At 59.1% G+C, this 57,671-nt stretch carries 51 protein-coding genes (1 of these 51 only partly in view); 8 read left to right on the top strand and 43 right to left on the bottom strand.

All coding sequences use genetic code 11. The features are described 5' to 3' along the window. The 3 genes from HMPREF2787_RS01320 to HMPREF2787_RS01310 form a co-directional block, all read right to left on the bottom strand. On the bottom strand, positions 1–1,061 hold the 5' portion of the coding sequence (locus HMPREF2787_RS01320; protein ID WP_070603443.1) for a flavin reductase family protein. It extends 4 nt beyond the left edge of the window; 1,061 of the gene's 1,065 nt are visible here — the first part of the coding sequence; the start codon lies at positions 1,059–1,061; the stop codon falls past the left edge of the window. Positions 1,062–1,391: 330 nt separating this feature from the next. Beyond that, positions 1,392–1,883, bottom strand: coding sequence for a DUF6912 family protein (locus tag HMPREF2787_RS01315; RefSeq protein WP_049172814.1), 492 nt, complete (start codon positions 1,881–1,883; stop codon positions 1,392–1,394). Beyond that, positions 1,883–2,293: an HAD-IA family hydrolase gene (locus tag HMPREF2787_RS01310; RefSeq protein WP_038627918.1), complete on the bottom strand. Its 411-nt coding sequence runs from the start codon at positions 2,291–2,293 to the stop codon at positions 1,883–1,885. The genes HMPREF2787_RS01315 and HMPREF2787_RS01310 overlap by 1 nt, the downstream gene beginning before the upstream one ends. 287 nt (positions 2,294–2,580) lie before the next feature. Here HMPREF2787_RS01310 and HMPREF2787_RS01305 point away from each other — a divergent pair, with 287 nt between their 5' ends. After that, positions 2,581–3,204 carry a hypothetical protein gene (locus HMPREF2787_RS01305; RefSeq protein ID WP_070603445.1) on the top strand — a complete coding sequence of 208 codons (624 nt, stop codon included), beginning with the start codon at positions 2,581–2,583 and terminating at the stop codon, positions 3,202–3,204. A gap of 3 nt (positions 3,205–3,207) precedes the next feature. On the opposite strand, the gene secA is transcribed toward HMPREF2787_RS01305, so the two are convergent. The 9 genes from secA to HMPREF2787_RS01260 form a co-directional block, all read right to left on the bottom strand. After that, positions 3,208–5,910, bottom strand: a complete 2,703-nt coding sequence (secA, locus tag HMPREF2787_RS01300) for a preprotein translocase subunit SecA (protein WP_049193304.1) — start codon at positions 5,908–5,910, stop codon at positions 3,208–3,210. 161 nt (positions 5,911–6,071) lie between these two features. Next, positions 6,072–6,731: a ribosome hibernation-promoting factor, HPF/YfiA family gene (gene hpf / locus HMPREF2787_RS01295; RefSeq protein WP_016422210.1), complete on the bottom strand. Its 660-nt coding sequence runs from the start codon at positions 6,729–6,731 to the stop codon at positions 6,072–6,074. A 162-nt stretch (positions 6,732–6,893) separates the two neighbouring features. Further along, entirely contained in the window at positions 6,894–7,151 is a 258-nt protein-coding gene (locus HMPREF2787_RS10810) for a hypothetical protein (protein ID WP_141751986.1), read from the bottom strand. A gap of 493 nt (positions 7,152–7,644) precedes the next feature. Further along, positions 7,645–9,486, bottom strand: a complete 1,842-nt coding sequence (locus HMPREF2787_RS01285) for an LpqB family beta-propeller domain-containing protein (protein WP_070603447.1) — start codon at positions 9,484–9,486, stop codon at positions 7,645–7,647. Then, on the bottom strand, positions 9,487–11,160 hold the full coding sequence (gene mtrB / locus HMPREF2787_RS01280; RefSeq protein WP_210387011.1) for an MtrAB system histidine kinase MtrB: 1,674 nt from the start codon (positions 11,158–11,160) through the stop codon (positions 9,487–9,489). Positions 11,161–11,238: 78 nt separating this feature from the next. Beyond that, positions 11,239–11,913 (bottom strand): MtrAB system response regulator MtrA, encoded by a 675-nt coding sequence (mtrA, locus tag HMPREF2787_RS01275; RefSeq protein WP_016422206.1) that lies wholly within the window; start codon positions 11,911–11,913, stop codon positions 11,239–11,241. A 54-nt stretch (positions 11,914–11,967) separates the two neighbouring features. Further along, a complete protein-coding gene (locus tag HMPREF2787_RS01270; protein WP_042389188.1) occupies positions 11,968–12,597 on the bottom strand; it encodes a dTMP kinase in 630 nt (209 codons plus the stop codon). Between the two features lie 45 nt (positions 12,598–12,642). Further along, on the bottom strand, positions 12,643–14,097 hold the full coding sequence (gene ahcY, locus HMPREF2787_RS01265) for an adenosylhomocysteinase (RefSeq protein ID WP_016422204.1): 1,455 nt from the start codon (positions 14,095–14,097) through the stop codon (positions 12,643–12,645). Between the two features lie 67 nt (positions 14,098–14,164). Then, positions 14,165–14,539, bottom strand: a complete 375-nt coding sequence (locus tag HMPREF2787_RS01260) for a DUF4259 domain-containing protein (protein ID WP_049191146.1) — start codon at positions 14,537–14,539, stop codon at positions 14,165–14,167. 349 nt (positions 14,540–14,888) lie between these two features. Between HMPREF2787_RS01260 and HMPREF2787_RS01255 the strand changes: the two genes are divergently transcribed. Beyond that, on the top strand, positions 14,889–15,641 hold the full coding sequence (locus HMPREF2787_RS01255) for a hypothetical protein (protein WP_016422202.1): 753 nt from the start codon (positions 14,889–14,891) through the stop codon (positions 15,639–15,641). 2 nt (positions 15,642–15,643) lie between these two features. Here the strand turns inward: HMPREF2787_RS01255 and manA are convergent, their stop codons facing one another. From manA to HMPREF2787_RS01235, 4 genes are all read right to left on the bottom strand, one after another. Continuing rightward, positions 15,644–16,846 (bottom strand): mannose-6-phosphate isomerase, class I, encoded by a 1,203-nt coding sequence (gene manA, locus HMPREF2787_RS01250; protein WP_070603450.1) that lies wholly within the window; start codon positions 16,844–16,846, stop codon positions 15,644–15,646. A gap of 86 nt (positions 16,847–16,932) precedes the next feature. Beyond that, the gene (locus HMPREF2787_RS01245; RefSeq protein ID WP_070603451.1) at positions 16,933–17,949 is read right to left on the bottom strand and encodes a hypothetical protein; all 1,017 of its coding nucleotides are present in this window, start codon (positions 17,947–17,949) and stop codon (positions 16,933–16,935) included. 38 nt (positions 17,950–17,987) lie between these two features. After that, positions 17,988–19,367 (bottom strand): phosphomannomutase/phosphoglucomutase, encoded by a 1,380-nt coding sequence (locus HMPREF2787_RS01240; protein WP_083326615.1) that lies wholly within the window; start codon positions 19,365–19,367, stop codon positions 17,988–17,990. Positions 19,368–19,483: 116 nt separating this feature from the next. Beyond that, complete coding sequence (locus tag HMPREF2787_RS01235) at positions 19,484–19,891, bottom strand: DUF3499 domain-containing protein (protein WP_005509890.1); 408 nt, start codon at positions 19,889–19,891, stop codon at positions 19,484–19,486. A gap of 172 nt (positions 19,892–20,063) precedes the next feature. Between HMPREF2787_RS01235 and HMPREF2787_RS01230 the strand changes: the two genes are divergently transcribed. Continuing rightward, positions 20,064–20,546, top strand: a complete 483-nt coding sequence (locus tag HMPREF2787_RS01230) for a metallopeptidase family protein (protein ID WP_070439494.1) — start codon at positions 20,064–20,066, stop codon at positions 20,544–20,546. Positions 20,547–20,918: 372 nt separating this feature from the next. Here the strand turns inward: HMPREF2787_RS01230 and HMPREF2787_RS01225 are convergent, their stop codons facing one another. The 4 genes from HMPREF2787_RS01225 to rfbD form a co-directional block, all read right to left on the bottom strand. Then, positions 20,919–21,287, bottom strand: coding sequence for a WhiB family transcriptional regulator (locus tag HMPREF2787_RS01225; protein ID WP_005510060.1), 369 nt, complete (start codon positions 21,285–21,287; stop codon positions 20,919–20,921). Between the two features lie 320 nt (positions 21,288–21,607). Further along, complete coding sequence (locus HMPREF2787_RS01220; protein ID WP_048731655.1) at positions 21,608–22,765, bottom strand: mannose-1-phosphate guanylyltransferase; 1,158 nt, start codon at positions 22,763–22,765, stop codon at positions 21,608–21,610. A 41-nt stretch (positions 22,766–22,806) separates the two neighbouring features. Continuing rightward, positions 22,807–23,730, bottom strand: coding sequence for a glycosyltransferase family 2 protein (locus tag HMPREF2787_RS01215; RefSeq protein ID WP_070438459.1), 924 nt, complete (start codon positions 23,728–23,730; stop codon positions 22,807–22,809). Positions 23,731–23,741: 11 nt separating this feature from the next. Continuing rightward, on the bottom strand, positions 23,742–24,716 hold the full coding sequence (gene rfbD / locus HMPREF2787_RS01210; protein ID WP_070858152.1) for a dTDP-4-dehydrorhamnose reductase: 975 nt from the start codon (positions 24,714–24,716) through the stop codon (positions 23,742–23,744). Positions 24,717–24,933: 217 nt separating this feature from the next. Here rfbD and HMPREF2787_RS01205 point away from each other — a divergent pair, with 217 nt between their 5' ends. Further along, a complete protein-coding gene (locus HMPREF2787_RS01205) occupies positions 24,934–26,520 on the top strand; it encodes an LCP family protein (protein ID WP_016422192.1) in 1,587 nt (528 codons plus the stop codon). Here HMPREF2787_RS01205 and HMPREF2787_RS01200 read toward each other — a convergent pair. Together HMPREF2787_RS01200 and HMPREF2787_RS01195 are read right to left on the bottom strand one after the other, a co-directional pair. Then, positions 26,517–26,777, bottom strand: coding sequence for a HypC/HybG/HupF family hydrogenase formation chaperone (locus HMPREF2787_RS01200; RefSeq protein WP_070438465.1), 261 nt, complete (start codon positions 26,775–26,777; stop codon positions 26,517–26,519). The genes HMPREF2787_RS01205 and HMPREF2787_RS01200 overlap by 4 nt on opposite strands. A 4-nt stretch (positions 26,778–26,781) precedes the next feature. Next, entirely contained in the window at positions 26,782–28,137 is a 1,356-nt protein-coding gene (locus HMPREF2787_RS01195) for a nickel-dependent hydrogenase large subunit (RefSeq protein ID WP_070858151.1), read from the bottom strand. Between the two features lie 40 nt (positions 28,138–28,177). On the opposite strand from HMPREF2787_RS01195, the gene HMPREF2787_RS01190 reads away from it, so the two are divergent. Beyond that, positions 28,178–28,537: a hydrogenase maturation nickel metallochaperone HypA/HybF gene (locus HMPREF2787_RS01190; protein WP_210401182.1), complete on the top strand. Its 360-nt coding sequence runs from the start codon at positions 28,178–28,180 to the stop codon at positions 28,535–28,537. Here the strand turns inward: HMPREF2787_RS01190 and HMPREF2787_RS01185 are convergent. From HMPREF2787_RS01185 to HMPREF2787_RS01160, 6 genes are all read right to left on the bottom strand, one after another. After that, the gene (locus tag HMPREF2787_RS01185; RefSeq protein ID WP_070858179.1) at positions 28,534–29,118 is read right to left on the bottom strand and encodes a hydrogenase maturation protease; all 585 of its coding nucleotides are present in this window, start codon (positions 29,116–29,118) and stop codon (positions 28,534–28,536) included. The genes HMPREF2787_RS01190 and HMPREF2787_RS01185 overlap by 4 nt on opposite strands. A gap of 73 nt (positions 29,119–29,191) precedes the next feature. Beyond that, on the bottom strand, positions 29,192–30,460 hold the full coding sequence (gene cybH, locus HMPREF2787_RS01180) for a Ni/Fe-hydrogenase, b-type cytochrome subunit (protein WP_083326614.1): 1,269 nt from the start codon (positions 30,458–30,460) through the stop codon (positions 29,192–29,194). After that, positions 30,457–32,205 (bottom strand): nickel-dependent hydrogenase large subunit, encoded by a 1,749-nt coding sequence (locus tag HMPREF2787_RS01175; protein WP_070858150.1) that lies wholly within the window; start codon positions 32,203–32,205, stop codon positions 30,457–30,459. Before HMPREF2787_RS01175 ends, cybH begins: the two co-directional genes overlap by 4 nt. Positions 32,206–32,216: 11 nt before the next feature. Beyond that, positions 32,217–33,455 (bottom strand): hydrogenase small subunit, encoded by a 1,239-nt coding sequence (locus HMPREF2787_RS01170; protein WP_070858149.1) that lies wholly within the window; start codon positions 33,453–33,455, stop codon positions 32,217–32,219. 329 nt (positions 33,456–33,784) lie between these two features. After that, entirely contained in the window at positions 33,785–34,612 is an 828-nt protein-coding gene (hypB, locus tag HMPREF2787_RS01165) for a hydrogenase nickel incorporation protein HypB (protein ID WP_070858148.1), read from the bottom strand. Positions 34,613–34,628: 16 nt separating this feature from the next. After that, positions 34,629–34,946 (bottom strand): hydrogenase maturation nickel metallochaperone HypA, encoded by a 318-nt coding sequence (locus tag HMPREF2787_RS01160; protein WP_246824123.1) that lies wholly within the window; start codon positions 34,944–34,946, stop codon positions 34,629–34,631. 76 nt (positions 34,947–35,022) lie between these two features. Here HMPREF2787_RS01160 and hypF point away from each other — a divergent pair, with 76 nt between their 5' ends. Further along, positions 35,023–37,419 (top strand): carbamoyltransferase HypF, encoded by a 2,397-nt coding sequence (gene hypF, locus HMPREF2787_RS01155; RefSeq protein WP_083326613.1) that lies wholly within the window; start codon positions 35,023–35,025, stop codon positions 37,417–37,419. On the opposite strand, the gene hypE is transcribed toward hypF, so the two are convergent. Further along, complete coding sequence (hypE, locus tag HMPREF2787_RS01150; RefSeq protein WP_070858145.1) at positions 37,416–38,558, bottom strand: hydrogenase expression/formation protein HypE; 1,143 nt, start codon at positions 38,556–38,558, stop codon at positions 37,416–37,418. The two genes, hypF and hypE, sit on opposite strands and share 4 nt — an antisense overlap. Positions 38,559–38,681: 123 nt before the next feature. Here hypE and HMPREF2787_RS01145 point away from each other — a divergent pair, with 123 nt between their 5' ends. Both HMPREF2787_RS01145 and hypD read left to right on the top strand, forming a co-directional pair. Next, a complete protein-coding gene (locus HMPREF2787_RS01145; RefSeq protein WP_049172773.1) occupies positions 38,682–38,951 on the top strand; it encodes a HypC/HybG/HupF family hydrogenase formation chaperone in 270 nt (89 codons plus the stop codon). Positions 38,952–38,967: 16 nt separating this feature from the next. After that, the gene (gene hypD, locus HMPREF2787_RS01140) at positions 38,968–40,119 is read left to right on the top strand and encodes a hydrogenase formation protein HypD (protein ID WP_049193290.1); all 1,152 of its coding nucleotides are present in this window, start codon (positions 38,968–38,970) and stop codon (positions 40,117–40,119) included. Here the strand turns inward: hypD and HMPREF2787_RS01135 are convergent, their stop codons facing one another. The 14 genes from HMPREF2787_RS01135 to HMPREF2787_RS01070 all read right to left on the bottom strand — a co-directional run bounded on the left by HMPREF2787_RS01135 (position 40,120) and on the right by HMPREF2787_RS01070 (position 57,251). Next, the gene (locus tag HMPREF2787_RS01135) at positions 40,120–40,983 is read right to left on the bottom strand and encodes an HpcH/HpaI aldolase/citrate lyase family protein (protein WP_070603473.1); all 864 of its coding nucleotides are present in this window, start codon (positions 40,981–40,983) and stop codon (positions 40,120–40,122) included. Between the two features lie 132 nt (positions 40,984–41,115). Beyond that, complete coding sequence (locus HMPREF2787_RS01130) at positions 41,116–42,324, bottom strand: acetyl-CoA C-acetyltransferase (RefSeq protein ID WP_049190271.1); 1,209 nt, start codon at positions 42,322–42,324, stop codon at positions 41,116–41,118. 58 nt (positions 42,325–42,382) lie between these two features. Then, positions 42,383–43,051 (bottom strand): CoA transferase subunit B, encoded by a 669-nt coding sequence (locus tag HMPREF2787_RS01125; protein WP_005509864.1) that lies wholly within the window; start codon positions 43,049–43,051, stop codon positions 42,383–42,385. Beyond that, entirely contained in the window at positions 43,052–43,804 is a 753-nt protein-coding gene (locus tag HMPREF2787_RS01120; protein ID WP_016422175.1) for a CoA transferase subunit A, read from the bottom strand. Positions 43,805–43,808: 4 nt separating this feature from the next. Next, positions 43,809–45,563: an AMP-binding protein gene (locus tag HMPREF2787_RS01115; RefSeq protein WP_016422174.1), complete on the bottom strand. Its 1,755-nt coding sequence runs from the start codon at positions 45,561–45,563 to the stop codon at positions 43,809–43,811. Positions 45,564–45,668: 105 nt separating this feature from the next. Then, positions 45,669–46,547, bottom strand: a complete 879-nt coding sequence (locus HMPREF2787_RS01110; protein ID WP_070603476.1) for an HpcH/HpaI aldolase/citrate lyase family protein — start codon at positions 46,545–46,547, stop codon at positions 45,669–45,671. Between the two features lie 7 nt (positions 46,548–46,554). Next, positions 46,555–47,097 (bottom strand): MaoC family dehydratase, encoded by a 543-nt coding sequence (locus tag HMPREF2787_RS01105; protein WP_070603479.1) that lies wholly within the window; start codon positions 47,095–47,097, stop codon positions 46,555–46,557. A gap of 2 nt (positions 47,098–47,099) precedes the next feature. Further along, positions 47,100–48,269, bottom strand: a complete 1,170-nt coding sequence (locus tag HMPREF2787_RS01100; protein WP_070603481.1) for an acyl-CoA dehydrogenase family protein — start codon at positions 48,267–48,269, stop codon at positions 47,100–47,102. 79 nt (positions 48,270–48,348) lie between these two features. After that, entirely contained in the window at positions 48,349–50,442 is a 2,094-nt protein-coding gene (locus tag HMPREF2787_RS01095) for an acetyl-CoA carboxylase biotin carboxylase subunit (protein WP_070438505.1), read from the bottom strand. Between the two features lie 53 nt (positions 50,443–50,495). Beyond that, positions 50,496–52,076, bottom strand: coding sequence for a carboxyl transferase domain-containing protein (locus HMPREF2787_RS01090; RefSeq protein WP_070603483.1), 1,581 nt, complete (start codon positions 52,074–52,076; stop codon positions 50,496–50,498). A 306-nt stretch (positions 52,077–52,382) separates the two neighbouring features. Then, positions 52,383–52,976: a TetR/AcrR family transcriptional regulator gene (locus tag HMPREF2787_RS01085; protein WP_070603485.1), complete on the bottom strand. Its 594-nt coding sequence runs from the start codon at positions 52,974–52,976 to the stop codon at positions 52,383–52,385. A 199-nt stretch (positions 52,977–53,175) separates the two neighbouring features. Then, on the bottom strand, positions 53,176–54,723 hold the full coding sequence (gene purH / locus HMPREF2787_RS01080) for a bifunctional phosphoribosylaminoimidazolecarboxamide formyltransferase/IMP cyclohydrolase (RefSeq protein ID WP_016422167.1): 1,548 nt from the start codon (positions 54,721–54,723) through the stop codon (positions 53,176–53,178). After that, complete coding sequence (purN, locus tag HMPREF2787_RS01075) at positions 54,720–55,373, bottom strand: phosphoribosylglycinamide formyltransferase (RefSeq protein WP_070603487.1); 654 nt, start codon at positions 55,371–55,373, stop codon at positions 54,720–54,722. Before purN ends, purH begins: the two co-directional genes overlap by 4 nt. A gap of 57 nt (positions 55,374–55,430) precedes the next feature. Beyond that, the gene (locus HMPREF2787_RS01070) at positions 55,431–57,251 is read right to left on the bottom strand and encodes a cell division protein PerM (RefSeq protein ID WP_070858144.1); all 1,821 of its coding nucleotides are present in this window, start codon (positions 57,249–57,251) and stop codon (positions 55,431–55,433) included. Positions 57,252–57,671 lie beyond the last annotated feature (420 nt).

Below are 57,671 nucleotides of genomic sequence, written 5' to 3'. Positions count from 1 at the left end.
AGTTCGATACGCGCGTGCCCCGCCGGCGCACAGACGCACGTTCGGACCCGCTCGCCCGCCACAAACGTCGCCCCGGTGCGGATGTCCCGCGCTGCGCCGTCGGAGAGTTGCTGCACGCACGTCGCACAAATTCCCATCCGACAGCCGTACGGCAGGTCAACCCCGACGCTCTCGGCCGCCTCCAGGATGGTCGTTGCACCGTCTACGTCGATATCGCCTCGGCTGCCGAAACTCACCGTGCCGCCGACCTCCCCCGCCGCCGAGCGGTCAACGGTGAAACGTTCCGTCCGCAGCCCGGGAAACTCCGGCTCAAGGTTTTTCAGCAGTTCAACCGGACCACAGGCATAGGCGCTTGCCGACGATGCCAGCGCTCCAAAGTCAGCAATGATGTCGGTAACCGCCGCAGCGTCAATCCGCGGCTGCGTCTCGGTATTCCGGGCATGCAGGCGATACTTCAACGCGCTAGTGGCGCTGTGCTGTTCCAGCTCGCGAAGTTCGGTGACAAACACAGCTTCTGTCTCGCCGCGGTAGGAGTGAATGTGCTCGACTTCCACCGAGGCATTGCGAGCTGAAAGATCACGCAGCATCGAAATCACCGGAGTGACGCCGGAGCCTGCGGTAACAAACGCAATGCGGGCTGGGAGCGGCTCCGGAAGATGGAAATCCCCAGCCGGGGCAGCCAGGCGGACGACAGTACCCGGCTTGACATTGGCGACGAGGTGTTGGGACACGTAGCCGTCGTTGAGCGCACGGATGTTGATAGTCAGCAGCCCGTCATGAGGCCGCGGCGCATTTGTCAGCGAGTAGGAACGCCACAGGTATTTCCCCTTGACCTCTACGCCAAGTCCGATGAACTGGCCTGGCTTGAAGTCTGTTGGCATCCCCCAACCCGGACGGATTATCAACTCTGCTGAAGTAGGAGATGTGGGATTGATGGCCTCAATCTGACCGCGCAGCTCGCGACTTGACCACAGCGGATTTAGCAAATGCGTGTAGTCATCGGGCAAAAGTGGCGTGGATAAATGCTTGAATACCCGGGAAACTTTGGTCTTAAGCCCCATTTTTGGCCCTCCTGACTGTCACGGACGAACACGCAATAACGCTGTTCATCAGCAGGCATGCCCCACCCGATTCATCATTACGTGTCCGTAGGTTACTTAGACGTAGACTACGGAGCGGTAAGTTATTGGTCAAGAGAAACAAATGATTTTGACACAAATAGCGAAATTGTCATTACCCCCACCCTCGTGCGAAACACCCCCTTTGACATGGAGCTTATCCACACAAAACAATCCCGCCTTTTATACCCCCGCTGAAAACACTTGTGCCATACAAAAAAAGGGGCTGGGTTCCTAAACCCAGTCCCCTTCTTTAACGCCAAGCACGCGCTACTACAGGAAGTCGACCACCATGCCGAGCTCAGCTACGTCATACCACGCCAGCGGGATCTCCAGCGCATCGCCGACAGTGAGCTCCGCATCCTCGTCACCGAGATCTGCCTTATCGACGGCATCAATCGCAGCCTCAACCTTGCTTTCCGCCTCTTCCACATCAATGTGGAGCGCTGCAACGTCGGCAAGCGAAATTGGGCCGCCGACCTTAACCACGGCATCTCCCATATCCGACTGCGGCTCCGCCTCCACATCAACGGAAATGACCACTCGACGGTGCGGGAACTTCTCTTCTGCGGCATCGAGCAGACGGAGCGACGCACGCGCAGCCTCATCAAAGGCTACGTCTGCCAGTTCCTCATCATCGCCCTCAGTAAAGAAATCGCGCAGCGCTTCAGTGACAGCAAAGCCCCAACCACCGCGGGCGTGGAAGAGCTCATCCTCCTTAAGCGCCTCAAGCATGGAGAAAGTCGCTGGGATATAGACACGCATTAGAACTCGCCCTCGAGACCCAGTAGACCGGCAATCTCGACCACTGCGCGGTCGAACTGCTGATAGAAGACTCCCACCATGCCGTTAGAGACGGCCGCATGGATGTTCTCAATCGAATCATCTACCAACACGCAGTCCCGTGCCGGCAGTTCAATAGCCGCAGCGGCTGCATTAAAAGCCTCTGCCGAAGGCTTCTCATGGCCAATTTCACCAGAGAGCACAACTGCGTCTACCAGGCCCTCATCTTCGAGCTTGCGAATCGGATCCGCCGATGGGCCACCTGGGTCATTCGACAGGACTGCCAGGCCAACACCATTTGCACGCGCCTCTACCAGCAAATTACGCCAACGTGCCTGGTCTTCATCCGTGCCGTCAAGGACACCACAGTAATCGATAATCATTCCGCGCATGGCCTGTAGTTTATCGCATGACCTGCACGTTTGCCTTTTTTCCAGTTCAGCGTGTTAATTGGCTGTTCGTTACGCCCATTTGTAGACGACCAGAACGGCCTTGACGGAAACCGATAGGACCATTAACAGCGAAACACTCAGCCCATTTCGCGACTGCGCCTTCTCCACAATCCCCCCACGCCGGCCGTGAATTCCCCTTCACAAGCTGCACACTTAAAGCACTTGTAGGACAATGGTCTTCAGCAAGGGGGAACTTGCCAATGGAGAGTTTTTAGGGGGATTAATCCATGGCACCAACGTCTCACGTACCAAAATCTCAGACACCGATGCCTTACGCGCTGTCGCACGCCGCTGAGTACCGCTCCAGTGGCAGGGAATCCATTGAACCGGCAACGGGCTTTTCGCTTCTCCACACAATTCAACTCGGCCAGTCAGCTAATGCCGCCGCCTCTCAAACCGCAAAAGTGGCACCGACCTATAGCGGATGCTCCGCTGCCACCGGGACCGCTGTCATGACGGCATTACCGCCCGCCGTGGCCACTCCTGCTGCGAAAAAGACGCCGCAAACACCGCACGTCGTCCAGCACTGTGAGCAGAATCTGAGACAGGAGCTTAGCACGATTACTCGCCGCGTCTTCGACATCATCGCGGGTCGCAGGCGAGTCAACGATTTGCGTCGCATCAATATCGACCCAATTATTCACGCTGCGATACTCACGCTGTCGAAGAACACCAGCCTCAAGGGTGTCGCGTTGCAATCCTTCCACGCCAGCGCTTCCGCGGACGGCAAGAAGGTCGAGTTCCTGGGTAGTTGCCGTGTCGGTCCGCGCGTTCGCGCGTTCACGGGCACTTTCCGCCGCGGAACAGCAAAAACGCGGCCATGGACCATGACCGCGTTTCGTGTGCTTTAGTGCTTAGCGACGGCGCTTGCGAGCCGCCTTCCGACGCTGCGCTCGGTTGCCCTCAGACTCTTGATCCACGCGCTGCTGCTCTGCACTGCCGTCCTCGCTGGGGCCGGAGTAAGTCATCTGCTGATTTTGCTCAGCAGCTTCCGTTGGCAGAGCTGGAGCCTGGTTCTCCTGCCCCTCGGCGTTTTCCACTGCAGGCATAACCTGCTTACGGATCAGGAACAACTGACGAACCGATTCTTCCTTGATGCCGTCCATCATCGCGGTGAACATGTCGTAGCCCTCACGCTGGTACTCCACCAGCGGGTCAGCCTGGGCCATGGCGCGCAAGCCAATGCCCTCCTTGAGGTAGTCCATCTCGTAGAGGTGCTCGCGCCACTTCTGGTCCATGACGTTCAGGATGGTGAAGCGCTCGATGTTGCGCATCTGGTCGTCGCCGCCAATTGCGGAGACCGCATCCTCAAGCTGGTCGTAGCTGGCCGAGATGTCCGTGTGCAGAGCCTTGGACAGCTCATCGGCCGAGAGGTCACCCGGGGTACCGAAGTCAGAGCCATCAATAAGCTCTTGCGCCGTAAACGTCGGGCTGTAGAGCTGCTCTAGGGCATTCCACAGCTCGTCGAGGTCCCAATCCTCCACGTAACCGTCAGCGGTGGCACCGTTGACATACGCATCGACGACGTCGTCCTGCATGTCACGGACCTGAGTCTTCAAATCCTCACCTTCGAGGATGCGACGGCGCTCAGCGTAGATGACCTTACGCTGCTGGTTCATAACCTCGTCATACTTCAGAACATTCTTACGGATTTCGAAGTTCTGGCTTTCCACCTGAGCCTGAACGCTCTTAATGGAGTTGGAGACAACCTTGGAGTCAATAGGAACGTCATCCGGGACATTCAGAGTGTTCATCAGCGCTTCCATGCGCTGACCGTTGAAGCGAACCATGAGATCATCGCGCATGGACAGGTAAAAGCGGGTAACGCCCGGGTCACCCTGACGACCGGTACGACCACGCAACTGATTATCAATACGGCGCGACTCATGGCGCTCAGTGCCCAGGACGTAGAGGCCACCGGCCTCACGTACCTTGTCAGCTTCTTCCTTCGACTGCTGACGAACACGCTCAATCTCAGCGTCCCACGCCTCTTCGTATTCTTCCGGAGTTTCCACCGGGTCCAGACCACGAGAGCGCAGATTCAGGTCAGCGATGATGTCCGGGTTACCGCCCAGCACGATGTCAGTACCACGACCGGCCATGTTAGTTGCCACGGTAACGCCTCCGAGCCGACCCGCCACTGCGACAATCTCAGCTTCCTTCTCGTGGTGCTTAGCGTTCAGCACAGAGTGAGGAATACCTTCGCGCTGCAGGAGCTTGGAAAGGTACTCGGATTTCTCGACTGACGTCGTGCCAACGAGAACTGGCTGGCCCTTTTCATGGCATTCGCGGATGTCCTCGACAACAGCGGCGAACTTTGCCTCCTGCGTCTTGTAAATCAGGTCGGGCAGATCCTCACGCTGCTTCGGGCGATTCGGCGGGATCGCCATGACGTTCAGCTTGTAAATCTGGTGCAGCTCAGCCGCTTCGGTCTCAGCCGTACCGGTCATACCGGACAGCTTGTCGTAGAGGCGGAAGTAGTTCTGGAGCGTGACGGTTGCCAGCGTCTGGTTCTCGTTTTTAATCTCCACCCCTTCCTTGGCCTCAATTGCCTGGTGCATGCCCTCGTTATAGCGACGGCCTGCCAGCACACGACCGGTGAACTCATCGACAATGAGGATCTCACCATTACGAATAATGTAATCCTTGTCGCGGGTGAACAGTTCCTTGGCCTTCAGGGCATTGTTCAGGTAACTGACCAGCGAAGAGTTTTCCGGAGCATACAGGTTGGCAATGCCCAGCTGATCCTCAACGAATTCAACACCCTCTTCACGAATACCGATGGTGCGCTTACGCTCATCGACTTCGTAGTGAATATCGCGCTTCATACGCGGCACGATCTTGGAGAACGCCAGGTACCAGTGCGGATCGCCATCTGCCGGACCGGAAATAATTAATGGGGTACGGGCCTCGTCAATCAGAATCGAGTCAACCTCATCGACGATGGCGAAGTGGTGCCCACGCTGCACCAAATCGTCGAGCGAATGCGCCATGTTATCGCGCAGGTAGTCAAAGCCGAACTCGTTGTTCGTGCCGTAGGTGATGTCGGCAGCATAGGCCTTGCGACGCTGGTCCGGACTGAGCTCAGAGAGAATCACGGAAGTCTCAAGCCCCAGGAAGCGGTGGACTCGACCCATCCACTCCGCGTCACGCTTAGCCAGGTAGTCATTAACCGTAACGACATGAACACCCTTGCCTGCCAACGCATTGAGGTATGCGGGCAGCACACAGGTCAGGGTCTTACCTTCACCAGTCCCCATCTCGGCAACGTTGCCGAAGTGCAGTGCCGCACCGCCCATAACCTGGACGCGGTAGTGCTTCTGCCCCAGCACGCGCCAGGATGCCTCGCGCGCCGTGGCGAAAGCATCCAGCAGCAAATCGTCTACATCGGCACCGTCAGCCAGCTGCTTCTTAAACTCCTCGGTCTTGGCACGGAGTTCATCGTCTGAAAGAGCTGCGTACTCGTCTTCCTTGGCGATGACCTGATCTGCAATATTGCCAAGCCTCTTGACAGCGCGGCCTTCACCAATGCGGAGCAACTTGCTGAGCGAAAACACTAAATTGGGACCTTTCCGGCCGATTCACGTCGAACTTTAATGTGCAACGGTTGATTATACGACGAACCCGCCTTCCCTTCTAAGAGAAGACGGGCTCATGTGAGCAATTACTTACCAATACACAGCTCTGCGCGGTATTGCGTGCTCTTTTTGGTGAAGACTTACTTCTCGTCTTCGTCTGCCAGCTCAATCAGACCGTAGTCGTATGCGTGACGACGGTAGACCACGGACGGACGAGAGGTTGCCTCGTTAACGAAGAGGTAGAAGTCGTGACCGACGAGCTCCATCTCAGACAGAGCATCTTCCACCGTCATCGGAGTTGCGGAGTGCTGCTTGGTACGCACAACCTGGCCCGGGGTCACGTCCTCAACCAGATCCTCGTACGGATCAGCCTTTTCCGGAGCCGCTGCCTCAGCCTCTGCAACCAGCGAAGCAGTTGCCTCGCCGACGGACATCGGTGCACGGTGGCCAGAACGGCTAATCTTGCGGCGAGCCTTCACCTTACGCAGGGAGCGCTCCATCTTGCCCAGAGCAGACTCCAGTGCAGCGTAGAAGCTATCTTCCTTCGCTTCCGCACGAGCCAGGTGTCCCTTGCCAGTAGCGGTGATCTGAATACGGTCAGAGCGGTCTGCACGGCGCGGATTCGGCTCGTGCTGGAGCTCCACGTGGAAGAAGGTCAAAGTCGGGTCGAGGCGCTCAATCTTCGCCAGCTTCGCCTTAACACGATCTGCGAAGTGCTCTGGAACCTCAACATTGCGCCCGGTGATGGTCACCTGAGCGTTCGGGCTGAGTACCTCGTTGTTGTCAGCAGGTGTGGACACTTGCTACCTACCTCCCGGTATGGCCACCGCCCTTCCGTGAGCGGGATTACTCACGGCGTCTACGGTGACGAGTCTTTCTGCACCCCCAGGATACAGTTCCGGGGGTAACCAATGCCACGTTCCCCTCGTTTATTTTTCGCTTGCCGACGACACCCCCTGCGTCTACGCCCGGGCGAGCACCAACACCATGTCGATGCGAATCCCCAATGACGCTGCCACCAACTCGGTTTCCGCTGCAGTGGCACCAGTGGTGGCCACATCATCAACCAGAATTACTGTCGCCTTCGCACAGCGTTGTCGCAGCTTGTCGCTAATTCCGCGCTTGAATTGCGTCAGCGGCACAATGTGGCCAGAAAGATTTCGTCTGCGTTGAGAAGCCCCCAGCTCCGCGGAATCCCGCGTGCGCCCGCCAATGCGCACCAGGGGCAATACCGAACTGGAGGGGAGCTGACTGCAAGCAAAGTCGCAGGCAATTGTTACCGGGTCCCCACCCCGTTGTCGACGGGATGACGATCTTGTCGGCGCGGGAATCAAAATGACGGGGGTAATTTCCGGGGGCATTATATGGCCATCAGAGGCCAGCCTTCGTACCGCAGCGGCGAACACGGCCCCCATGATTCGTCTAGCTTCACCACTGCCCCGTTCTTTGGCCGACAAAATGAGATGTCTCCTCGCACCCGAGTACGGACCGCAGGTCCACGCTGCTGCGCGTAACGAAGCCCGCGGTGAAAACCGCACTGGAGGTTGCTGAAGATCGTCCTTGCAACCGCGACACAGCGCCCCGGAGCAGCCGCACACCGGACAGGTTTCCGGTATCACGAGGCCGATTGCATCGCGGGTAACGTCGTAAAGCACGCGCAGAAATTCCTGCGATGACCTCCCCTGCGCCATTAATCCCCTCCCCGATTTGCGCTTATTCCACAGACACCGGAGCCATTCGACCGCGCGCACCCGGAACCTGGCGCCAGAACTGCTGCTGCCCCTCGCTGGAGATCAGCTCCATGACACCGGTGGCATCCAATGCGTAACGCTTCGACGAGGTCGCGGTAACTACAGGAATTGGCGGTGTCAGGTTGAGCTTCGGCAGAACGGAGCTAGTCGCACCGTCCGGGAAGGCACTCCACATCGGAGTGTCTCCGCTGTAACCACCCACCGTGACCGTTTGATTCGGCGACCACGTCAGCGACACCGGGGAGACGTTTTCAGGTAGCGGCAGAGCGCGCGGATGCGTCAACTTCCACGGTTTATCGTCATGCCTTTCGATGGTGGCGATATAGACTTCACCAGCGATAATCATCGCTACCTGCGTGCCTGAAGAATCGACGCGGAATTCAGAAATACCGGCGCTCGGGCGCCCCGTGCCTTCGCCGCCGTCAAGAAGGTGATTGAGCTCAGAGGTATCAACCTCCTCCTGCTGAATCCGAGATGACGTCGACTGCCGAACCAGGCGTACGACGGTTGTACCGTCCTTCACTGTCCAGACCGCCTCGGCGTCTGGAGACCATGTCGGACGGGTGAGACTCTCGCCAGTCAGCACAGGAACCGGCTGATCTTGAATTCCGCCGAGCATCAATGTGGACTCACCGAGGTCATACGAACCGGCACGACCATCCACGGCCGAGCGGAACACAGCGGCAATAAGCTCGCTGCCATTGGGGTTGACGCCCACTGCCGCGGAAAACACCGCAGTGCTGCCGCTGGCGGTCCAGCCGCGCCCCACAGGTGTAGCGTGGCCGTCAGCAATCTCGTAGATACCGCTGCGGTCGACCGTCCGCAACGGTGCGTTATCAGCCGGTAGATGATTCGGGTCGTAGAGCTGGATTGCGTCAGTGTCCTTCGTCCACGGCTCGTCGTGGCTGGCAACCAGTGGTTCGCCGTCGGCCATGAGAATCCACGGACCACGGAAATCTGCCGAATCGAGAGTCCAGATAATCTGCGCCGCGAGCATGACACGCAGTTCCTCGGAAACATCACCCAACCCGGTGATTTCGACCCTGCGACCGTCCGCGTTGGACACAGGTCCTGCTTCTACCGCAATCGAGGCATTGGGCTTGAGCACGGTAGTGACGCCCGGTCGCAGCGGTGCTGATGGTCCGTTCTTCAGCTTTGTCAACAGATTGGTCGCGCCATCGGTGACGCCACGATAGAGCCAACGACGATCTGTGACCAAATGATTACCCGCCGGGTCGAGGAAATAGACATTGCGAGGCACATTGTTTTCCAGGAATACCTGACGCTCCATGACAACACCGTCGGGCAGCGAGGAAATGCGCCACTGTCCATCCGAACCGAGCTTCATCTCCACGGTTTCCTCATAGTCACCGGACTGGGGCTCATAAGCACCATCAGTACCAAATTGACCAACGCTGCGACCTCGGGCAACGAAGGACTGTCGCGATCCTCCATCTTCCCGCTGAGCGATGAGGTTGACACCGTCGAGAATGCGGGCACTATCTTGCGGTTTCCAACTGGCCGCAAGTTCCGGGGTCATGAAGGCACGCATAGCTTGAAAATCATCAACCGGATGCGCGGCCGCGGCGAAAAAGTCGCGCAGGACAATGTCTGCATTGACATTCGGACGTGGCTGCGGAACTTCAATACGAACCTGGGGCGGCTCAAACGGACGCAGCACCTGGGGGCTGGTGTTCCGCGGAATGGTGGTACATCCTGCGGCCGTGCCCAAAATGATCACCGAGCTAAGCGCCACTGTCTTACGCAGGACGCGACGAGCCTTTGACTGTTGCTGCGCCGTCATTTAACTATCCTCCTCTCGTGCCTGTTGGGATTCGCTATCGCTAGCCCTCTGCCCCTTACCCTGATCCTGGCTCTTGGCTTGCGGTGCATTCGATTCCGATTCCAACTCCCGTGCACCAATTTCCCGCTGGTGCGGAATCTGATCGGGCAGCGGGGGAACTTCCAGTCCGAGCGGATGCTCGCCGAAGCTCGCATCGGGCTCCAGCGGCACAGTCAGACGGAAACAGCTACCGACCGTCGGCACGCCAAATGCCTCTAGTTCCCCACCGTGCAATTGTGCGTCCTCGCGTGCGATCGCCAAGCCAAGTCCCGTACCGCCGGTGCGTCGGACACGCGAGGGGTCAGCACGCCAGAAACGGTTAAACACCAGTTCCTGCTGCTCCGGCTTTAGCCCCACACCGTGGTCAACGACCGTAAACGAAACCGCGGAATCGCTCGCCCGCACGGTGACATCCACCGGATTGCCCTCACTGTGGTCAACAGCGTTGGCCATAAGATTGCGTAGCACGCGCTCGATACGACGCGAGTCGACTGTCGCCATTACCGGTTCATCGGGCAGATGGAAGCGGATGGGCGTACCGGTCTCCTTAGCCACGACCGTTACCTGCTGATAGGCAGCATCCACGCAGCGACGAACATCGACCTTTTCTGCGGATAGGTCTGCAACGCCGGCATCGTGGCGTGAGATCTCAAGCAGGTCATTGAGAAGCATCTCAAAACGCTCAAGCTCCTCATTCATCAGCTCAGCTGCGCGGCGAGTCGCCGGATCGAGGTCCTCAGCGCCGTCCGCAATAAGATCAGCGGCCATACGCACCGTGGTCAGAGGTGTCCTCAACTCATGCGAAACATCGGAGGTGAACTGTCGCTGCAGACTGCCGTATTCCTCCAGCTGTCTAATCTGCGTCGACAGCGATTCGGCCATCTTGTTAAAACTCATGGCCAGTCGCGCCATGTCATCTTCACCCTGCACGACCATGCGTTCGCGCAAGTGACCGTCGGCAAAGCGCTGGGCAATCTGGGCGGCGGAACGCACTGGTGTCGTCACCTGATTGGAGAAGAACCAAGTAATACCGCCGAGAAGCGCCATGATGATTACTGTCGCACCTGCGAGCAGACCACGAACCAACTTAATAGTCGATTCCTCTGCAGCCATAGAGGTGACCAGATAGAGCTCGAGCCCATCAACCGAAGTAGAAGTGGGACTACCGATAATTAACGCCGAGTATGTGTCGCCGCGGTTATCAGTGACTTGGCGTACCTGATACGCAATTTGCCCTTGTCGGACTACTTCATGCAATCGCTCTGGAACATCGGCCTTAATCGGCGATGAAGCCAACACCGTGCCTCGCGGCACCGGCGCCACGAGCAGTGGTTCATAACTTGTCAGTGGTGCAGCACCGGAACCGGCTGCACGGTTCACAAGAGCATCGCGTCCCACGTTGAGCAGAGCTTGCAGCTCGTTGGACGAAGAGTTCTCAATCGCCCGCTCCACCACTGCGCGAGCACGGTCAATTTCCTCGTCGGCAGCGGTAACCTTTGCGTCGATAAGCCGCTGGGTAACAATAGTCGCCAACGCGAAACCGAGTACCGCAATCACCATCGCGCTCAGTACCACCACGGAGGTCAGAATGCGCGCTTGGATAGACGTGCGCCAGAGCGTAACCGCCCAGGTCACTCCCCTATTGGTGAAGTCTCGAAGCTTCGTTATTAATCGACGCAAGAATCGGCTCCCACTAAAGCTGACTGGCCTTGTTTAGTCACCCGTCTTGTACCCGACACCGCGGACGGTCAGCACAATCTGCGGGTTTTCCGGATCCAGTTCGATCTTCGAGCGCAGACGCTGAACGTGAACGTTGACGAGTCGAGTATCCGAGGTGTGCTGATATCCCCAGACCTTTTCCAACAACTCATCACGGGAAAAGACCTGCTTCGGACGGGATGCAAGAGTGTGCAATAGGTCAAACTCCAACGGGGTCAGAGAAATCTCCTTGCCATCACGGAACACGGCGTGACCGGGCACGTCGATGGTCAAGTCGCCGACCTCGAGGGTCTCGCTCGGGCTGTCCTCTTGACGACGCAGCCGAGCGCGCACGCGCGCCACGAGCTCCTTCGGCTTAAAGGGCTTCGTGACATAGTCATCCGCACCGGATTCCAGGCCGAGGACCACATCGACTGTGTCGGTCTTCGCAGTCAACATGATGATCGGCACCGCCGATGTCTCTCGCACAGTGCGACAGACATCGACACCACTCATGCCCGGCAACATGAGATCCAGCAGAATCAAATCTGGATTCTCCCGCTCTGCTGCCTTGACAGCTTCGAGGCCATCGTCGACTACTACTGTGTCGAAGCCCTCGCGCTCCATCACCATCGTGAGCATTTCGGCGATGGCCGGATCATCATCAACAACCAGGATTTTTGAGCTCATGCGTCATATTCTAAACGTAAAGCTATCTAGTTCTGTAGTTTCCCGTTGAGGTGGCTAGCGCAGGCGTGCACTGATCCATTCCACAAGGCGGTCCGCCCCATCGTCCCCCGTAAGCATCAGCCATGGTGACTGCCACGAGCCCTCCGCGAACTTTTGGTACGCCGCTAGTGTGCGCTCCTGCAAACCCGAGTCCTTTTCGTAGGCATCCCTAGTTCGCTGCACATCAGAGGCTTCCCGCTTGCGTGCGCGGTCGGCTGCCACTCCCACCGACGTGGCCAGACAGACCTGAACGTCGGGAAGCGGAAGCTGGAAATCCTCGAATTCGGTCTTCTCAATCCACTCGACGATCGCCGGATTCTGTGTGCGAGCCAGGGAGTAGGCCGCGTTGGACGCGACGTAGCGGTCGATAATCAGAACATCGTTCTCGTGCGCTGCATCAACAATCGCTTGACGACGTTCTTTGCGGTCCAGAGCGAACAGGAGTGCCATTGCCCAAGCGGAGTCCGCGGTGTCGCCGAGCTGACCGTGCAAGGCTTGATCGGCGAAATCAGCGAAGATTGTCTGCCGGTACGCCGGAAAGGTCATCGAAGAAACGGAGTGTCCTTGACTTCGGAGTTGATTGGTAACAGCTGTGACAAGCGTGTTCTTGCCAGCACCGTCGATTCCTTCGACTGCGATAATCAAATTCTTCTCCTCGCACACATGGCTGCGGCCTAGCCTTGGCTAGAACTAGTAGCGGTAGTGCTCTGGCTTATACGGGCCCTCGACGTCAACGCCGATGTATTCGGCCTGTTCCTTGGACAGTCGGGTGAGCTCACCGCCGAGTGCCTCGACGTGAATGCGAGCGACCTTCTCATCCAGAATCTTCGGCAGACGGTGGACAGTGTTGTCGTACTTATCACCGTTGCAGTAGAGCTCAATCTGCGCGATTGTCTGGTCGGCGAAGGAGGTCGACATTACGAAGGACGGGTGTCCGGTGGCATTACCCAGGTTGAGCAGGCGCCCCTCGGAAAGCACAATCAGAGAGCGTTCCTCGCCGTCAGCATGCGGGAAGATGTACTCGGTGACCTGCGGCTTGATCTCCACACGACGGACATCATCGCGGTGGTGCAGGCTATGCATGTCGATCTCGTTGTCGAAGTGGCCGATGTTGCCCAGCAGCGCGTGGTTCTTCATCTGCTGCATGTGCTCGAAAGTGATGACGTCCTTGTTGCCTGTGGCGGTGATGACAATGTCGACATCTGCGATGACGCTCTCAGTAGCGACGACGTCGAAACCGTCCATCAATGCCTGCAATGCGTTAATCGGGTCGGCCTCGGTGACCTGAACGCGAGCGCCCTGACCCGCCAGCGCCTCCGCGCAGCCCTTTCCCACATCGCCGTAACCGCAAACCAGCACATTCTTGCCGCCAACCAGCATGTCGGTACCGCGGTTGATGCCGTCCAGAAGGCTGTGGCGGGTGCCGTACTTGTTATCGAACTTGGACTTGGTGACCGCATCGTTGACGTTCATGGCCGGGAATGGCAGCACGCCCTGCTCTGCGAAGTGGTAGAGGCGGTGGACACCAGTGGTGGTCTCCTCTGTGACACCCTTGACCGACTTTGCAATTCGGTGCCAACGGCCGGCATCCTTCTCCAGGCTGGCGCGAAGCATGTCCTTGAAGGCAATAAACTCGTCCGAATCCGACTCTTCTGCTGGCGGCACCAGGCCAGCATCCTCGAATTCCATGCCCTTAATAACAGCCATGGTGGCGTCGCCGCCGTCGTCCAGAATCATGTTGGCATCTTCATCGCCCCAGTCGAAGATGCGGTCGAGGCACCACCAGTACTCCTCCAGCGTCTCGCCCTTCCAAGCGAAAACCGGAACACCCTGCGGGTCCTCCGGAGTGCCGTCTCGCCCAACGACGACAGCCGCAGCGGCCTCATCCTGGGTGGAGAAGATGTTGCAGGAAGCCCAGCGAACCTCTGCGCCCAGCGCCGTCAAGGTCTCGATGAGCACCGCGGTTTGAACCGTCATGTGAATGGAGCCGGAAATACGGGCACCGGCCAGTGGCTGCTGCTCTGCATACTCTTCGCGCAGGGCCATCAGGCCTGGCATCTCGTGCTCGGCCAGACGAATCTGGTGACGACCGGCCTCAGCCAGGGAGAGGTCTGCAACCTTGAAATCAATGTTCTTCGAGGACATGTAACGCTTTCTCTAGATTCTTTGACGTGAGATTCTTCTTAAAGAATCACTACTGGGGACGCGAGAATTACTCTACCGCTTCGACACAGTTTTCCAGCGCCGCCTGGTCAGACTCACTGAGTTCCCCCAGAAGACTATCGAACACCTCGGAGGCGATAGCCAACGCATCCTCCTCGCTGCCGTGTGCCTCCGAGATTCCCTCCCGGATGAAGCTGTAGTCCTCCACAATGTCACCGCCGCTAAATGGCGCACCATTCCAAATTGCAATAATCACAGCCGCCGCGAGTGCGCAGGCCTTCTCATCGCTACTTTCGGAATCCACCCCAATGCGGCCAGCATCAATCAATGCACCAACGCGATCCTGTGAGTCGAGATCCTGAACCTCATCGAAGAGTTCAATGACCGAATCGCTTCCAAAAACCTCAGTCTCCCAGATGGACATGATAGGTGGCCACGCTCCTTTCGCGCTTCGAACCAATTGCCAGTTTTCGTCTTCGACGAGCGCTTTCCGAAGAGCGCTTTTCGACGAGCCCACGGTAATCTGGCCGCCGACCTAATAGCTGTCGTCTGCACGCGCCGCTAGCCGGAAAACCGCATGTGGCCTTACCGAAGTTCTACCCGACTTTTCGCCACTTTTACAGTGCGAGAGACTTATTTAATCCCCTCAACACAATTTTCACCCTAGAGAGAAGATAACGGGCATGTTAAGTTAGTTCCCAGACCTCGTAATGTAACTGTTATCTTTTTCGTTACAGGGCGACCTCACGCATGACACGAAAGGAGTACCTACCATGGTGAAGAAGGCTTTTGGAGCTCTTCTGCTCGCAGCCCTTCCCCTGAGCGTTTCGCTCGTTGGCTGCTCCGATAGCAATGCTGCCGAGGGGGCGAACCCGGAAAACGCCGGCTCTCAGTCGAAAATGGAGACCTCTGCTCCGCTGCCTCCAGTTCCTAGTGATGCCGAGCTGCAGCAGAGCACTGAATCGAATTCGGATTCCTCGCTGACTGAGACGACTGGCAGTCTGGTACCTCGTCCGACCACGCCATCGAGCAGCGAGATTGTAGAGGATCCGTACCTGCCACCGCAGGCGTATATCCCGCCGACTTCCACAAGCTCTAGTACGACAACTCCGACGTCGACCACATCAACACCTCCGACGACCACGGAGACCACAGAGCCCACGTCTGACGACGTTTCTTCGCCGACGCCCAGCAAGCCGGTGCCACTGCTACCGGAAGATAACTCGGAAAAGCCGAACGACAGTCTTCCGGAAGGCGACGGTGACGCAGCAGCTGAGCCGAAGCCGCCTTCATCGCAGGCGGAGTCCCAGTCGGGTACGCAAACCACAACTCCGTCCGAGACTCCTCAGAAAACTCCTTCGAACGAGCCGACGTCCCCGAAGGTGCCGACACCGCCGAACAACCAGGCCCCTTCGAAGGAGAAGGACACCACTGGCGGCAATGGGGCTATCAATAGCAAGATTTCCCCAATCCCGGAAAAGCCGAAGGACTCCGGATTCCTGGGAAATCTCTTCGATAACGACTAGGACTAACCCACCCGCGGGACGGTCGCGACAAAGACGGTTGCCCCGCCTTGGCGCGCAGTCAACTCAATATCGACTGCGTCAACAGCCGGAACCCAGGCCGCATGGCCACTGGGAACCTCAACCACGGAGTCGTCGTGACGCAACGCCACCGTGCCCGCGGTAGACAACACAACCGTGGCGGATTTTTCGTCGAGCAGAACATGTTCGCCCGGCTCCAGGTCCCGCGAACGAAGGCGGAACTCGCGCACCGGCGCGTCATAGTCATTCCAGCCATCATCGGTCAGCCGCGACTGCAGCACCGGATCTGGCAGCGGGCGGAAAGAGAGCACGCGTAGTAGCTCCACGACATCGACATGCTTAGAGGTCAGGCCTCCGCGCAACACGTTGTCGGAGTTGGCCATGATTTCCACGCCCATGCCATTGAGGTAAGCGTGCAACTGTCCCGCACCAAGGTAGATGGCTTCGCCCGGCTGTAAGCGAAGGCGATTAAGCAGCATCGACCCCAGAACTCCCGGGTCCCCCGGATACTTTCGAGCCAGTTCGCAGGTAGTCTCGGCTACTCGCGAGAACTCCTCGTCCTCGCCACTGTAATCCGCGCACTTAGCAGCCACGGCTTCGACCAGCTCATCGAGGACATCCTGGGGCAACGTCAACCACGTTGTAAACAATGCCCGCAGAGCGCTCTCGTCATCGGCGGCATCGAGCAGTCCCATGTAGTGGTCGAGCTCCGGTACCGCCAGCGCTGCGAGCAGCTCCTTCGTGCGCTCCACCGGGCGGAATCCGGCCAACGCGTCGAAGGTAGTCAGGGCGACAATGAGTTCTGGCTTGTGGTTATTGTCCCGGTAATTGCGGAAATGTGCAGTGGCCGGAATGCCCTCCGCATTTTCGCGTGCAAATCCCTCCTGAGCTTCTGCCAAGGTGGGGTGTGCCTGCAGCGACAGCGGCTCATCGGCTGCGAGCAGTTTCAACAGGAACGGCAGCCTGCCGTTGTCGGTGTCAATTGCGCATCCGAGCGCAGCCGCCGGATCCTGCGCAATGAGCTCATCCAACGGCGTGCCGGCCACTGTGGCCGATGCCAGTGCATGCGCACCAAACCACAGTTCCGCCCAGGGCTTCGATGTGGGAGCGTCCGCACCGGTGATTCTCGCCAAATGTGTACGAGACCCCCAGGGGTACGACTGCAGCACGGGGTCCAACAGCTCCATGCCCGTATCACTCCTCTAATAGTCACTACTGGCGCAAGCACGCCAATCTCACCGAAGCCCCAAAAGCCTTCGGTGACACCCGGCGATTACGCAGAAAACGCCGCAATCGCACCAACTCTGGCTGCAGTAACACATACTTCAACCAGTGGATGATGAGTCTCCGCATCAAGCGCAGGGCACTCCACACGAGCCCATCCAGCCTCGCCGTAGTGGTCCCGGTAGTGGCCCACATTGTTCGGCGCAGCTAAAACAATCGCCCCCAACGGTAGCACTGTCGCCCCTTCATCCCCACCATCTATGAACGGGTCATAGAAAATATCTCGGCTTTCCTGGGGTTCTGCAGCGAGCAATGCGCCCACGCTAAGAGACAATTCGCTTATCGACGACGCTGCCGAGACCACGCCTGCCTCGAGCATCTGTAACGATGCCAGCTCCGCTACCGGCGCCAGCGCCGAGGTCGTCGACACTGCAAGCATTCTGCGGCCTGCCAACCACTGCGCTACCTGCCGCGCGGGGTTAACTGTTTCATCTCGCTGCGGAGCACAAGCCGCAATATCGGCGTCCACCACATCGGCGACTTCCTCGACTACCCCGGCCGGAGCCAGAGCGGTGGCACCACATTCGGTGAGCACGCTGGCGATGACACCGACATAGGCGGTAAAGGACGCGGACTCCGCCATCGCCGGGCGCGGAACCACAACCGTATCGGGACTACCGGCGGCACGCAATGGCCCTTCACCGGGATCCACCACGATTGTGGCTGCTCCTCGCCTATCAGCTTCAGCCAGAGCTGCACCCAGTGGGCTGCCGGGGTTGTCATCACAGACGATGACCAAGTCGAGGGCGCCGACATAACTGGGCAACTGATGCGCAATTACGACCGGGCAGCGGATGTCGTCGGCAAGCGCGCGCACGGATTCGGCGGCGAGCTGCGCCCGACGATTTCCCACGAGGATGACCGCGCTGCGCGGCAGTGGAAGTTGAGCAAACGCTCCCCCGCGAGTCGCGGAGGCAGCAGCTCTGAGACCTGCGCCGGCAGTGGCCATACGGTAGAACAGGGCCTCTTGGCGCGGGTTATGGGAGGAGTCGAATGACGAGGTCATACTCCCAAGCATGCCTGAAAACGGGCGTGTGGGGTTGATTAACCGCGGATGATGCCGAGAACTTCGTCGACAAGAGCATCGACCTCAGCACGCGTCGGCGCCTCGACGTTCAGACGCAGCAGCGGCTCCGTATTGGAGGCCCGGACGTTGAACCACGCCTTGGAATCCGCCAGCTCAATGGTCAGGCCATCCATCCAGTCCGAGGACTCGGTGCGATCGGCAAAGGCAGTCTCGATTTCCTTCTGCTTTGCCTGCTGCTCCTCTGCGCTGCCCAGGCGGGAATTAATCTCGCCGGAGGCCTCGTAGCGGTTGTACTCGGCCATGAATTCGCTCAGTGGCTTGTCCTGCTCTGCCAGTGCAGCCAGGACGTGCATGGCGGCGAGCATGCCGGAGTCAGCGTTGAAGAATTCCTTGAAGTAGTAGTGTGCCGAATGCTCGCCACCAAAAACAGCACTGTGCTCGGCCATTTGCGCCTTAATAAAGGAGTGCCCAACACGGGTACGAACCGGGGTTCCGCCGTTTTCCACAATCATCTCCGGCACGACGTGTGAGGTGATCAGGTTATGGATGATAGCCGCGCCCGGGTTCTGCTCCAGGTAGCGGGTGGCCACCAACGCACAGATGGCCGATGGGCTGACCGGGTTACCCTTCTCATCGACGACGAAGCAGCGGTCAGCGTCGCCATCGAAGGCAATACCGATGTCTGCGCCCTGCTCCACCGTGAACTTCTGTAGGTCAACGAGGTTGGCGGGCTCCAATGGGTTGGCCTCGTGATTCGGGAAGTTGCCGTCGAGCTCAAAGTAGAGGTCAGCAACATCCATGTCTTCTCCGAGCACTGCTGGGACTGTCAGTCCTCCCATACCGTTACCGGCATCGACTGCGACCTTCAGGCGACGGCCGGAGCGGATGTCGACCAGCCCATGGAGGAACGCCGCGTAATCCTGCAGAACATCCTCGTGATCAATTTCGCCCAGAGTGCCGGTGTACTCCGGGATTCCGTCGACAAGCAGATCCTTAATCTGAGCAAGCCCTGTCTCCTGCCCGATCGGGCGGGCGAGCGAACGGCACATCTTGATGCCGTTGTATTCAGCCGGATTGTGGCTGGCAGTGAACATCGCGCCCGGGCATTCCTTTACTCCGGAAGCGAAATACAGCTCGTCCGTAGAGGTCAGGCCGAGCAGGGTGACGTTGAGCCCCTGTGCAGCCGCGCCGTCGGCGAAACTAGCCGCCAACTCCGGCGAGGACTCACGCATATCGTGGCCAACTACGGCACGAGTTGCGCCCTCTGAACGCATGATGTGTCCGAAGGCGGCGCCGATGGCTCCGACAAGGTCCGCGTCGATGCCCTCACCGACAACACCGCGCACGTCATAGGCCTTGATGACGGCATCCAAATCGGAACGATTGTAAGTGCCCACGAAAAACCTCTCTGGGTAAGTATCAGTTTTGTGAAAAATGATACTAGCCACAGAGAGGCTCTCACAAAGAAATGCCGCGGCAAGATGGCATGAGCTGGGGCACGGCGCCCGGCCCGTTAGTCGTCCGAATCCTCCGGATCGCGAACTACATGCAGGTGACCGCGCGCGGATTTCCGCGTCGACGGGTGACGGCTGGAATCAATCTTGTAGGTCTGAGGACGGTTGTCGACCTCATCCCGCAGCACCAGGCCAGTCGCGTTGCGGCCAGCCTCACGGACGGCTTCCGCCAGTGCGGTCAAATCATCATCGTCCTGGGCGGGCGTCGGCACGTCGTAACGCACGAGCTCCCAACCCAGCGGTGCGGTGATGGAACGCGCGTGCTTCTCACAGAGATCCCAGCTATGCGGTTCGGACGCGGCGGCGAGCGGACCCACCACAGCCGTCGACTCCGCGTAGGCATACGTCAACGTAGCTACGGCAGGTTTGCCACAGCCGGGCCGGCAACAACGTCTAAAAACACTCACGGCATCAAAGTCTAGACCCTAACTTTAAGTTTCGATAGTTTTTCTCCCACTCGGGCGTTTTTCGCTTTCCGACGCTCCCCCGGGGCACCCCAGCCTTACCCAGTAAACCTGCGACATGGCCGGAAGCTGACCTCACCCACGTTGACGATCCAACCGATTAAGCTCAACAAATATGAATTCATCGGCTTATACTCCGCGCTCTTTGCGACGCTCACTGCGACGCGGTCGCGGACCTCGGGGACCTCTGTTGCCGCCGGAAGTACCTCGTTGGAAGAGCCGTTCAGAAGCTTTTGACCAGGCGGTTATTGACGCCTACGCCCCATTGGATCAGCGCTGGTCCCGACAACTGTCACACCTGGACATCGCCATCGACACGATTCCTCGCATGCAGTTGCGCCCGGACATGTACTTCCCGGAAGAGATTGTCGCTGATGGACCTGTTCCGCTGGGACGACTTATCCCTGCTGGCATTGACCGCGTAGGCAACCCCACCCGCCCCTGCGTAGTAGTGTTCCGCCGCCCCATTGAGCGCCGTGTCTCGGGCCGAGTGGAACTGGACCAGATGCTGCAATATGTACTGATCCGCCTGGTGGCGGTATATCTGGGCATTGATCCGGTTGAGGTGGACCCTAGTTTCGACGAGAACTTCCTGTAGAAAGCTTTCTTCTAAGGAGCTCCCTAGAGACCGGGTTACTAGACAAACAGTGTGTGATTCTCAAGATAGTAACTGGTCAGGCCCCATAAATTACCGGCTGCACGCGTGAATACGGGCTGCAAATGTGAAACTGTGTGAGTTTATGACACTTTCAGGCCATTTTTCGGGCGATTTTTGTCATAAACGCAGTCAGTAACTCGGATTGAGGGCTAAGCGGCAAAAGGGTCCACCCGGCGACATGCTGAGCGGACATACTTTTGTCTATTAGCCCTAGAGAGCGGAGAAAAACTCGTTCAACGAAAAATCCCCCAGGGTATTACCCAAGGGGAAACTGCGAGGTCGAGCGAAGGATAAAATGCAGACCCGACTGCCCTAGCCAATCTGCCGCTTCAAACGGCGGCGCTCACGCTCAGAGAGGCCACCCCAAATACCGAAGCGCTCATCATGCTCGAGAGCAAACTCCAGGCATTCATCTCGCACACCACAAGCACGACAAATACGCTTTGCTTCGCGAGTGGATCCACCCTTCTCAGGGAAGAAAGCTTCTGGATCGGTCTGGGCACACAGAGCTTGCTCCTGCCAGTCCTGATCGACGGCTTCAAACAACCCCGAAAGGTCATCTGCCCACTCTGTCAACGGCCGAGGCTGGTTTTCAGAGGAGCTATCATTCACAGCGATGTCACCCGCATTCGTCTCACTATCCACAGCAGAGCCGCCATCAAACATGCTGGACTTTTCCATGCCGAGGGCCTCCTGATGGTTGTTGCTGCGGGTCTTTAAATTGGGCTTAGTGTGCGAAACACACATTTGTGATTACACACGTGTAACCCACCATCGGTCAAGCCGAATAGAGAATTTGCCCCAATACTTTTCATTGCCCCTGAAGCCCCTCCCCCCGCGTTGGGGATTAAGCTCAGGTTGAAGGATGGTACCCGAACCCTAAACCTGCCACCTGAACTCAATCACATTCGCCACATGCCTCTCACCAGCAACTTTGACGACACTTCGGCAACTCTAATCAGATATTGCCGACAAAAGTCTGACACGCCGAAGGCTGCAGACTAGACATCCGTCGAAAAACGTACTCCGTGATCGGGGATCTGGACGCCCGGCCACACGCGGATACCGTTAATCAATTCACAGCGCGCACCAACGACGGCACCCTCGCCGATAATGGCATCACTGATGACCGTTCGCGGGCCGATATCGGCGCCATCGGCAATCACAGAGCGCTCGATCACAGCACCGGCACCGATGCGTGCGCCGTCGAAGATCACCGATTGATCAATCCGAGCTCCCGCACCAATCTCCGCCCCACGGCCGACAACAGAGCCACCGTAGAGAAGAGCACCGCCACCGACCGACGCAGATTCGTCGACAAGCGCTTCGCCGTGCTTACCCTCTAGGAGTGGTGACGGCGCGATACCGCGGACCAAATCGGAGGAGCCGCGGACGAAGTCACCCGGAGTCCCCATGTCACGCCAGTAGGCGTAATCAACGTGACCGTAGACGTTCATACCGCGGTCAAGCAGCGCTGGGAAGATTTCACGTTCAACGCTGATGGGGCGACCAGCCGGAATCGACTCGATAATCTCGCGGCGGAACACGTAGATACCGGCATTAATCTGATCGGTCGGCGGATCCTGGGTCTTCTCCAGGAACTCCAGGACGCGCCCATCCTCATCGGTCGGAACACAGCCGAACGCGCGTGGATCCGGCACACGGACGAGGTGCATCGTAACGTCCGCATCCTTCTCCGCGTGGGTGCCCAACACCGCGCGCAAGTCGGTACCGCCGAGGACATCGCCATTGAAAATCATTGCGGTGTCATAGCGCAGCTTGTCTAGGACGTTTCGGATACCGCCACCGGTTCCCAGCGGCTCAGCCTCAAAGACGTATTCAATTTCGAGACCCAAATCCGAACCGTCGCCGAAGTGTTCTTCAAATACTTCAGCTCGGTAGGAGGTGCCCAATACCACGTGCTTCATACCTGCTGCACGAATGCGGCCAAGCAGATGCTCCAGGAATGGATGCCCTGCCGTGGGCAGCATCGGCTTCGGCGTATTCACGGTAAGGGGACGCAAACGCGTACCTTGCCCGCCGACCAGAATGACAGCGTCAGTCTGTTCAGCCAACGTGGCTCCCGCCTGCTGTGCAGCATCCGCTCCCGGCTGGAAGGCGGAGCCATGCCCAGCACTCGGACGAACTTCGGTAGTCATGAAATCGGTAACTTTCTTCGATGGATCATTCCAACAGTTAATTAATTCCTACGCTTTTTGACCGCGATTATGACTTTGCCACGCAGGAACAGCCCCAAACGCAATGCCAGTCGCACAGGTGCCAGCGCCGGCCCCGGCAGGCGATCTGACATAAAACGGTATGCCGACTCGTGATGGGCCTTTACGGTAATTTCCGGGTGCTTACTGGCAGAATGTCCCTGCGCGTGACGTATCTCTGCACGGGGACAGAAAACATTGCTCCAACCGGCCTTGCCCAGTCGGTCACCCAAATCCACGTCCTCCATGTACATGAAGTAGCGGGTATCAAAGCCATCAATCTGGTCGAACGCATCCCACCGCAGCAGCAGGCATGCGCCCGACAACCATCCCGCCGATCGCTCACGATCCATATCCGTGTCATCCCGGTAGTGACGTGAGAAAGGGTTAGTAGGCCAGATATCGGCAAGCAGCGCGTGTCCGATACCGCTGACAAGTTTAGGAACCGCGCGTGCCGACGGGTACACGCTGCCATCCGCCTCGCGAATCAGCGGACCAATCGCTCCAGCTTTGGGGTTGCGCTGCGCGCATTCCAACAGAACATCGATTGCGCCAGGGGCAAACACCACGTCAGGGTTGACCAGCATGACGTAATCAGGATTGATTTCACCAGCACGGCGAGCCCGCCCCAGCTCCGCAATGCCACGGTTGGCGGCCGCGCCATAGCCAATGTTGCCGCCGGTACGCAGAAGCTGAACATCCGCTCCGGTCTCCTTGGCCCGAGCTTCTTCCTTCTCCACGGAACCATCCGTCGAGCCGTTGTCGGCCATAATCAGACGCGTGGAGGCACTGGCGGCGGGGCCCAGCGAATCCACCAGCTTGCTCAGGTGCTCACCGGGCGAAAAGGTCACGGTGACCACACCGAGCGGAAGCTGCGAGGGTTGCGGGGAATTCGAGGTTGCATTCACAAACCTAGACCCTAGGTCAGGACAGCACGCAAAGTGTCCTGCCACTCCGGAAGCGCATGTAGACCTACCTCACTCCATGCCGAACCATCCAACACGGACCAGGCCGGCCGCGGGGCCGGACGTGGGAACTCACTGCTGGTACAAGCCGCCACACGCTGCGGATCGTGACCGGTGAGCCGAAACACTTCGCGAGCCACTTCGAACCATGTCGCCTCACCGCAGCCCGTGACATGGAAGGTGCCGGTCGGTGCGCTGCTCGGTTCGGACAACACACGTTCGGACAACTCCCAGACAGCTCCGGCGAGATCACCGACAAATGTGGGGTTTCCGTGCTGATCGTCAACGACCTTAATAATTGCCGGATTGCCTTTGTCGTCAGTCGCCGTCTCTGCCAGACGCATCATCGTGGAAACGAAGTCCTTGGCCTCCGGCTGTGTGGGCCCCGACCAGACCCACGCCGTGCGCAAAATAGCGAAACGCGCACCCGAATCACGCACATGATTCTCCCCCACTAACTTGGTACGTCCATACATAGTCTGAGGCGCGGTGAAATCATCAACTCGCAGCGCTCGGCGCTGCCCCGTCATCTCATCGATTGCTACATCACCGAAGACATAGTCGGTGGAGATGTGAATGAGATACGCGCCTTCTTTTTTCGCCCGAGCCGCCAAGTACTTCGGTCCAAGTGCATTGATAAGGTGCGCCGAACCGGGATCGGATTCTGCGCCATCGACATCGGTCGCCGCTGCCGCGTTAATGATGATGTCGACGTCGTCAAGCAGAGGCGTTGCCTCCACAGCAGCCGAATCAGTGATATCCAACTGTGCCCGAGTGAGAGCGCGCACCTCAACACCGGCGGCAAAAGAATCACACTGAAGCGCAGTACCCAGCTGTCCCGCCGCACCAGTTATGGCGACAATGGGACGCCGCGAGTTGCTGTGGGTTGGTCCATGAGTGGCGAAATGCGAGACTGAAATTTCAGACATATTCTTCTTTATCACTATCGTAGATACGATTGACACTGTGTTGAGGTGTAACCGGATACGGATTGACACTGTGTTGAGGTGCAACCGCACACGGTTGGACGGTTAAGGTTTATGTAGTTTCCGCAGCCGCTTACTGCCCTCCACGATGTGTGGAATGCCCACGCAGACATGCAGCACAAATTATATTTTCGAAAAACGGTTTAAGAGGAGCCCCGGTTTGAGCAGCCACACGCCACGCGCGCGTCACGCACGCGATATTCAAGCGCCACCGTCCTCTGCAGAGAGTACAGCCCAAGCTTGGCCGCCGATGCTGCGCAATGCGCTTGTGCTGCTCTCAGCCATTATCCTGGTTATTTCCGCAGTTGGCTGGTGGACACTTGGTAGGACCACCGACAACTTGGGTTCGGGTGGCGACTTCGGTCTAGGCAGTGAGAAGGACGGTGCAACCGATATTCTGCTCGTCGGCTCCGACTCCCGCACCGATGCCCAGGGCAACCCGCTGACTCCGGAAGAAGTTGAGCTTCTGCGTGCCGGCGACGAAGAAGCCACGAATACAGACACGATTATTGTGATTCGTGTTCCTGCCGATGGTTCTTCAGCGACGGCAATTTCCATTCCGCGCGATACCTATGTCCACACCAATCGTCTAGGCAACACAAAGATTAATGGTGTCTACGGCAACACAAAGCAAATGGTGGAAGAGGAACTCGCAGGAAGCGGGGCCTCGCCGGAAGACATTGAGCGTCGCTCGACCGAGGCCGGACGTAGAGCTCTGATTGAAACCATTAGCGACCTCAGCGGTATCACCGTTGACCACTACGCAGAAGTTGGCCTGCTCGGCTTCGTCCTGCTCACCGATGCCATTGGTGGTGTCGATGTATGTCTGAATGAGGCTGTCTACGACGAGTTCTCAGGTGCAGATTTCCCAGCGGGCTCACAGACGTTGAAGGGTGCCGACGCGCTCTCATTCGTCCGCCAGCGCCATGGTCTGCCCCGCGGTGACCTCGACCGAATTACTCGCCAGCAGGTCTTCATGGCCTCGTTCACCAATAAGCTGCTCGGCGCTGGCACGCTGTCTAATCCCGCGAAGCTGTCTGAACTGGGCAACGCCGTCCAGCGCTCGGTGGTACTCGACGACAACTGGGATGTCACCGGATTTGCTACCCAAATGCAGGGCCTCAGTGGTGGCAACGTGAAGTTTGAAACTATCCCGGTGACCTCGATTGACGGTGTCGGTGACTATGGCGAGTCGGTGGTCACAATCGATAAGGGCCAGGTTCACCAGTACTTCGAGACCCTGCTGGGCACCAAGGAAGAAAAAGCTCCGGCGAAGGAAGAAGACGAAAAGAAGGCTGACCCCAACGCGGCTGAAACTACAGTCAGCGTTTACAACGCCACAGGCATCGAAGGTTTGGCCAGCGGCGTCTCAGGCTTCTTAACGGAAAAGGGCTACACCCAGGGAGAGGTCGGCAACGCTGAGTTCGCCGGCGTTGCCTCCAGCCAGATCAATGCGGCTGACCCAGAGGATCCGGCAGCTCAGGCCATCTCTGAAGCACTCGGTGGCGTACCGATTGTCCACGATCCATACCTCGATCCACACCACATCTCAGTGACAATTGCCGGTGACTACGAAGGCCCGGGATTGACATCAGAGGGAATGGCCGCTGATTCGGGCGACGGTGCCGAACCCGCGCCTGAAGTCGAAGATGGTTCCAATGGCGATGTCATCGGCCAGGAAGGCGGGGCAATTCCGCAGGAAGATCGCCCCGCTATCGACGCCGCCGGCGTGACCTGCGTGAACTAGGTCCGTCCCTTCGGGGAGACCTCAGCGACATGTTCGATGAGGTTATATTCCTCAATTGCGGCCAAGGACTCCTTGGCCTCCTGTTCGTCCAGCACGTTCATGATGAATCCGTTCTGGACGAACACCCAATCACCTGCCACCAGCTCAGGCACGTACATTGCCGAGCATTGCCGCTTCTGCCCCGCCATATCCACCGTCGCCATCGGCAATGGACCATCGGCGATTGCCAGAACCTGAGCAGGAATTCCAAGACACATCGAGTTACTTCGTCCTCTCCACTACAGTCGGGGCATCCGCCGAACCACGGCTATCCGTTGTCATATTGTCCGCAGGTGCACCGGCATGTTCCTGCATCGTGAATGTCATCACTCCCGCAGGTGCCGAGCTACACGGTAGGCACGGATCAGCGGCCCAGATGGACTTCTCGACTCCCGTGGTTTCTCCGCCACCGCACAGCTGCTCGGTGAGCATACGAGTCAACCAGGGCTCATTCTGCGCAGTTGGCGTCATGATCTGACAATCCGTGATAATGCCGTCATCTCCTGCCGTATAGCGATGCACTAACAGCCCGCGCGGCCCATCAATCATCCCGACACCACTGCGATGCCCTTCAAAGTCAGCATTCTCAATCAGCATCGCAGCATTCGAATCGCACACATGGTCGCCGAGCAGTTCCCCGTCGGCAAGCACCTGCTTCGCCCAGGCCACGGTGTCAGCAAGAAGCTGGCGTTGGGCGTCGCGTGGGCTGATTACACGTCTATCGACGACAACCTGCCTGGAGACCGGCCCCACCCGGTAGAAATCTGCCCGCTGACCTGCACAGCCATCCTTGCCCAGATCCTTCGAGGCATCAAACACCGGTCTGGGAGCGGCATCGCCCGGACGGGACTCACGAACGCGTGTAGACCAATCAGCAGCCGGGAAAATCTGCGCCGCGGTATCGGTGTCATGCCGCGCGACTGCCAGGTAATTTCCCAGCGGAGCAAGTTCACCGTCAGCATCGACAACTGTGACGTCGAGACCGTCAAAAGTATCCGTCCAAGCATCAGGAGCATCGGTTGCGGCAAGAAGCTCCACTTCCTTGATTACCGCCGTCTCAGCCAGCGCTTCTAGCGCACTTTCTGCCTCAGAGACCAGCGTTTTATCCACTGCCGCGCGCACGCCTCCAGGAACAGCGACATCAGGGAAGTGCGACGGCGCCCCCGCGGCACGCATCAGAGCCTTCCCGGAACGCTTCATTGCCCGCGCCCCCTCGCGGTCGACGGCCACAAACTTGGTCGCCAAATTATCCAAGGTCGACCCGGCCGCCAGCAGCTCTCGAATCAACTGTGCGGTTCGGGGAATGTCGGAGATTCCGTAGAGGTCCTCCACCGCCCGCACCCCTGCAAGATGATGAACAACTGGGCACAAGCCACACAGCCGCTTGGTGATATCTGGCACATCCAACGCCCGCTTCCCGACCAGCATCCCGTCGATACGCGGCAGCCCTGAGAGGTCGAAGGACACCTGTGTAATAGCGCCATTGTCATCGCGGTAGACATCCAATCGTGCCTCGAATGGGTCAACAAGCTCATCGAGCTGGATGTGCTGGGTAACCGAAACGGATTTGGATGACATGGTCCGCCTGCGCCTCCTTCGCGCTGAGTGCTTCGCCATAATGGTATCTGTGCATGAGCTTGGATTGTTGACCAGCGTGGTGGAAAAGATTGCCGAGGTCTGCCCTGGACGCACCGTGACAAAGGTATCAATGCGTGTGGGTGACCGCTCCGGAGTCGTCTACGATTCCCTCATCGCCGCATGGCCCGTGGCCAGCGCTGCGACGCCGTGTGAGGGCGCCGAGTTAGACGCTGAGCTCATTGTCTCGACGGTCTACTGCCCCACCTGCGAGGCCGAGCATGAAATTGATGAATTCTATGCTCTAACCTGCCCCGTCTGCGGCACACCAACGGCGGATCTACGGCACGGCCGTGAGTTTGAAATCTCCAGTATTGAGGTCAAAGCTGAGGGCGGGAGTTAGACCTCGCTGCCGGGCTCGTCGGCAAGCCAGCTGTCGATGAGCGTACGCGCAACCTCCGTCGCCTCCTCAATGCCGCCAAGTGCGGTGTTGCTGAGCCCCACCACCATGTCAGCCGACTCGTAGACCACTCCCACCACACCGACGCGCTCAGGCTCCTGCCCCAACAGGCGCGCCGCGGTGAGCAAATCCAGCAAGCCGACCTGATGAGCAGACAGCTTTGCCGCCAATAGTCGCGGGATCTGGTCACCGACGAGCTTGACGACGGTACCGGGATCCCCCGGACCAGCGAGAGCGTCGAGCAGCAATAAGTTCTTGGCCTCCTGCACGATGGGCAGCAACTCCATACCGCAGGTGCCGCCATCGATGTAGGCAACCGCTCCCGTCCATTCGTCCCCTCGCCCGGCGATGTTCGCAGGATCATCGAGGTTAGAGGGCGACCAGACCAGATGCGCAGAATCCCCGGCCTGCTTCGGCTGCCCCATGCCTGCAGATTCCAGTTCTGGGGCCAGACGCCTCAGCAGCTCGAGACCAATGCCGTCGTCGCCCATGACGGGGTTGCCGATACCTAGAACCGTCACCAACGGGGTGCCAGTATCAGCGCCGATACTAGTGCCGGTGACTGCGTCGGACGTTCTATCGTTACCCAATGCGTTCCTATCCAATGCGTGGAGAGTCAACCGGTTGCGTGCCGCGCGGGAGCCAGACAGAACCACCAATCATCGAGGACAGGCCACCGTGGTTGTGCACCGCATCGGAGCGGATGACCAGGTAAACGTGAATGATAGCGAAGAGCCAAATCAGGTACATGATGATTGTGTGAATCAGGCGGAAGTAGCCGATGCCAATCCAGTGCGTAGGCATAGCCAACAGCTGGAAAAACCAGTTGGACTGATCCATCATCGCGTATAGCGACAAGCCCGTGAGCATCTGAATGAAACACATCGCGTAAATGCCGGTGTACGCCAACTGCTGCAGCGGATTGTGAGCGAAATAGAACGGTCCTTCCTTGCGCAGGAAGAGGTAGTACTGCATCGTGTGCCAGAGGTCTTTAACATCCTGCTTGTTATAAATCGGCCATAGCGCACGCCATCGTGTTTGTCGGTCGTGGGTAACAAACAGCAAAATGACACGCCACACCCCCACCGCAATCCATAGGAAACCGGCTAAGAAGTGCGCGAAACGGACATATCCCATCGCGAATCCCGCGGCCGAGCCGTCATAGGTACGCTCGGTCAAATAGGGCTGCATGATGTACCAACCGGTAAAGGTCATCACCAGCATCAGCGCCAGGTTCAACCAATGCTGAACGCGTAGCGCCCATCCCCACAGGTGAACCTCGACCCACGAACCGGAGCCCTTCTTGTTCTCCGCAATGGCCTCGTTGAGCTTCCTCAGGCCCATTGCCACAAATCCTTCGAAGATGAACTCTCCGATGATATTTCCGTCTTTGTCAATGGGGGCAAGCGCAACCCCCATACTGCGGTGCCCGCGACCGTGATGCATGTTCGCGTTACGACGAAGCAGAACGCCTTCCTCACGGGACATAGTGGATGCCTCGACGACCGCATTCAATTCACCGCGCATGATGGCGACATCGACTGTTTGATCTGCGATGTTGAGGCCGTGCACCTTGGCGATGGAGTAACGGCGGTCAGGCGTTGCCGGATCGTAGGAATCCGGGGTCAATTTCATCAGTGGCGTGCCGTCGAGATGGAAAAGATCGTCACGACGACGACGCAAGCTGACCTTCAGCGCAAGGTCGACAGGATCGCGAGACTCGTCCGGGACAATTGCTGCGGCCTGAATGACCTCAGATGGCGACAACCAGTGGCTGGTGTGTGCGTCAATCACCGCAATGACCAGGGGGTTGCCCTTGGAATCTTTTAGCCGCAGTTCCGGATTTTCACTCACTGGGGGTGTCATGCCGTCGTCACCTTAAACATTTCCTGGCCAGACGGATCCAAAACATGGACTGCGCAGGCCATACATGGGTCGAAGGAATGAATCGTGCGAAGTGGTTCAAGCGGCTGCTCGGGATCAACCAGCGGATGTGTCCCATCGCCAGCTAGCGCGTGCTCGTATGGGCCAAGCTGCCCCTTCGGGTCACGTCCACCGGCCAGCCACGTGGTGGGAACCACGGCTTGGTAATTGGTCACCTTGCCATTTTCGATTTTGACCCAGTGGCTGAGCATGCCACGAGCGACCTCGAGGAAACCCACGCCCTGGCACTTTTCCGGCCACGTGGTCGGCTCCCAACGGCTGTTGTCGAAGACATCGATGTCGCCGTTCTTCAGGGCCTCAACGAACTCCGGGAAAATGTGATCTGCCAAGTAATTGGCGGTGGTCACAGACTCCACAGCGCGTGCGTAGGTGCGTCCTGCAGTGGAGTTCATCTGCTCAATGCGCAGGTCGAGCTTGTCCATAACCTCGTCGACCAGGCGCATTGTCTCCGGCTCCTTCTGCAGGTACGCCAACAGCACACGTGCAACTGGGCCAACTTGAACAGCGCGACCGTCGTAACGCGGCGCCTTCGACCAGGTGTACTTTTCATTGTCCGACAGCCACTCGTACGGCGGCTTCGGGCCGGTGTAGTTCACAGTTGTTTCGCCGTCGTACGGCTTGAGGCCGACATCATCGCCGGCTTCCTGCGTGTACCAGGCGGAGTTGATGAATTCCTCGATCTTCTCCGGCTGGAATGGGTGGAGCTTGGTGTAGTCACCGTCGAGAATGACACCGGGCTTGATGTTTGGGTGCACGGTCTGGACACGGGACTTAGCCGGGTCGCCGGAGTAAGTGGCGCCGGCCATACCTACCGCCAAGAAGCTGTCGGAGGAGCGACCGATGTCGAAGTAGTCCTTGTAAACGCTCATGATGGCGACTGCATCTGGGTAGAAGCAGTCATTGACGAACTCCACAATCTCGTCGATCCAGGACTTGATCTGATCAATGCCGACTTGGTTAACAGTCTCCGAGCGTTCCGGATCGATGGAGCACGACATACCGCCGACCAGGAAGTTCGGGTGTGGATTCTTACCGCCGAAAACGGTGTTTATCCGGATGATAGAGCGCTGGAAAGCCAAGGCGTCGAGGTAGTGCGACACGGCCATCAGGTTGGCCTCGGGCGGCAGGCGGTAGTCCTCATGCCCCCAGTAGCCGCCAGTGAAGATGGACAGCTGGCCGGAGTCCACAATGCCCTGCACGGTCTCCTTGACCCGGGCGAAAGTCTCTTCTGTATTGCCCTTCCACGTCGAACCAATCGACTGCGCGAACTCAACGGTCTTCTTCGGATCTGCCTCGAGAGCCTTCGTGACATCAATCCAGTCCAGACCGTGAAGATGGTAGAAGTGCACGACGTGGTCGTGAATCTCCTGCGAGCCAATCACCAGATCGCGAATACGACGTGCCTGCGGGGGCGGCGTCGAACCGATGGCATCCTCGACCGCGGCAATGGATGCCACCGAGTGAGTACCGGTGCACACACCACAGATACGACCAACGAATGCCCAGACATCGCGAGGGTCCCGGTTTTTCACAATGGTTTCGATACCGCGGAACTGAGTAGTCTCACTCCACGCGGTTTTGATCTGGCTTCCCTCGCGTTCCAGCTCAATACGAAGGTGCCCCTCGATTCGGGTGATCGGGTCGATTACAACTTTTTCCGTAGCCATGTCCTATGCCCTTAGCTGTCCTTCGAATCGGATGCGGTCTCGCTCTGAGCGCCTGGTGAGTTTGGAGGAAGGTCGACCATCGGTGGCTTCTGACCTTCCACACCACCAAACGCAGCCAACACCTTTTCTTCGCCGTTGGAGCGCCTTATCTTCAGTTCCTTCACCAGCGTGAGTCCGCCGTGGACCGCGGTACCCGCGGCAGTGGCAGCCAGCAGTCCTACGCCGACCTTGTTCACGCTGGACTCCACTCCGATACCGGGAATACCCGGCAGCTTGTCGTAAAACGGAGTGAACTGGTCGAAGAAGTCCTTTTCAGTACAGCCAATACATGGGTGACCAGCACCGATTGGCCAGCCGGACTTAAGGTTCCACTGCACAATCGGGCAGGGGCTAAACGTGGATGGCCCTTTACAGCCGACCTCGTAAAGGCACCAGCCGTTGCGTGCGCCCTCGTCGTCGAAGGTTTTCACGAACTGGCCGGCATCGTAATGCGCGCGCCGCGGGCAAGAGTCGTGAATACGCTGGTCGTAGGCAAACTTGGGACGCCCCTCGGCGTCGACCTCCGGGGTCTTGCCATAGGTGAGCACGTACGTCAGGGTGGCCGTAATGACTTCACCAATTGGCGGACAACCAGAGACGTTAATCACCGGTTTGTCCTTGATAATCTCATCGACGCCCTTAGCGCCAGTAGGGTTCGGCTTAGCGGCCTGGACAGAACCCCAGACAGCGCAGGCACCAACGGCCAGGATTGCCGTGGCCTTCTCAGCGGCCTCGAGCAGCACCTGTTCTGCCGACTTACCGCCAATAGTGCAGTACGCACCGTTCTCGCCGGTCGGGATTGAGCCGTTGACCACCAGAATGTGGTCCTCGGCATTCATGTCATCCAAAGCTTTTTCGGCCGCGTGCCCGGACGGCGCCATGAGCAGCTCGTTGTAGTCCATCGAAACCAAGTTCAGCACTACGTCTTCAGCAGTAGTGCCTCCGGAACGCAATACGGATTCCATACATCCGGTGCATTCCTGCAACTGCAGCCAAGCCACCTTCGGCTTCTTTACAGCCGAGAGCTTGTCTGCGATTTCCTCCGCCGAGGGAGTCAGCGACTGCGCCGCGGCCTCACCGACATTCGGAGTTCCAGCGGCAAAAATTGCCGCCATCGTGCCACAAAACTTCATGAAACTGCGCCGTGAGACACCAGCTCTAGCGAGGTTTTCGCCGAGGGTCCCTTCCTGCCAATTCGCGCCACTAATCATTTTTCGCTGCGCCTTCTGCTTAGTTATTAGGAATATTGGTTTCGAGGTTTTACAACTACCCAGGCCCATTGCCTATACATGGTCAAGTATAGCGACCTAAGAATAACCTGAATAACGGCGCTGCGCTGCAGTTATAACAAAATAATATGCAAGATAAATGTTGCGTAAATATAGTTCCAGGTACAGGGAATGAACGTGAAAAACCGCCGCAGATTACGGGCGGATATCACCTATCCCCCACTAAGGTGGAGCGCAACGAGGGGGTAGCGGGACCGTCGTCAAGCATGCCGTAATGCCCCCATTGCTTCACGACGACCCCCGGCGCGCGCTTAATCAACCAGCGCAGGATTGACCCAACGGAGCCATTCGTCGATGCCCTCCCCGGTCTTAGCGGAGACCTCAATCACCTTCACGCCTGGATTGACCTTTTCCAGATTGGCGCGGAAGAGCTCCATGTCGAAGTCAAGGTATGGGGCAAGATCCATCTTGTTGATAACCACTACCTGCACAGAGCGGAACATCACTGGGTACTTGACCGGCTTATCCTCTCCCTCGGTGAGGGAGTAGACCATTGCCTTGCGAGTCTCACCGACCTCAAACTCGGCCGGACAGACGAGGTTTCCCACATTTTCAATCATGACCAAGTCAAGCGTGGCCAGATCCAGCCCCTCGAGCGCCCGGGAGACCATCGGGGCGTCCAAGTGGCATTCGCCACCGAATCCGTTGCCCGTGTTCAGCAGCGAAATCTGTGCCCCGTAGCCCTCCAGGCGGTCGGCATCGAGAGCCGTCTCAATATCGCCCTCGATAATGCCGACGCGCAGCTTGCCCTGCGCAGCCACCAGTGTCTTCTCCAACAGCGCAGTCTTGCCTGAGCCCGGGGAGCTCATCAGGTTGATGGCTTCCACGCCATGTTCAGCTAGCAGCTCGCGATTATGCTCCGCGCGGTGGTCGTTCTCGCTGAAGATGTCCTCGAGGATGGTCACGCGCTCCACCCCGGTTTCATATCCAGAGTGGTCGCCGTGGCTAGTGTCATTGGGGTCGGCGAGATGAACGTGGTCATGGCCGTGGTGGTGATCATGACTGTGACCGTGGTGATGGTCATGATCGTGGTGATGGTGGTGTGCGTCATCGCCGTCATGCCGGTGGAAACGTCCCATGATAAAACCGTCTTTCCTACTTGTGCGTGTCGACGTCGATGTCGACGATTGTGAACTCTTCCCCCGAGATTACGCGTCCTGGCTTTCCGCACGTGGGGCACAGCAGGCCGTCGAGTGGCCCCACCTGTTCGCGATGCCCGTGCGCGCATTCGACAACCGCAGGTACCCAGTCAATATCCAATGTCGCGTCCCCCAAACCGGTATCGCGACTGACGAAATCCCACGCGTATGAAAGGGTTTCTGGCACAACCTGCCGTAGAGCACCTATCCGCAGGTGCACAGTGCGTACAGTTCGACCTTCGGCTGCTCTCGTGACCACCTTCGCCAACTGCATACTCAACGCTACTTCGTGCACAATCTCCAAGCTAGCAGTGCGAACGGACCCGAGCCGCTTACGTAAAGTTGAATGCATGGAAAAGGCAGGCACGACCGGGGCGGGGATGGGTACGAGTATTCAACGCATTCGCTGGCGTATCGAAGGTATCGTCCAGGGAGTCGGATTCCGCCCTTTTGTCGCCACCATCGCCCGGCGCGCGGGTCTCGTCGGCTTCTGTGGCAACGATGAGAAGGGCGTATTCATCGAGGTAGAAGGCACGTCGGACGCCCTCGCGGCCTTCCGCAGCCAGCTTTTCACCGAACTGCCCGCGCTTGCCCGCATCATCAATCACTCCGCCGAGCACATCGCGACACTGGGCTATGAGCGCGAGTTCACCATCGTGCCCTCTCGCCACAGCTGCTCCGGCCGCGCGCTGCTTCCGCCCGACACTGCACTGTGCCCGGACTGCCGCCGTGAGTTTTTCGACCCTACCAACCCGCGCTACCTCTACCCCTTCATTTCTTGCACCAACTGCGGGCCGCGTCTGTCCATCATCACTGAACTGCCCTACGACCGCCCGCGCACCACTATGGCGGCCTTTCCGATGTGCACCCCGTGTGAGGCCGAGTACACCGACCCCACCGACCGCCGCTATCACGCCCAGCCAATCAGCTGCTTCGACTGCGGCCCGCATCTGAGCTGGCACGATGCAGGCGGCACCACCACCGCTACCTCCCGCGAGGAGGTTCTCGCGCTCTTTCGTCGCGCACACGCGCTGCTTGACGACGGCGCCCTGCTCGCCGTCAAAGGTATTGGTGGTTTTCACCTAGTCTGCGATGCCACCAACGACGCTGCCTGCGAGAAACTACGGATGCGCAAGCGTCGACCCGACAAACCGCTGGCGGTAATGGCTCCCACTGTTGACACCGCTGCCCAACTGGTTGAGTTAACTGAGCAAGAAAAGCGTTTCCTCGACTCCCCTGAAGCGCCGATTGTGATTGCACCGAAGCAACGGTCGGGGCCGCTTTCCAATCTCATCGCACCGGGCCTCGACAGCTTCGGCATTATGCTTCCGTACTCAGGCATTCACCTGTTGCTTTGCGATCGCCCACTCGTGGTCACCAGCGGCAACCTCAGTGGCGAGCCCGTGTGTACCGACAATGCCGACGCGCTGAAGAAGCTCGGTCACATCGCCGACGCTTTCATCCTCCACGACCGCGAAATCCACGTACCCGTTGAAGATTCGGTTTTCATCGGCACCTCCCCATCGCGCCGGTCCCGTGGCTTCGCTCCCATCCCCGTTTCAATCACGTCCACCGGTTCTCGTAGACACACTGGCCCTGACCCCGCCACTGGCACCAGCGCCCGGAGCACGTCCCAACCCACCATTTTCGCGACTGGCGGGGAGCTGAAGAACACTTTCGCTATCGCGCATGGGGACCTCGTTCACGTCTCCGCGCACATTGGCGACATGGGTTCGTGGGCCAGCCAAACGGCCTACCAGAGGGCAGTTGACCAGCTCCTTTCCATGCGCGATGTGACCCCGGACCTTGCTGTCTGCGATCTTCATCCGGGCTACGCCACGACCGCCTTCGCCGAACGCTTCGCCGCCGAGCACGACATCGACCTCCTCTCGGTTCAACACCACTTCGCACACGCGCTCTCCCTACTCGCGGAGCACCGTCTTCTCTCCCCCAATGCGGGTCGCGCCGTCGTCGCCACCCTCGACGGCACCGGCTATGGCACCGATGGGTCTATCTGGGGCGGCGAGGTTCTCACGCTCAGTCGCAGTTCCGCAAACTGGGAACGCACCTGGCACTGCCCCACTTTCCCGTTGGTCGGTGGAGATCGCGCCGTCACGCACCCGTGGCGGCTCGCCCTCGGTCTCGCGCACGAGTGGGAGCTTGACGACGACCACCTCCTGCGCAACCTCTCAAACGAGCGCGAAGTAACCCTGGTTGAAAGCCAGTTGGCGACGGGAGTTGGCACAGTGCAAACTTCATCTCTCGGCCGCATATTCGATGCCGCCGCAGCTCTGCTGCTTCCTCGCTGGCGCGGTGGCGGGGCCATCAGCTACGAGGCGCAAGCGGCCATGGAGTTGGAGGCAGCGGCGACTCGCTACGTGAGGTCACATGCGGAAGCGCTTGAAGCGGTCAGTTCAGAGACCAGACCAGTGCCCCTCCAGGAGGTTATCCGGGAGGCGGTAGCATCGCCCGACGCTGAGCAGGCCGCATTTGTGTTTCACTGTGGGGTCGCGGGTGTCGTCGGCAAGCGATTGGTGCAGGCTGCGGAGGAAGCCGGCACCGATGTTGTCGGCGTCAGCGGGGGTTGCGCGAATAATGCGCTGTTGATGGAGCTGCTGCGGCGCGAAGTTGCAGCTGAGGGCATTACTCTGTTGCAGCATCAAATTGTGCCGCCGGGCGATGGCGGATTGAGTCTTGGTCAGGCGGTGGCCGGCCGCCTGCTGGCGGCAACGGGCATGGATGTCTAGCAGATGCGCGGCAGCGGGTCGCCGACCAACATGTCCACCATGCGGGTGCCACCGAATCCGGTGACCAGTACCACGGAAGCGGCGGGCTCGTCCTCGATGGAGCCGATATCACAAGCCTCGGAAGCCCCGGCTGCGTGGAGTGCACTGAGCGCTGCCTCGGATTGCTCGGCGGGGACAACGGCGACGAAGGTGCCTTCATTGGCGACGTAGAGCGGATCGATGCCGAGCATGTCACAGGCGCCACGGGTCATTTCACGGACTGCAATGGATTCGTCGTCAAACACGACACCAAGACCGGTGCCACGGGCGAGCTCGTTGGCGACCGTGCCGAGGCCGCCGCGGGTGGCATCGCGCATCCAGCGAGTGCCGGGTGCAGCTTCAAGTAGCGCTTCGACCAGACCGTTGACAGCGCGGGTATCGGACTCAATAGGCGCGGCCAGAGCCAAGTCGCCGCGGGCGAGCATGACGGCCATGCCGTGATCGGCGATTGGACCGGAGACGAGGATGCGGTCTCCAGCCTCGATGTTTGCGTAGACAGATCCTTTCGTAGCGGCACCGGCGTAGTCGCCGCGGACCACGCCCACCCCGGCCGTGGTGATGTAGACCTGGTCACCTGCGGCCTTCGGCACAACCTTGGTGTCGCCGGCGACGATGCTCACCCCTGCGGCATCGGCAGCGGTGCGCATACTCGCCACAATGCGGCGCAGAGTCGCGATCTCCAGCCCCTCTTCCAGAATGAACGATGCGGTCAGCGCCAGGGGCCTGGCTCCGGCTACCGCCAGATCGTTGATCGTGCCGTTGACGGCCAAATCGCCGATGTTGCCGCCCGGGAACTCGATGGGATTGACCACATAGGAGTCGGTGGACATTGCCAGCCGCGCCCCGCCATGTGCAGAAGCTGCCGCAGCTTCGACGACGGCATCGGCAGCGAAGAGCCCGGAGTCGCCACCCTGCCCTAGAATTTCATTGCCATAGGCGTCGAAAAAGACCTGTTCAACCAGAGCTGCGGATGCCTTTCCACCGGAGCCGTGTTGCAAGGTGACGTAGTCGTCGAGAAGCCTGAACGGACGTGCCCGAACGCGACCAATATTGGTGTTTACCTTGGCTTCGTTGGTGTTCAGACGATTCTTCGGCTGCATGCTCACTATCCCTAACTTCACAGCTGGTGGCGGACAAAACTGCTTGCGTCACTCGTCCTTCGAAAACGAGGCTCGCTGCCTCTGATGGTAGTCTCGATAAGTATTGCAAACGAGGAGAAGCGTATGTGTCTTGGTGTCCCTGCTGTCATCACAGAAGTCCACGATGCTGCCCGTGCAACAGTGGAGATTGGTGGCGTCGCACGCATGATTTCCACCGATTTACTTGTTGACGAGAACCTCACCGCCGGTGACTGGGTTCTCGTACATGTCGGTTTCGCCATGAGCAAGATCGACGAGGAAGAGGCCAGACTCTCGCTCCAGCAAATCAAACAGCTAGGCGGCGACACTTACGAGGATGAGCTGGAATCCTTCTCATCGTCACAGATCAACTGAGGGGCTGGACGGCACCATGAAATACGTTGACGAATTCCGCGATCCCGCCGCTGCGAAGAAGCTGCTCGCACGCATTGAACGCGAGGCCACCAAGCTGGAAAAGCCCATCGCACTGATGGAAGTCTGTGGCGGGCACACGCACACCATTTACCGCTACGGCTTGGAAAACCTCCTACCCGAAAACATCGAGCTGATCCACGGACCCGGCTGCCCCGTCTGCGTCATCCCCATGGGTCGCGTCGACGATGCCATTTGGCTGGCACAGCAGGAAGACGTCATTTTCACGACCTTCGGCGACATGATGCGCGTGCCGGGGTCCGAAACGTCGCTGATGCAGGCACGTGCGCGCGGCGCCGATGTGCGCTTTGTCTACTCGCCTCTCGACGCGCTGAAGATCGCCACCGATAACCCCGATAAGCAGGTCGTTTTCTTCGCCGTTGGGTTTGAGACAACTGCCCCGTCGACTGCCGTGACCATTGAGGCCGCGCGCCGGCAGGGAGTGGAAAACTTCTCCGTATTTTCCAACCACGTACTCATCGAGCCGCCACTGCGCGCCATCGTCAACGGCGGCGAAACCAAGGTCGATGGTTTCATCGGCCCAGGTCACGTGGCTACAACCACCGGCACGGACGCCTTTGAGTTCCTGCCGCGCGAGTTTAATCTGCCAGTGGCGGTCACCGGTTTTGAGCCATTGGATGTGCTCCAGGCCGTCGTCATGCTGCTGGATCAATTCGTCAGCGGCGACGTTGCTGCCGGTAAGTCGCGGGTGGACAACCAGTACGCGCGCGTCGTTCGCTCCTCCGGCAACACCACCGCGCAGAAACTTATGGACCGCGTCTTTTCCCTCCGCGACACCTTCGAGTGGCGTGGCCTCGGCTGGATTGAAAACTCCGGCCTCGGCATCTCTGAGGAATACGCGGCATTCGACGCCGAGCGCCGTTTCCAGGTGCCGGGGCGCCGTATCCCAGATCCCGTGACCTGCGAATGCGGCTCTGTGCTCACCGGCCACATCAAGCCCTGGCAGTGCGCGGTCTTCGGCACCGCCTGCACCCCGGCGACCCCCATCGGCACCTGCATGGTCTCCCCCGAAGGCGCTTGTGCGGCGTACTACAACTTCGGCCGCATCGATCGGAAGGTCACCGAGAACCTGGCGAAATCCCGCCGCTAGTTACTCCGTAATTCCCGCACGCGCGAGCGCTGCCACCGCCTGCTTTACGACGGGCGCGTCAATCATCTCGCCATCGAGCTGAAAGGCGCCAGTGTGCGTACCTGCGTGATCGACAATCTTCCGGGCGCGGGCGAGCGTTGCTTCCGACGGCTTATATGCCTTGCGCACCGGCGGCACCATCGCCGGGTGGATGCAGGCCGTAGCCAGGAAACCACAGCCCACGGCATCGAGAGCCTCTAGGTACTGGCCGCGCTCATCGCGAAAGTCAGTATGAACGGCATCAATGGCGGCAATACCCGCCGCAGCTGCATGCACCTGAACGAGTGCACGAGCCAATCGCTGCGGATCGCGGTAGTGGCGACGAGGGTTTTCATCCACACTCTGGCGCGAGGACACGCCACCGAGTTCGGCGGTCAGGTCTTCGGCGCCCCAGAACAGACCCACAACGTCCGGGTGCATGGCAATCTGCTGGATATTAATCATGGCCTGCGGGGTTTCAATCATCGCGATGATCTTCAACCCTTCGAGCTCTGCGGGGATGGAGTCTCGAATCTTGGGCACCATGACGATGTCGTAGTCACATGTACGGGCAAAGGCGACATCCTCCGCGAAGGTCGGAGTCCCGGGACCGGTGATCCGAAGAATAGTCGTCTCCGGGTCGAGCGGATTGTTGATGATGTTCGCACGTGCCTGCTCGTGATTGTCAACGGCAGCGCCGTCTTCCAGGTCAATGATGACCATGTCCGATCGTTCAGCAGCTTTCTGGAAACGTTCCGGACGGTCAGCCGGGGCGAAGAGTAGCGCCGGGCCAGAGGGAAGCCAAGGGAAGGTCTGTTCACCATCGAGGGAGCTAAAGCCTGTCATAGCTCCTAACCTAATTGAAAACTCGAATCACCTTCGCGCAGGGGCTCCCCCAGGAGACAACAAAACCCGCGTTGTGGCATCCATAGAGGGGAAACCACAACGCGGGCTTGCTGAGTTTTCAGCCTTTGGCGATTAGTCGCGGTACAGCAGCAGCGCATCGCCCTGACCGCCGCCACCGCACAGGGACACACCAGCGCGACCCGAACCGCGACGGTTCAGCTCCATCGCAGCGGTCAGAGTCAGGCGGGCACCAGAGCAGCCAATCGGATGGCCGAGGGCAATCGCGCCACCGTGGATGTTGGTCTTCTCCAGCGGGTAGTCCAGCTCACGCAGGGACTTGACGGCCACCGCACCAAATGCCTCGTTGATCTCGATGAAGTCGAGCTCCTGCGCGTCCCACTCAGCGCGACGCAGGGCCTCCTTCAAAGAGTCCGCAGGCTGAGCGTGCAGGGAGTTATCCGGACCTGCGGTCTGGCCAGCCTTGCCCACAACTGCGAGGTAGTCCAGGCCGTGCTTTTCTGCGTAAGCACGCGATGCCAGCACAACTGCTGCGGCACCGTCGGAAATCGGCGAGGAGTTACCGGCAGTGATGGTGCCGTTTTCCTTCAGGAAGACCGGACGCAGCTTAGCCAGGGTCTCCACCGTGGCCTCTGGGCGAATGCCCTGGTCGGTGTCGACAACTACCGGGTCACCCTTGCGCTGCGGAATCTCGATTGGAGCGATTTCCTGCGCGAAAATACCGTCTTCCTGCGCCTTAGCCGCACGCTGGTGAGAAGCGGCCGCAACCTCGTCCTGCTGCTCGCGGCTAATGCCGAGGTCGCTGTTCGGACCGTCGGTAAGCGTACCCATGGACACACCATCGAAGGAGTCGACCAGACCGTCGCGCTCCAAGGTGTCCTCCAGCTTCAGCGCACCGAAGGACTTGCCCTGACGAACACCGCGTGCAACGTGCGGAGCGTGCGTCATGGACTCCTGACCACCTGCAACAACGACGTCTGCATCACCGAGACGAATCAAGCGAGCGGCGTGAATGACAGCGTTTAGGCCCGAGAGGCAGACCTTGTTAACGATCTCAGCAGTCGTATTCCATGGCAGACCTGCCTTAATGGCGACCTGTCGAGCCGGGTTCTGGCCAGCACCTGCGAGAATCACCTGGCCCAGAACGACGTGCTGAACCTCTTCCGGGGCAACGCCGGAACGCTGGACAGCGTGCTTGACAGCATGAGCGCCAAGTTCGACGGAAGTAAGCGGTGCCAGCTGACCGAGCAGCTTGCCCTGCGGGGTGCGGGCACCAGCGAGGATAACGACATCATTCGGGCTGGGAGCTGGAAGGTTACTCATGGATGGATTCTCCTAAGTCAAAACTGATGAGTGTGGACTGACCATGATTGCTGCGTATTTAATTCTCGAGGTCAACCACGTATGCGGCTTCGGTGTTGGCCTCGATATCTGCCAGCGTCACCCCAGGTGCCAGCCTGCGTAGCACCAGGTGATCATCAGCGACATCGAAGCTTCCCAGGTTGCTAATAATCCTTTTCACTACTTTTGCACCTGTGAGGGGCAGTTCGCAGGCTTTTACCAATTTTGGTTTGCCATCTTTGGAAACATGATCGGTCAAAACCACCACTCGAGGGGTACCGGCGACCAAGTCCATCGCACCGCCCATGCCCTTGACCATCTTTCCCGGAATCATCCAATTGGCCAGGTCACCGCACTGGCTCACCTCCATCGCACCCAACACGGCCATTTTCACGGCACCGCCGCGAATCATGCCGAAACTGGTGGCGGAGTCGAAGATTGCCGCGCCCGGCACCAATGTCACGGTCTGCTTCCCCGCATTGATGAGGTCAGCATCCTCTTCGCCTTCATATGGGAAGGCACCCATTCCCAGAATTCCGTTTTCACTCTGCAGCAGAACGCGCACGCCTTCGGGAATATGGTTTGCCACCAGTGTCGGAATGCCGATACCCAGATTCACATAGTCGCCATCGCGCAGCTCTTCAGCGGCTTGCTGTGCCATCTCGTCACGGCTCCAGCCCTTGTCCATAATTGTCTTCGCAGGTGCCATTTAAATCTCCTCCCCTGCTGCCGCGTCACCGGCATCGTGGCTGGAATCGGTATTGCGTGGCCGAGTTGTGCGCTTTTCAATGAGCTTCTCGCGTCCGTCACCGCGAACGATGTGCTGGATATACACACCCGGAGTCATCACCAGATCCGGGTCGATCTCGCCGCGGCCAAGCAAGTACTCCACCTCTGCAACGGTCACCTTGCCGGATGCTGCGCACAGCGGGTTGAAGTTCTGCGCGGTCCGGCGATAGACAAGGTTGCCGTCAATATCGCCGTGGTAGGCGTGCACCAGGCCGATGTCGGCAACGATGCCACGCTCCTGCACGTAGGTCTGTCCGTCGAAGTCGGCGTGGGGCTTGCCCTCTGCAACGAGCGTACCGACGCCGGTTGCGGTGTAGAATGCGGGAATACCTGCGCCACCTGCGCGAAGACGCTCTGCCAGAGTGCCCTGAGGGGTGAACTCCACCTCGATTTCTCCTTCGAGGTACTGGCGAGCAAACTCCTTGTTCTCGCCGACGTAGGAGGCCACTACCTTTGCCACCTGCTTGTTCTCCAGCAGAATGCCGAGCCCAGTACCGTCAATGCCCATGTTGTTGGACACGATGGTGAGGTCTTTTGCCCCGGAGTCGCGCACGCCCTCGATGAGGGTATATGGCACACCACACAGGCCAAAGCCGCCAACTGCCAGGGTCATTCCATCAGTGACGAGGCCTGCGACAAGCTCGCGACCGGTCTGATCAGTTGTTTTTGACATTGTTCTACACCCAGCCCAGGATTCGCGGAGCCATCTCACGCATCTCAACCTTGCGAACCTTGCCCGACGCGGTCATCGGGAACTCCTCGACGACGTGAACGTAGCGCGGAATCTTGTGACGCGACAGCTTGCCGTGGGCAAACGCCGCCACATCCTCGGCGGTGAGGTCTTCCACATCGTCGTGCAGAATTACCCATGCCATGATTTCTTCGCCATACTTGTCATCCGGCACGCCGATGACCTGTGCATCGACAACAGCCGGGTGGGTGAACAGGAACTCTTCAATCTCACGCGGGTAGATGTTCTCACCACCGCGGATGAGCATGTCCTTGATACGTCCGGTGATGGACAGGTAGCCCTCGTCGTCAAGCACGCCCAGGTCGCCGGTGTGCATCCAGCCGTCGGCATCGATGGCCTCGGCGGTCTTTTCCGGGTGCTCCCAGTACTCCTTCATAACGGAGTATCCACGGACGACAACCTCGCCCTGTTCGCCTCGTGGTAGGGTCTCGCCGGTTTCTTCACAGATGATGCGGGCTTCCAGGTGCGGCATGATCTGCCCGACGGTGTTGACGCGCTTTTCCAGCGGGGAATCCGCGCGGGTCTGGAAGGACACCGGCGAAGTCTCGGTCATGCCGTAACAGATGGCAATCTCACGCATATTGAGCTTGTCCATCACATCACGCATGGTCTTCGACGGGCACGAGGTACCTGCCATCACACCTGTGCGCAGCAGCGACAGGTCGTAAGGGGAGCCGTATTCCTCCTGGTCGTGGGCTTCTTCAAGCTCATTGATGAACATCGTCGGCACGCCGTAGAGGCTGGTGGCCTTAGCCGAGTGCACAGCCTTGAGCGTTTCACGCGCCTTAAACGACGGAGCCGGAATGACAATAGCGGCACCGTGGGTGAAGGCGGCGAAGGTGCCAATCACCATGCCGAAGGTGTGGAAGAACGGCACCGGCACACAGATGCGGTCGGCCTCGGTGTAGCCCAACAGCTCACCGATGAAGTAACCATTGTTCAGCAGGTTGCGGTGCGTCAGGGTAGCGCCCTTGGGAAAGCCTGTCGTGCCCGACGTGAACTGGATGTTGATCGGATCATCCGGCTTCAGCTGGGAGGTGTACTCGCTCAGGTCATCGATTTCGCTGTGCATGTGCTCGTACCACTCGGAGGAGCCAAAGTAGATGACCTTATCGAGGCGCACACCGCGCTGCTTGGAGGCCTCGATCAGCATGGTTCGGTAATCGGAGTCCTTGTAGCGGCGGGCGGCAAACACCATACGCACACCTGCCTTTTCCAACACGTAGTTCAGCTCGTGCTGGCGGTAAGCCGGGTTGATGTTAACCAGCACCAGGCCGATGTGGTGGCACGCGTACTGCACCACGGTCCACTCCCAGCGGTTGGTGGACCAAATGCCGATACGATCTCCTGGACGGTAGCCCTCACGGATGAAAGCGCTGGCCAGACGCAGAACTCGGTTGTAGAAACGCTCAAAGGTAAAGGAGACATCCGCGTAGACGTCAACGACGGCGTCGCGGGACGGGAATTTCTCCACAATCGCACGCAGGTTCTCACCGAGAGTCTCATCGCGAAGTGGAGCGGCACCTTGCTCGACACCGGCGCCGAACACGTGGCTCATCTTGTTGCCATCGGCATCGACAACATCCTTGCCGTATGGTGCCGGCACAGTGGTGAAGCCCTCCGGCAGCTTCGAAGGATCAGCAGTGCGCTGTTCTGCGTGGTTCTTCAATGTCGCGGTCATGGGGAGATCTCCTTGGTTTAAGTGACTCCGCATAGTGCGGAGTGTGTGAGGGGAAATGTGTTCTTTAGGGGGGGGATAAATCAGTGGTAGTTACCGGCCGTGGGACTAACCGGTTACAGCGGCTCGCCGAGCAATGGCTTCTGCTTGACGGAAGAGCGGCGCATCCACCATCTGGCCGTCAAAACTGAAGGCACCGGTGTTCTTTTCCGCTTCCGCCAAGAGCCGACGCGCCCAGTCAATCTCCTCGTCGCTGGGGCGATAAGCCTGGCGGATTGTCGGGACCTGACCTGGGTGGATACAGACGGTGGCAGCGAATCCCAACGCAGCGGCATCGGCTGCCTCCGCAGCTAGCCCATCCGCGTCGGAGATATTGACGTAGATGGAATCCAGACTGGCCTTACCGTGCGCCGCTGCCGCCAGGTGAACGTGGCTGCGGGTATGTGCCGCCACACTGCGGTAGCTGCCCGCATGGATACGGCCCGGCGCGAGTGCAGCCTCTGCTTCGCTAAAGCGTGATGACGTTCCCGCCAAGCCCGCCACCAGGTCCTCTGCGCCCCAGAACAGCGCAACGACGCCATCGGCCTGCGCCAGCTCTTCGGCGCGCATGACCCCAAGCGGAGTTTCGATGAGGGCAATGATCTGGGTCTTCTCCCCCAGTGCCGCTACCAACTCATCCACTTGCTGCGCCGAGGAGGCCTTGGGCAGCATCACCTGGCGGAAAGCGGTGCCACGCAGCATGTCAATATCCGCTGCGTAGTCCTCAACCTCCGGTGGATTGACACGCACAATGGTGCGGGCCGGATCGAGGTCACAGGAGACGATAGCCTCGCGGGCAGCCTCACGGTTTTCAGCGCGACAGCCGTCCTCCAGGTCCAGGATCACCATGTCGGCACGGTCAGCAGCTTTAGCGAACCGTTCCGGCCGGTCGGCTGGCGCAAACAGAATTGCAGGGCCCAGCGGCTGCCAGGAGTTATGCGTAGACATGGGTCACTCACTTCCCCGCTGAAGCTGCGTTCTCGGAGCCGTCGTCAAGCGAAATCGGTGCGCATTGGACGAGCGTGGAACGGACTGCGCGGCAGACGACGGTGCCGTCCTGGTTGCGTCCGATGTGCTCGAGCTCGACAATGCCCTGGTTGGGGCGGGACTTGGACAGGCGTTTGTTACGGCAGACGGTCTCTGCGTACAGGGTGTCGCCGTGGAACATCGGTGCGGGAAACGCCACTTCGGTAAAGCCGAGGTTGGCGACGATGGTGCCGAGCGTGAGCTGCCCGACAGACAGCCCGACAACCGTCGACAGCGTCCACATCGAATTGACCAGGCGCTCGCCTCCGAATCCCGGCTGCTGGCTCGACCAGTGCGCATCCAGATGCAATGGCTGGGTGTTCATGGTCAGCGTCGTGAAGAGGACGTCATCGGTTTCAGTGACGGTTCGCCCCGGACGGTGCAGGTAACGCGCGCCAACCTCGTACTCTTCGAACCACAGTCCGCGCTGCACGACGTCGCGGGTGACGTCGGTTGCGTTGTTGTCAGCCATTTTTACAGCCCCAATCCACGCGCGATCAGCATGAGCTGCACTTCTGTGGTGCCCTCGCCGATCTCCAGGATCTTGGAGTCGCGGTAGTGGCGTGCCACGCGGTACTCGTTCATGAATCCGTAGCCGCCGAAAATCTGCGTCGCGTCGCGCGCGTTGTCCATCGCAGCCTCGGAGGCAATCATCTTGGCGATGTACGCTTCACGACGGAACTCTGCGCCCGCGGCCATCTTTGCGGCTGCGTCGTACCACGCCATCCGTGCGGCATGCGCACGCGCTTCCATTCGTGCGATCTTGAAGGAAACGGCCTGGTACTCACCAATCGCACGGCCCATGGAGTGGCGCTCCTTGGCGTAGCGAACCGACTCATCAACACAACCCTGCGCAGCACCGGTGGCAAGCGCTGCGATTGCGACACGCCCCTCGGCCAAGATGGACAGGAAGTTAGCGAAGCCGCGACCACGGGTGCCCAGCAGGTTCTCCTGCGGGACGCGAACATCGGTGAAGGTCAGTGGGTGGGTGTCGGAGGCATTCCAACCGACCTTGTCGTAAGCCGGTTCCGCGACAAAGCCCTCCGTGCCACTCGGCACGATGATGGTAGAAATCTCCTTCTTGCCATCTTCCTTCTGGCCGGTGACTGCGGTGACAGTAACCAGCGAAGTAATATCCGTGCCGGAGTTGGTGATGAACTGCTTGGCGCCGTTGATGACGAAATCATCGCCGTCTTCACGGGCTGTGGTGCGGGTGGCGCCGGCGTCGGAACCTGCATCCGGCTCGGTGAGACCAAAGCCAGCGAGCTTCTTACCAGCAGTCAGCTCGGGCAGGTAGGTCTCCTTCTGCCTGTCATTGCCGAAGTGGAAGATTGGCATGGCGCCCAAACCAACGCCGGCTTCCAGGGTGATAGCGACCGACTGATCGACTTTAGCCAGCTCCTCCAGGGCGATACCGAAGGACAGGTAGTCACCGCCCATGCCACCGACTTCCTCGGGGAATGGCAGACCGAACAGGCCCATTTCGCCCATCTGCGAGACAACCTCGTACGGGAAAGTGTGGTTGCGGTCGTGCTCGGCGGAAACCGGGTCGACAACTTCGTTGGCAAATTCGCGAACTACTTTCTGCAGTTCCACGTATTCGTCGTCGAGGATGGCGGTTGCAATCTTGGTGCTTTCGGACATGATGAGTGCTCCTTAAAAGATTTTGTAGGTGTGGGACTTGATTGGCGTTAGACCTGGTTGGTGCGTTTCGTGTGGGTTTTTATTCCTCGGCTTCGGCCACAGTGATGACCGCCAGTTGCTGGTCACCGGTGACCTGATCGCCCGGCGCGACGGTGAAGCTGACCTCACCCGCAATTTCAGCGGTGAGAGTGTGCTCCATCTTCATGGCCTCCATGACCAACAGAGCATCACCAACTTCGACGCGGGTTCCCTCCTCCACCGCCAACGCGATAATCGCGCCGGGCATCGGAGCTTGGATGACTCCCGAGCCTCCGGCATCGGCTTCGGCTCCGGTGGTGACTACCTCGGTGCGAGGCAGCACCCACGTGCCGTGAGCGCCGGCGACGACGTATTCTTCATGGTTCGCAGCCCCCGCATTGTCGATGGTCTCGACCAGGAAGTGCTGTGCGACACCGTCGCGGACGATGCGCAGATGTTCCCCATCCCGATAGACCGAAACCTTGTAGTTTCGCGGTTCTGGAACGTCGATCTCTTCGTTCTCCGCCTCGGCGGACAGGCCCGCGACCACATCACCGACGATGACGTCGGCGCTCGACGGCGTGCCCACAATCGAGATCAGACGCGAGTCCTCCCCCGTTCCGAAGCGGATGCGCTGCGCGGCAGGGGTACTGGCGCGCCAGCCGTCCGGGGTCAGCCACGGCGAGTCGGTGGCCTCTTCAAAGCGAGAAGTCAGCCAGTCCATCGCAGCGGCGAGGTAGACATCGTCCGGTGTTTCGGAGGTGGCGAAGCCTTCCGCCACACGGTCGAGCAGACCGGTATCAAGATCGCCGACGCGAACCTCTGGGACGTTCAGCAGGTAGCGACAAAAGTCGATATTGACACCGACACCTGCGACAACGGTGTCTCCGAGCGCCCGGTCCAGCCGCTCGCGCGCCTGCTCACGGTTTTCCCCATGGGAGATGATCTTCATCAACATCGGGTCATAGAGGGATGAGACCTCGGAACCGTCGACAATGCCGGAATCCACCCGGATTCCCGCCCCACTCGGCTCGACGACACGTGTGACCGTGCCACCGGTGGGCAAGAATCCCGCCGCTGGGTCTTCGGCATACACGCGAGCTTCAATCGAGTGACCGGTGAGAGTTACATCTTCCTGAGCAACCGGCAGTGGTCGTCCCGAGGCAATGTCAACCTGCAGTGCCACCAGATCCAGGCCGGTGACCTGCTCAGTTACTGGATGCTCGACCTGGAGGCGCGTGTTCATCTCCATGAAGAAGAACGACGACGGGTCCTTCGCCGGCACAATAAACTCCACCGTGCCCGCGCCGACATAGCCGACCGAGCGGGCCGCGTCGCAGGCCGCTTCACCGATTGCGCTGCGCGTTTCCTCATCCAGCAGGGGGCTCGGCGCTTCCTCGATGACCTTCTGATGGCGTCGTTGCAGCGAGCACTCACGCTCGCCCAGGTGGATCACATTGCCGTGTTTGTCTGCGAGGATCTGTACCTCGATATGCCGCGGGGTGTCGACGAAGTGCTCGATGAACAGGGAGTCATCGCCGAAGGCACCCGCCGCTTCACGACGAGCCGTTGCGAGCGCTGCCGGCAGGTCAGCAGCGTTTTCCACGCGGTGCATACCCTTACCGCCACCGCCTGCCGATGGCTTAATCAGAACTGGGAAGCCAATCGATGGGGCTGCCTCAATGAGGTCCTCGTCGCTAAGCCCTGGGCGAGACAGACCCGGCACGGTGGGAACATCGCGGGCTTCGACGGCAGCGCGGGCGGAGATTTTGTCACCCATGGTGTTGATGGCGCTGGCCGGTGGGCCGATGAATTCAATACCTGCTTCCTCACAGGCGGTCGCGAAGTCAGCGTTTTCAGAGAGAAAGCCGTAACCGGGGTGGATTCCGTCCGCGTCGCAGCGGCGAGCGGCATCGATAATCTTGTCGATGACCAGGTAGGACTCGCGTGCCGGAGATGGGCCAATGTGGATGGCCATATCCGCCATGCGTACGTGAGGGGCGTCGGCATCGGCATCCGAGTAGACCGCGACGGAGCGAATTCCGTTGTCACGAAGGGTTCGGATAATGCGGCAGGCAATCTCCCCACGGTTTGCGACCAATACGGTACTCAGGCTGCCGCCAGCTGCGTGGGGCTGCGTGTTGTGCGCTGTCATGTGCCCTGTGTTTCCTTTCAGAAAATGCGGTGTCGAGAGTTTTTAGCTGGTTACTACATGCGGAAGACGCCGAAGCCCCGTTCATCCAGGGGTGCACCACTTGCCACGTCGAGGGCCATGCCAAGAATTCGGCGGGTATCTGCGGGGTCGATGACACCGTCATCCCACAGGCGAGCCGATGAGTAATAGCAGTGCGACTGACGCTCAAACTGCTCGCGAATCGGAGTTTCAAACTCCTCCTGCTCTTCCTGCGACCAGCTCTCACCTGAGCGTTCAATCTGGTTGCGACGAACCGTCGAAAGCGTCATCGCCGCCTGTGGACCGCCCATGACGGAAATGCGAGCATTCGGCCACATCCAAAGGAAGCGCGGCGAATATGCGCGACCGCACATGGAGTAGTTGCCGGCGCCGAAGGCGCCACCGATGACTACAGTGAACTTGGGCACGCGGGTGGTAGCCACGGCGTTGACCATCTTGGCGCCGTGCTTTGCAATACCGCCGGCCTCGTATTCGCGACCAACCATGAAGCCCGTGGTGTTCTGCAGGAATACCAGTGGGATGCCGCGCTGATCACACAGCTCGATGAAGTGCGCGCCCTTCTGTGCAGATTCCGCGAAGAGAATGCCGTTGTTGGCGATAATGCCGACGCGGTGCCCGTGAATGCGGGCAAAAGTAGTGACCAGGGTCGTACCAAATTCGGCCTTGAACTCCTGGTATTGGCCTCCATCCACAATAATTTCAATGACCTCGTGAACGTCGTAAGGCACTTTGGCATCGACGGGGACGACATCGTAAAGATCGGTCTGGTTGCGAGTCGGCGCGACGGTGGGCTCTGTGTCCCACGGAACTTCCGGGTCCTTGGGGAGCGTTGCGACGATATCGCGGACACGACGCAGTGCGTCGGCATCGTTAACTGCGAGATGGTCAGTAACGCCGGAGGTCTTGGAGTGCAGTTCGCCGCCACCGAGTTCCTCTGGTGTGACATCTTCACCAGTTGCAGCCTTAACCAGTGGTGGGCCTGCCAGGAAGATGGTGCCCTGGTTTTTCACAATGACCGCTTCATCGCTCATCGCCGGCACGTATGCGCCCCCGGCGGTACAGGATCCCATCACGGCGGCAATCTGCGGAATCCCGCGAGCGGAGAGGTTGGCCTGGTTGTAGAAAATGCGACCGAAATGATCGCGATCAGGGAAAACTTCATCCTGGTTGAGAAGCATGGCCCCGCCGGAGTCGACCAGGTAAATGCACGGCAAGTGGTTAAGGCTGGCAATCTCCTGTGCGCGCAGGTGCTTCTTGACAGTCAACGGGTAGTACGTTCCGCCGGAAACGGTTGCGTCATTGGCTACAACCAGGCAGCGACGACCTTCGATGATGCCAATGCCGGCGATGACGCCAGCAGCCGGAACCTTGCCGCCATACATTTCGTGGGCCGCTAGAGGTGCGACCTCAAGGAAAGGGCTGCCGGGGTCAAGCAGTTGGTTGATGCGCTGACGTGGCAGCAGCTTACCGCGGGAAATATGGCGAGCACGGGCACGTTCGGAACCACCGCGTGCTGTCGTGCTGAGCAACTCTTTGAGCTCTGCGACGAGCTCTTCGTGGCGCTGTCGGTTGGTCAATGCTGGGGCGTGAGTCATGGGCGAAATACTTTCCGTTAATGACTATTAACTTTCTTGACGGAAAGGTTAATGTGACCACAGTCACTTCACAACAAGTTTTGTTTCCTAGGTCATACTTTTACCCCCGGATGCCTTTCAGACAGCTTGAAGTACACACCCCTCCCTGAGGTCACAACATGTTTCCAATAGAGATTTAAGTTTGTCCTAGAAATCTGTTTCGGGGGTAAATTCACTTGGATAAGACCGACCGCTCCACACAATAAAACCGCCTGACCTCACACTGCTGAGCACAGTGAGGCCAGACGGCACAAGAATAAATACGGATTATTGGTTGTTAATGCCCAGCGCAGCAAGGGCCATCTCAAAGGCATTATCCCTTGTCGCCTCGGGACCCGCCCATTTGAGCACATGTCTGGAAGAGTTAATCAACCCAGCGGTGAGCTGGACTTTAAGCTGCGCCTCGTCGGAGGTGAGTTCGGGCTGTAGTTCACGCAGAGCGTCCACCCATAAGACCATGTAAAGACGCTGCAAGGAACGCACTTTTGCGCTCTGCTCTGGCGCTAGATTTCCCCCTTCGCGCTCTTGGACGCGAATACGATCGGGCTCCGTGACGGCAAAATGCACGTGATGCGAAAGGAGTCCCCGAAGCGTCTCCTCTGGACCCCAATCATTGCTCTTTGCTCGATCGAGAACTGCTCGCGCACCATCGACAAGCCGGATAGAAATATCGATGAGGATCTGCGCCAACAACTCTTCCTTGCCGCTGAAGTAGCGGTAAAGAGCTGGGCCAGAAATGCCGACAGCGGAGCCAACATCCTCCAACCGAGTCTGATGAAACCCCCGGTCGGCCAGGATCGCAGCAGCAGCGGAGAGAATCTCTGCTTCTCGACGCCGTCGCGCTTCGGTTCTACGTGACATAAGCCCTTATGTTAAACGCATTGAAGCCATTTCGTCTGCATAATTCTCACCAGCGCCAGCCCTCAGCGAGTGTTCACATAGACCACGGCTCGACAACAGACACGCATCCTCGGCTCCATCTCCGCTCACTTCCGATTAGAGAAAAACCGCCGAGGTGACAGTTAGCACCTCGGCGGTTAGCCCTTAACCCAATAAGGAATTAGTGGAAGAAGTGGCGAGTACCAGTCATGTACATGGTGACGCCAGCTTCCTTGGCAGCAGCGATGACCTCTTCATCACGGATGGAGCCACCTGGCTGGACAACTGCCTTCACACCGGCATCAATCAGGACCTGCAGGCCGTCAGCGAACGGGAAGAAGGCATCGGACGCAGCGTAGGCCCCCTGGGTACGGTTTTCTCCGTCGGCAAGCGTATTTGCGCGCTCAACGGCGAGCTTTGCGGAGTCCACACGGTTGACCTGGCCCATGCCGACGCCGACGGTGGCGTTGTTCTTGGACAGCAGAATGGCGTTGGACTTCACAGCGCGGACGGAGCGCCATGCGAATTCGAGCTCAGCCAGCTCTTCGGCGTTCAATGCCTCGCCGGTGGCCAGCTCCCAGTTCTCCGGCTTATCACCCTCTGCCTGGTAAGTATCCGGATCCTGGGTGAGCAGACCACCCGAGATAAACTTGTTCTCGGTGGTCGGTGCTTCGTACTCGGCGACGAGAATACGCAGATTCTTCTTGGCCTTCAGCACCTCAACGGCACCGTCTTCGTAGGACGGAGCGACGATGACCTCGGTGAAGATGTCCTTGACCTGTTCGGCCATCTCAACGGAGACCTCGCGGTTGACGGCAATGACACCGCCGAATGCGGACATCGGGTCACATGCGTGAGCTGCGCGGTGAGCTGCGGCGATGGACTCATCCGAGACTGCGATGCCGCACGGGTTAGCGTGCTTGATGATTGCCACACACGGGCGCTCGTGATCCCAGGCGGCACGCCATGCGGCGTCGGCATCCTGGTAGTTGTTGTACGACATCTCCTTGCCGTTCAGCTGCTTGGCGTTTGCCAGCCCCTTGGTACCAATGCGGGTCAGAGTTGCCGACTGGTGAGAGTTCTCGCCGTAGCGCAGCGGAGTCGGAGTGGATCCCTCAGCGCCACCGAGCTGCTCAACAAACCAATTAGACACAGCTGCGTCGTAATCAGCGGTGTGCAGGAATGCGTCGCGAGCGAACTCACGGCGCTGCTCGAGGGTGAAGCCGCCTTCCTTCACGGCGGTAGCGACATCGCCGTAACGAGCCGGGTCGACGACGATGGCAACCGACGGGTGGTTCTTCGCCGCAGCGCGAACCATCGACGGGCCTCCAATGTCGATCTGCTCCACGCATTCGTCGTAGGAAGCGCCCGAGGCAACGGTCTCCCGGAACGGGTACAGGTTAACGACAACGAGCTGGAAAGCCTCCACACCGAGCTCCTTCAGCTGAGCCAGGTGGTCTTCCTTGCGGGTATCAGCCAGAATGCCGGCGTGAACACGCGGGTGCAGCGTCTTCACGCGGCCCTCGAGGCACTCCGGGAAACCAGTGAGATCCTCAACCGGGGTCACAGGCACGCCAGCTGCAGCAATCTTGCCAGCCGTAGAACCGGTGGAAACGATTTCCACGCCAGCCTCGTGCAGGTCGCGAGCCAGCTCCTCGAGCCCAGTCTTGTCGTAGACGCTAATCAGAGCGCGCTTGATCGGTTTACGCTGCGTGTTGTCGTTGGTCATTTCAGATAAGCCTTTCGTCCGTCACGCTCAATTCCGTGATCGGCAATCGAGTGCAATACATCAACCAGGAGTCGGCGTTCGACAACCTTGATTCGTTCGTGCAGGGTCTCCACCGTGTCGTCGTCCTCGACGGCCACTGGCTGTTGCGCCAGAATCGGCCCGGTGTCCACTCCATTATCAACGATATGCACGGTCGTGCCGGTGACCTTCACCCCGTAGTCAAGTGCATCCGGTACCGCACGCGCCCCTGGGAAGGACGGCAGCAGCGCTGGGTGCGTATTAATGATGCGATTGCTGTAGGCCTCCACAAATGATGGCCCCAGAATGCGCATGAAACCCGCCGAGACAACGATATCCGGCGAAAAACTGTTCACGGCCTCTAAAACACGAATATCCCAACCTTCTCGGTCCTTCTTTGCCTCAGCATCGAAAGGCACCCGAAAAGTTGGGATATTGAGGTTTTGAGCCCTCTCCAGCGCCGGACAATCCTTGTCCGAACCAACCGAGACAATCTGAACCTTTTCAGCGTCCAACAGTTCCAGCATCGACTGCAAAAGGGAGCCCAGGCCAGAGGCCAGGACTACGATGCGGAGCTGCTTGCTGGAGGAATTATTGTGCGAAATTTCTGCGACGGGCTGTGCTTCAGTCACGGCGTTTAGCTTACCCAGCCCGGCAGAGACCCCAAATTCCGCTCCCCCTAAGTTGGCTTAGCTCTTTTCGCTTGACGACGGTTCCCCGTCGCCGCCCTCCTCCGAGTCTTCGGTGTCCTCATCGGATTCGTCCTCGTCGGTCGCATCTACTTCGCTCGACTCTTCTCCGCCTGCGGCGCTTTCCGAATCCTCTTCAGAGTCGTCCGATTCCTCAGCGTCTTCTGAAGTGTCTTCAGACTCAGCACCGGACTCTGATTCCTCCTCTGTGTCGGACTCGGCTTCGTCTTCGGAGGTCGCTACGACTTCCCCGTCGACAATCTCCTCCGACTCCTCCGAACCGTCCGCGTCATTGTCGGACTTGTCGGTATCGCCGGCATCCTCAGCCTCAGCATGACCGTTTCCATCTCCCGCAGGCTTCGGCGGGAACTTTTCTGCGGCCACTTCCGAGACTCCCTTGTCCCTACCAAGTGACGGCACACCGGTCATCGCAACAACCACGATGGCCCCCGGAACAAGCAGCCACATCGAGCCGAGCAGTCCAGTCAGCCACCAGGAGGCACCGGCCCACCCAAAGATGCCAACCTCACCGCCGAGCAGCCAAGCCAGCCCCATGAGGAAGATGATCGACCACACGGCAGCGAGAACGACGACCAGGTAGGGCTGCTTCGGTGCAGATTTCTTCAGGAATGCCACGACGCGCCAAGCCGCAACGGCTGGCGGTAGCACAATCAGCACTCCGAAAGCCCAGTGCACCAGCGACTGAGGCATGGCAGCCAAAATCGGCAGCGGTGGCAGCTGAGCCGGGTGCACTGCGAACAGCCCAGCCTCCGCTGGCCCAAACGTCGATTTTCCGCCCACCAGCACACCGACAGCACCGAAGGCCACATTCGGCAGGTACAGCAGCGAGAGGCCGCTGACCGCAACACTTTCACCGACGGTATCCGTGATTGCAAATGTCTCTGCCAGCAACTCTCGATGCCAAATCAGCGAAACGAGTGTCACCACAACACCGGCCAGCCACAGCCATGCCACGTAGCTGCCCGCCAGACGGGCCGACCCGAGCAACCACTCCGGCAGCTTCCGGCGCAGCAGTAGTGCACGCAGCAACCGCTGCCCCATTCCCAGCACCAAGGCCACGAGATTTACAAGCAGCGCGGCTGCAATCGCAAGGCCGAAACTAGGGGTCTGAACGCGGGGAAACACCTTCGACGCGTCGTAAAGCATGAGCCACGCGATGATGGTGAGAACAATGGGCGTGCCCAGATACGCGCCGACCAACGCGCGCACATCCTTGATGCTGATGCGGTCAGCGACCTCGCGGCGCACCTGCCAAGCGATGAATGCCACCATCAGCACTGCGGGTAGCGCCGGCGTGAGCCCCAGCGTCGTGCCGTTAAAGCGGAACGGGGCAAGGTTAAACATCATCCACAGCGACGCGATACTCGCTGGAAGCGGAGACATTCCAGCGCCGCTGACGATGACGCCAATCAGAGCTACCGAGATGATGAACAGCAATACGACGCCGTAAGAACCGGCAACAGACAGCCCAAACCGGCGTGTACGAGGCGAGTTAATGAAACGACGGAACCCCGAGGGGCGCCCCTTGCGTGACGACGTTCCGGAGCCCCCCGCTTTCATCTTCGTCGTGGCGCCTCGATTGCTGTCGGCACCGACGCTGCGCGCACCGCCAGTCCGACCGGCCTGCGTGTTCTGCCATGCGCGGGCAGTGCGCTCACTGTGCTCACTGCGGACGCTACGGGAACCACCGCCGCTGCCACCGGCACCGGTGCGGCTTCGCCGATTTCGATCGCTACCGGAGGAACCTCTCCGCGAATCCGCGCCTTTCACAGTGACATCGTCCTTCCCGCTTCTAATCATTGACAGCTGATTGCCCACCTATATAGATAGGGTGCCACGCAAGGGTGCGTCACAGCCATGGCCATATAGTGCCATACATACAACGCCTCTTTGTTTAGGCATTGCAGAGTCTAATTTGAAGGTACGGATCCCAGGACGGACGGTATCCGTTGAGTCCGATCTCCTCCGCTGTCCCCCCAAAGTGGCTTCGCCGTTGGTTTCCATTTGTCAACGTCGATGGGTTACCTTTTGTCACCCCCGCTACCACACCCTTAGTTCACCCGGAAACTACTTGCCGACCTCCCTACCCGCCCCCTCGATTAAGGGGCATCCGCCATAAAGCCCCTGGCAACACACCGGTTGCGCTTCACCGGATCCGCGATACAAGACAACAGCCCCACGGTCGCAGCACGGCTCTATTGAACTGAAACTGACAAATTA

The sequence above is a fragment of the Corynebacterium sp. HMSC061H03 genome, assembly GCF_001838215.1.
GTDB classification, from domain to species: Bacteria; Actinomycetota; Actinomycetes; order Mycobacteriales; family Mycobacteriaceae; genus Corynebacterium; species Corynebacterium jeikeium_D.
Note: the sequence above shows the minus strand (reverse complement) of the source record. Positions and strands in the feature narration are given on the sequence as shown.

Coding starts and splice junctions, on each gene's coding strand:
- HMPREF2787_RS01305 (WP_070603445.1), top strand. CDS start 2,581: ATGGCACCAACGTCTCACGTACCAAAATCTCAGACACCGATGCCTTAC.
- hypE (WP_070858145.1), bottom strand. CDS start 38,558: ATGCAGCCGAAGAATCGTCTGAACACCAACGAAGCCAAGGTAAACACC.
- HMPREF2787_RS01175 (WP_070858150.1), bottom strand. CDS start 32,205: ATGGCTACGGAAAAAGTTGTAATCGACCCGATCACCCGAATCGAGGGG.
- HMPREF2787_RS01170 (WP_070858149.1), bottom strand. CDS start 33,455: ATGATTAGTGGCGCGAATTGGCAGGAAGGGACCCTCGGCGAAAACCTC.
- HMPREF2787_RS01125 (WP_005509864.1), bottom strand. CDS start 43,051: ATGGCACCTGCGAAGACAATTATGGACAAGGGCTGGAGCCGTGACGAG.
- HMPREF2787_RS01105 (WP_070603479.1), bottom strand. CDS start 47,097: ATGGCTGACAACAACGCAACCGACGTCACCCGCGACGTCGTGCAGCGC.
- cybH (WP_083326614.1), bottom strand. CDS start 30,460: ATGACACCCCCAGTGAGTGAAAATCCGGAACTGCGGCTAAAAGATTCC.
- HMPREF2787_RS01095 (WP_070438505.1), bottom strand. CDS start 50,442: ATGACAGCGCACAACACGCAGCCCCACGCAGCTGGCGGCAGCCTGAGT.
- rfbD (WP_070858152.1), bottom strand. CDS start 24,716: ATGTCTGAAATTTCAGTCTCGCATTTCGCCACTCATGGACCAACCCAC.
- HMPREF2787_RS01145 (WP_049172773.1), top strand. CDS start 38,682: ATGTGTCTTGGTGTCCCTGCTGTCATCACAGAAGTCCACGATGCTGCC.
- hypF (WP_083326613.1), top strand. CDS start 35,023: ATGGAAAAGGCAGGCACGACCGGGGCGGGGATGGGTACGAGTATTCAA.
- HMPREF2787_RS01315 (WP_049172814.1), bottom strand. CDS start 1,883: ATGCGTGTCTATATCCCAGCGACTTTCTCCATGCTTGAGGCGCTTAAG.
- HMPREF2787_RS01220 (WP_048731655.1), bottom strand. CDS start 22,765: ATGACTACCGAAGTTCGTCCGAGTGCTGGGCATGGCTCCGCCTTCCAG.
- HMPREF2787_RS01195 (WP_070858151.1), bottom strand. CDS start 28,137: ATGTCATCCAAATCCGTTTCGGTTACCCAGCACATCCAGCTCGATGAG.
- HMPREF2787_RS01130 (WP_049190271.1), bottom strand. CDS start 42,324: ATGAGTAACCTTCCAGCTCCCAGCCCGAATGATGTCGTTATCCTCGCT.
- HMPREF2787_RS01135 (WP_070603473.1), bottom strand. CDS start 40,983: ATGACAGGCTTTAGCTCCCTCGATGGTGAACAGACCTTCCCTTGGCTT.
- HMPREF2787_RS01070 (WP_070858144.1), bottom strand. CDS start 57,251: ATGATTAGAAGCGGGAAGGACGATGTCACTGTGAAAGGCGCGGATTCG.
- HMPREF2787_RS01100 (WP_070603481.1), bottom strand. CDS start 48,269: ATGTCCGAAAGCACCAAGATTGCAACCGCCATCCTCGACGACGAATAC.
- hypD (WP_049193290.1), top strand. CDS start 38,968: ATGAAATACGTTGACGAATTCCGCGATCCCGCCGCTGCGAAGAAGCTG.
- HMPREF2787_RS01190 (WP_210401182.1), top strand. CDS start 28,178: ATGGTATCTGTGCATGAGCTTGGATTGTTGACCAGCGTGGTGGAAAAG.
- HMPREF2787_RS01245 (WP_070603451.1), bottom strand. CDS start 17,949: ATGACCTCGTCATTCGACTCCTCCCATAACCCGCGCCAAGAGGCCCTG.
- HMPREF2787_RS01090 (WP_070603483.1), bottom strand. CDS start 52,076: ATGACTCACGCCCCAGCATTGACCAACCGACAGCGCCACGAAGAGCTC.
- HMPREF2787_RS01110 (WP_070603476.1), bottom strand. CDS start 46,547: ATGTCTACGCATAACTCCTGGCAGCCGCTGGGCCCTGCAATTCTGTTT.
- HMPREF2787_RS01120 (WP_016422175.1), bottom strand. CDS start 43,804: ATGTCAAAAACAACTGATCAGACCGGTCGCGAGCTTGTCGCAGGCCTC.
- HMPREF2787_RS01260 (WP_049191146.1), bottom strand. CDS start 14,539: ATGTCCATCTGGGAGACTGAGGTTTTTGGAAGCGATTCGGTCATTGAA.
- hypB (WP_070858148.1), bottom strand. CDS start 34,612: ATGGGACGTTTCCACCGGCATGACGGCGATGACGCACACCACCATCAC.
- mtrA (WP_016422206.1), bottom strand. CDS start 11,913: ATGAGCTCAAAAATCCTGGTTGTTGATGATGATCCGGCCATCGCCGAA.
- HMPREF2787_RS01200 (WP_070438465.1), bottom strand. CDS start 26,777: ATGTGTCTTGGAATTCCTGCTCAGGTTCTGGCAATCGCCGATGGTCCA.
- HMPREF2787_RS01085 (WP_070603485.1), bottom strand. CDS start 52,976: ATGTCACGTAGAACCGAAGCGCGACGGCGTCGAGAAGCAGAGATTCTC.
- HMPREF2787_RS01225 (WP_005510060.1), bottom strand. CDS start 21,287: ATGGAAAAGTCCAGCATGTTTGATGGCGGCTCTGCTGTGGATAGTGAG.
- HMPREF2787_RS01230 (WP_070439494.1), top strand. CDS start 20,064: ATGAATTCATCGGCTTATACTCCGCGCTCTTTGCGACGCTCACTGCGA.
- ahcY (WP_016422204.1), bottom strand. CDS start 14,097: ATGTCCTCGAAGAACATTGATTTCAAGGTTGCAGACCTCTCCCTGGCT.
- HMPREF2787_RS01255 (WP_016422202.1), top strand. CDS start 14,889: ATGGTGAAGAAGGCTTTTGGAGCTCTTCTGCTCGCAGCCCTTCCCCTG.
- manA (WP_070603450.1), bottom strand. CDS start 16,846: ATGGAGCTGTTGGACCCCGTGCTGCAGTCGTACCCCTGGGGGTCTCGT.
- HMPREF2787_RS01115 (WP_016422174.1), bottom strand. CDS start 45,563: ATGACCGCGACATTGAAGAACCACGCAGAACAGCGCACTGCTGATCCT.
- HMPREF2787_RS01310 (WP_038627918.1), bottom strand. CDS start 2,293: ATGCGCGGAATGATTATCGATTACTGTGGTGTCCTTGACGGCACGGAT.
- HMPREF2787_RS01285 (WP_070603447.1), bottom strand. CDS start 9,486: ATGACGGCGCAGCAACAGTCAAAGGCTCGTCGCGTCCTGCGTAAGACA.
- HMPREF2787_RS01160 (WP_246824123.1), bottom strand. CDS start 34,946: ATGCAGTTGGCGAAGGTGGTCACGAGAGCAGCCGAAGGTCGAACTGTA.
- purH (WP_016422167.1), bottom strand. CDS start 54,723: ATGACCAACGACAACACGCAGCGTAAACCGATCAAGCGCGCTCTGATT.